Origin of the sequence: Sphingobacterium sp. 1.A.4, from assembly GCF_002734245.1 — a bacterium.
Lineage (GTDB): Bacteria > Bacteroidota > Bacteroidia > Sphingobacteriales > Sphingobacteriaceae > Sphingobacterium > Sphingobacterium tenebrionis.
Genome location: NZ_PEAZ01000074.1, coordinates 57,672 through 115,342 on the forward strand (window position 1 = coordinate 57,672; position 57,671 = coordinate 115,342).

Here is a 57,671-nt window from a genome sequence, read left to right on the forward strand (position 1 = left end):
AATCACTTACTGAAGCATCGGGATAAGTACGAAGTACAACCCAAATTCTACGTGATAAACTTCGACGACCCACGCAAGAGCCACCGTTGTAATCCACTCAATCCCGAATTTATGACGGACATATCGGATGCCTACGAAGCGGCATATACGATAATGCTAAATCTTAACAAGTCGTGGATTTTGAAGCAAGGGGATTTCTTCGTGGAAAGCCCAATTATATTGCTTGCAGCCATTATTTGGTATCTCAAAATCTACGAAAACGGGAAGTATTGCACTTTCCCGCACGCCATCGAATTGCTGAATAAAAAGTATTCGGACGTGTTCACGATTTTAACTTCCTATCCCGATTTAGAAAATTATTTGTCATCGTTTATGGACGCTTGGCAAAGTGGCGCACAAGACCAATTACAAGGTCAGATAGCATCGGCAAAAATTCCTTTATCAAGAATGATTAGCCCGCAACTGTACTGGGTTATGACGGGCGACGATTTTACGCTCGACATCAATAACCCGAAAGAACCAAAGATTTTGTGCGTAGGTAATAACCCCGACCGCCAAAATATTTATTCGGCAGCTTTGGGTTTGTACAACTCCCGGATCGTAAAATTAATCAACAAAAAAGGACAGTTAAAAAGCTCCGTCATCATCGACGAGCTGCCGACGATATATTTTAGAGGACTGGACAATCTCATCGCAACGGCGAGAAGTAATAAGGTGGCGGTATGCCTGGGTTTTCAGGACTTTTCGCAATTAACAAGAGATTACGGCGATAAGGAAAGCAAGGTTATTCAGAATACCGTCGGTAATGTTTTCAGTGGGCAGGTTGTAGGCGAAACGGCAAAGAGCCTTTCCGAACGCTTCGGTAAAGTGTTGCAGAAACGCCAGAGTATGACCATCAACCGAAATGATAAATCTACTTCTATTTCAACTCAGTTAGATAGTTTAATACCGGCATCTAAAATATCGACGCTAACACAAGGGATGTTTGTAGGAGCAATTTCAGACAATTTTGATGAACGTATTGAACAGAAAATATTTCACTGTGAAATCGTAGTAGATAATGACAAAGTAGCTTCCGAAACTAAAGCCTATCAAAAAATACCGCAGATTTTATCTTTCACAGATAAGAACGGTACAGATAATATGAAACAAGAGATTGAAAAAAACTATCGGCAGATAAAATCAGACGTAGTTCATATAATTGAAAGTGAATTGGAGCGAATTAAAAACGATCCAGATTTGCAGTATTTGGTGCAAGAGTGATAAAATAAAAGGAAGATGTTAGATCTCCCTTTTATTTTGCCCGTATACTATGTTACTAAAATATACTACGAGGTATATGAATACCTTTTGTCCGTATAATGCCTTCCTGAAATTTTGGAGTTTCTTTCTGCTTTTCCACTTGCTCCAGAGCATCTGCTTTTTTATCTGGCGAAAGGGATAATTGTATCTTCCGGTCAATACCTGCTAATTCGGTTTTGAGTTCGCTTAGTCGTTTTTCCTTTGCCCAGGTTCCGTTTACTACTTGCTGAAGTATAGGTATATCTTTTTGGAACTCTATGATATTCTCTTGCTCTTTTTTTATGTAAGTTGGCAGTTTTTCCAATGCCCTCAAAAAGTTCAATGATGCGGTTTCGGGTTCTTTTGCCATTACACCACTGTTGAAGGTATATTTGATATTTCCCTCGCCCTGAATAAAGAAACGGTTATGTTTTTCTACAAGACTGCTACTATCTTTTTGTGTGGCTTCGGTTTTAACCAAAAGCTGAAAACCGTAAAGATTTCCGATTTCTTCATAATCTCCACCTGTACGAGCTTTGTCCGCAAGCTCATTGAGTTTAGTTCCAATCTGTTTTGGGTTTGCATTAGCTGGTAGGTCGGCTAACTGAACAGCATTAATAATCGTACCGTCCTGCTTTTTCTGAATACGTCCTTGAAGGTTAGTCCAATCAAGGCTCATCCTGTCAAAGCGGGATTGAGCTTTACCCAGTTCTGCCGTAAAATCTTCCAGCTTGTATTTCGCACTTGATTTGGAACGGTTAAACGCCTGTTTTTCGCTTTCCAATCCAGCAATCTGTTTTTCTACTTTGGCTTTATCCAACAGGTCAGTATTTCCCGAAAGAATTGCTACATATTCTGAGAAATTCATTCCCGATTTTTCGTCCATACTGCCCTCATCAATAGTACGTTTACCGAGATTATTGGATTTTAATTGGTCGATAAATAACTGTTTATTGAACAACAGATTAAACTTATAACTATCTAGTGATTTTTCAACGGCATAGATAACTACATCTACTTTATTATCGGCAAAGAACTTGGCAATCTCATTGCCTTTGCGGATTGCTCGACCATCACGTTGGGCAAGGTCACTTGGTCGCCAAGGTGTGTCCAGATGATGAATGGCAACAGCTCTTTTCTGTGCATTGACACCTGTACCGAGCATACTTGTTGAGCCGAATAACACACGGATTTTGCCCTCATTCATTCCTTTAATCAGTTCCTTACGTTGGTTGTCCGTTTTTGCTTCCTGTATAAAGCGTACTTCGTTTGCAGGTATACCGTGGTCTTCCACGAGTTTGCGTCTAATTTCGGAATACACATTCCATTCATTAGGCTTATACGTTCCCAAATCCGAGAACACGAACTGCGTTCCTTTCTGTGCGTTGAATTTGTTGTAATATTTGGCAATATTACCTGCACAATGTGAAGCCTTGCTATCGGGATGGTCTTTGTAAGCTCCGCTTACCATTTGCATATCTAATGACATCTTACGGGCATAGTCCGTAGCAATCAGCATCTTTGCTTTTTCTTCTGTTGGAGATAAGGGCGGTCTTCCCAACAAGACTGCATTTCCTGTTTTGGCAAATTCCATCAGTTTTTTAATAAATACATCCTGGTCGGGAGTTGGTGGAATGTTATACAGGATTTCATTTTTTACAGGTCGGTCGATACCAATATCCTTTGCAGTACGGTAATCCGTAATTTCCGAGTAAAACTGTGCAAGCTCGGGTACTTTGATAAAGTATCGAAAACGTTCTTTCGCCACAATATTGTTGGCAACCGAAAACTCATAGTCAGTCGTTTTTCGGGCATAGATTGCTGCCCACGCATCAAAACAGTTAATACCTTGTTTTTCCAATGCCCGTGGTCGCAGGTATTTAAAGAGCAGGTACAATTCCGTCAATGAATTGCTGATAGTTGTACCCGAAAGAAAGGTTGCACCCATATCTGCATCGGTACGCTCCTGTATGGTTCTGATTGCAAACAGCAGGTTTAACGCTTTTTGGCTACCGTCCACGTTACCCAATCCAGCTACACGGCTGTGACGGGTGTTAAACATCAGGTTTTTAAACTGATGGCTCTCGTCGATAAATAAATGGTCTATGCCCATCATTTTAAAATCGACAATATCATCTTTGCGATTTTCAATATCGTGCTGTAAAGTCTTTAGCTTTACTTCGAGGTTTTCTTTCCGTTTAATGGACCCGGCAAGCATACCTCTTGTTACTTCAGCTCCCTGCGACTGCATCGCATCGAGGTTTCGCTCCACATTATCCAATTCTATTTCGAGGATTTCCTTTTGAATTTCTGGCGATTGCGGTATCATACCGAATTGGTCGTGTGTTAAAATCACACAGTCCCAATCGTTGTTTTTAATATCTCCGAAAATTCGCAGGCGTTTTTGCGGTGTAAAATCTTCTTTGCCCGGAAAGAGGATTTTAGCGTGTGGATAGGCAGTGCGATAGGCTTCGGCGATTTCGTGCACATTACTTTTCAGCCCGATTATCATTGGTTTATGAGCAAGTCCCAAACGCTTCATTTCCTGTGCTGCCGTACACATTATCAATGTTTTTCCTGCACCTACTTCGTGATCGCAGATAGCACCGTTATTGAGTTTAATCATCAATACGGCATCTTTTTGACTTCCGTACAGGTCTTCAATGCCCAATGCTTTACGGTCTAATCCCGGAAACTCCTGATGGCTTCCATCATAGTTTGGGCGAACAAAACAATTAAACTTATCATTGTATTGGTCGGTTAGCCTTTTTTTAAACTCATTGCTCTGTGCGTGTAACCAATCGGTAAAAGCGGTACGTATTTCGTCAATTTTAGTGTTTGCCATCTGTATGGCTTCCATATCCTTTACTTTGACTTCCTTGCCGTCTATTTCGACTTTTTTGGTGATATCGGGCGTCGTATTGACAAGAGCGTGTTTGAGCAGAGCAACGCCATCAAACGTCCTGCTTTCAGCCTTTACCGCATATTTTACCCATATATTTTGATTGCCCCGATTACAGATTACGGAAAAATTATCGGAACTGTCGGAATAATGGATATTCACTTCCGCATCGAACAGGTGCGAAGCAAATTTGGCATAAATACCTGTGGGTATCCAGCGTTCACCAAGGTTAAAGTCCAGTTCCTCAAATTCGATACGTCTTGGTCGGGCTTCTTCCAATACCATAAGGCTGTGCTTTGCTTCGGTATTTTCGGGATTGCTTTCTACATATTCTATTATTTCCTGTGCTTTTTCTACCACGTTACCGGCTATCCAGCGTTCGGAAATTTCGTATTCACTTTGCAGGGGATTATAAAAAATACGACCGTGCAGAGCATCTTTCAAGGCATCTGCAGACATACTGCTGATTTCGGACATATAGTCCAAATCAACACTTCCGTATTTATTCAATGAGGATGCTAATGCTTCTTCGGGATTATCGGTTGCTAATGTTGTCGTGGAAAAACTTACAGGATGGCTGAAAATATCCGCTTTATGGATAACACTCCCTTTTACACGCTCCAAATAAGGGATTTCTTTTCCGGCACTATCCGTCTTAATCAGCTTGATATTATCGGCACTGTTCAGACTACCGTACCTTTTTACAAAAGCATCGTACAGTTGGTTTAAATTTTCTCTTTCTGCCTTATGTTCGGTTTGTAGTTCCGCTTCTTTATTGTAAAGCTGTTGGTAAATATCACGTACTCCGATATACGCTTCGGCTCTTGCTTTCTGTAAAGAAGGTAATTGCAATGGGTAGAACATTGCAGTTTTATCCACTTTATCTACTTCCTGTAAATGACCTACCCAACCATTATCAACCACAAGGCAATCGTTACGATGGAACGATTGCAATTCGCCACTATACGGAGCAGGCTTAGGAATGGCTGCAAGAACAGGTACGGAAATAGCTGGTTTATCAGCCTGGTCATTTCCGTTAGACTGCGAAAATAAATCGCGAATAATTTCCTGTTTTGTTCCGTTGGGTGGAACGGTTCTATTGACCGAGCCATTGGAAACTGAAGGCGTATAAGGTTGCTGCATTGCTGAACTGAACAGGTCGATTTGGCGACCAATGTTAGCCCGTTGTTTTTTGGTAGTTTGCTTTTTAGATTTCGTTGCTTTCTTTGGTGGAGTTAAAACCGCTATGTTTTCATCATCATTTTCAAACAGGTCGAAAATGCTTAACTGTTTTAATTCCTGCGGACTTTCCAGTATGATGGCTGATTGTGTTAAACGATGTTGTTCCGGCTGAATGATTTCACGCTCTTGAATTTCACGTTCAATAACTGGAGGTGTAACAATGGGCTGTGTCGGAATTTGAACAATAGGTTCATCATTCCGTTTTTCTTTGTACAAAGACAAGTTTAAATGCTTTCCAAAATCATCGGAAAGCATCTGTTCAAGGCTATTTGCAATGCCCTCAACACCCTTGTTGTGTGTATAGATTAAAGCAGGTTGCCCGTAAGGGTCGGTAGCTACTTTCCAATGTGTATGTACAATTTGTCCACTTTTATCTAACAAAGCATTGCTTGGCGTACCGTAGCCTGTTTTCGTACTTTGGCAAAATAAATCTTCTCTTTCGGTCAGATTTTGTTTTGCTGTATTCTTTTGGAGAATGATAAGATCACTGCCGACCTCAGTACCTGCATAATCAGTAAATAGATTATTGGGTAAGCGAATTACGGATACCAAATCGTTGTTTTCCATCAACGCTCTGCGTATAGGCTCGTTATTCGGACTGTTTAAAATCCCTTGTGAGGTAATAAAAGCCTGTAAACCGCCCTCACGGAGCATATCGTTACCTTTCAGAAAGAAATAATTGTGAATGCTTCGGGCAGCCTGAACTTTTGCACTCTCTTTACTACGAGAATACGAAAGGTCAAAAACAGAAGTATCGCCAAAAGGGATATTGCTGGCAACAACATCGTAACTGTTTTGTTCTTTTTCGGGTATTTCTTCAAAACCGCTTATACGGACAGTGCTTTCGGGATAAAGCTGTTTTAATATTTTTCCTGTGAGCACATCTTTTTCATAGGCTGTAACTTTGGTTTCGTTCCCTGCAAAGGATTCGACAAATGATCCGATACCTGCCGATGGTTCAAGGAACTTGTCAATGTGCAAACCCTTATCACGCATTGATTGCGAAATGGCATCTATCACCTGCGGTGGTGTATAAAAAGCGGTTAGTACCGAGCTTTTCATACTGTCCACGTACCTGCGGTATTGCTTTTCGTCTTGGGGATTTTCTTTTAGCAGTTGGTGGAGTTCCTGCACAATCGGGAAAAGGTTATGTTCGGTTTTTCTCCAATGGTTGATGTCTATATCATCCGCTATGGGGTTCAGCACGAATTTAAGACCGCCAAATCCGCTGTATTGCATCATTAGCAGTCTTTCGCCTACGGTGGCTTGACGGTTCTCCTTTTCCAGTTTAAAAGCAATTCGTAAGGCATCAATGTTTTGTTGGAGATGTTGCTTTTTACTGAAGCCCATTTTTCTCTATCCATATTGCAATGGTTCCAGTTACTTCGGTATAAAGAGCATCAAACTCATAGGTGTAAGCGAAATCATCAGTTAATTTATAGTTGGAGAAAACAGGCTCACAGACGGTGAACATTTTAAGAGCGAACGGTCGTAGTTCTTCGTCTGCCATTAGGGTATCAAACTCATTGCATACGACTTGGAAAACCGTATCGAATTTGGAGAAATGCAGATTTTCAAACAGGATATAATTGGCAATCTCGTTGCATTGCTCAACTACGTTTCCCGAACGGAAAGCCACCTCATAAGCATTGGCAGCCCACGATGAACGTTGGTCGATAAACTTTTGGTCGTGTGCCTTTTCAGGGAAGCTGCTGTTTAATAATTCTTGCAGTCGTAACCTGAAATACGATAGGTCTTTTTGCTGTGTACTCATACTATAATTTTGTTTAGAATTTTGCTTGAAGCCTAAAATTATAAGCGGAAGCAAATGCCTTTGTGAATGTTGCAAGGTTTGGCGTTGAGAGGCGGTATTTGGCGTAATAGAATGAAAAGACAAAAAGGATATTTCTTTACGGCAGATATATTATAATATTTTTTTAATACATTTGTCGTTCCAAAAGGAAATGGTGTTCTTCCTTACCCAACCGCTTTTAAAAGCTGATGACGCCTGATTAAATTAAATGTTTAACATTTTAATCGGGTTGGTTATGTCAATAAATAACAAAAAGTCATTCGGTCAAAAAATCAATTTATCTACGAAAGTATTTTTCAGAAAGTATCCTTCAATTTCCTACATCCTTAAATGGACATTTTTATGTTTGCTTATCGGACTTTGTGTTGGTAGTGCTTCAGCAGGTTTTCTGCAATCATTGGACTGGGTTACAAATTATCGTGAAAATCATTTATGGTTAATTGCATTATTGCCAATTGGTGGTTTTTTCATCGGTTTGCTCTATTACTATTTGGGCAAAGACATTGAAGCAGGAAATAATTTGCTTATTGACACCATTCACAATCCAAAAGAAATTATCTCGTTCCGAATGGCTCCGTATGTGTATATCGGAACTATTGCTACGCATTTTTTTGGCGGCTCGGCAGGACGTGAGGGGACGGCTTTACAAATGGCGGGTGCTATTGCCGACCAATTTGTCAAACCTTTTCGATTGACAGAGAGCGAACGAAAAATTTTAATTATTTCGGCTATTTCCGCAGGTTTCGGCTCCGTATTCGGAACACCATTAGCAGGTGCAGTCTTTGGTTTGGAAGTTTTTCTAATCGGACGACTGAAATATGATGCTATTTTTCCTGCATTTGCCGCAGGAATTATTGCCGATTTAGTTACCAAACTTTGGCAGACACATCACACACATTATCACATCAATTTTGTACCCAACATTTCATTTCTAAATATTATATATGCAATTATTGCAGGGATTATTTTTGGGTTATGTTCCGCAACATTTAGCAAGGTCATTCATAAAACAAGTGCGATTTTTAAATCAAAAATTGAATTTGCTCCTTTTCGTCCCTTAGTTGGCGGAGTGATTGTGGCTTTTGCGGTTTGGGCAATCGGCACAACAAAATACATTGGGTTAGGTATTCCAACTATTGTTCACTCGTTTGACCAACAATTACCTGCATATGATTTTGCGTTGAAAATGGCTTTTACTATTATCACACTTTCGGCAGGTTTCAAAGGCGGCGAAATAACGCCGTTATTCTTTATCGGAGCAACTTTGGGAAATACTATAAGTTTATTCATTCCGTTACCAACAGGACTTTTGGCAGGAATGGGATTTGTTGCTGTATTTGCAGGAGCAACCAATACACCATTAGCTTGTATTATTATGGCAATTGAACTATTTGGTGTTGAATGTGGTGTATATGTAGCTATCGCTTGTGTAATTTCGTATCTCTTGTCAGGCCACACTAGTATTTACGGTAAACAAATGATTGGCGAACCAAAGAACCGCAGATTTTCAAATCACCAAGGAAAACGCTTAACTGAACTCAATGGAAATCATAAATAAACAATTTGTAAAGGATAAAAATATTAAATCCACTTAAATTGCTAACACACTTACTGACTACCCAATATTTGAAGCATCCTGCCGACTTCAATATCCATTCGGGAAGAGGCAAACCATTTTTTGCCGAGGTCTTTGAGTGATGACCCGATGTGGTAAAGCTCTGTCTTGTCAATAATTTAAAAACGGTCGTTGATATAGAGAAATTTTTATACTTATTTTTTCGGTTACAACAAAGATAGATTTGGTTACATCCCGGATTTTTAAACCACTGAACTTTGTCAATAATTAAATTTTAAAATATGAAAATTGTATTGACAGGTTCTTTAGGGCATATCGGAAAACCACTTGCAGAAGGGTTGGTAGCAAAAGGACATTCCGTAACGGTTATCAGCAGTAATGTCGGCAGACAAAATGAGATCGAAGCTATTGGGGCAGTTCCTGCTGTTGGCTCGCTTGAAGACGTAGGTTTTCTTGTGAAAACTTTTACAGGTGCAAACATCGTTTATCTGATGGAACCGCCCGCAAATTATTTCAATAAAACTATCGATGTTTACGCACACAGGATAAGGATAGCTAATATTTACGTACAGGCTATTCTATTGGCAGGTGTAACCAAAGTGGTGCATTTGAGCAGTATCGGTGCACATACAGATCACGGAAACGGAATGCTCCGAATTCATTATGAGGTAGAGCAGATTTTAAAAGAATTACCGGAATCGGTTTCCCTGAAAGAAATGCGACCTGTTGGCTTTTACTATAACATGTTTGCATTTATACCTGCTATCAAATCACAGGGGGCAATTATCCAAAATTATGGTGGCGATAAAAAAGAACCTTGGGTTTCGCCTTTAGATATTGCCAGTGCCATTGTAGAAGAGATGGAAAAACCATTTAACGGCAGGACAATTCGTTATATTGCCAGCGATGAAGTTTCTCCAAACAAAGTGGCTCAAGTGCTGGGCGAGGCAATTGGAAAACCCGATCTGAAATGGCAGATGGTTTCTGATGAACAATTTTTAAATGCTCTGTTGGCTATTGGTTTCAATCCACAGGTTGCCAAAGGTTATACAGAAATGAACGCCAGCCGAAGAACGGATGCCTACGAAGATTACAATTTGTACAAACCGCAATCATTGGGTAAAGTAAAATTGACCGATTTTGCAGGCGAATTTGCAACCGTCTTCAATAAAAAATAAATATCTTTATACTGTGCAAAATAAGCCTACATATCGAATAAAAACCATTAGCGAATACCATAAGGTCAGGGAGTTGCCCAAGCCACAGCACCCTCTTATCAGTGTGATTAATTGTGCCGACATTCGACATATAGGCAACGTATGTGATTATAGATGGATGCTCGATTTTTATTCCATATCGCTCAAACGGTCTTCGTATTCTAAGGCAATATATGGGCAACAGGAATATGACTTTGATGAGGGGATTATGTATTTTTCTGCACCGAAGCAGTTATTTAGTTTTGAAATAGATAAAGAGGCAACGCCCGATTTTTCAGGGTGGATATTGCTTGTTCACCCTGACTTTTTATGGCATACGAGCCTCGCTGATAAGATCTTAAAATACGAGTTCTTTGGTTATGATGTACACGAGGCATTATTCCTATCGGAAAAGGAAGAATTACTATTGAAGAATATTATTCTGGGTATTCAGCAGGAGTATCACACGAATATGGATAAGTTCAGCCAGCATATTATTATTTCACAAATAGAAACGTTGCTCAATTATGCCGAACGGTTTTATGAGCGGCAGTTTCTGACAAGAAAAATCACTAATCATCAAATCCTGGACAGACTGGATAAATTATTAAACGATTACTTTAACGACAACGATCTGGCTTCAAGAGGACTTCCTACAGTTCAATATGTATCGGATAAATTAAACGTGTCGCCAAACTATTTAAGTGGCTTACTTAAAATATTGACAGGACAGACCACGCAGCAACACATTCACGATAAACTGATTTTAAAAGCTAAAGAAAAACTTTCAACAACAGATTTGACGGTTAGTGAAATTGCATATGGATTAGGTTTTGAGCATTCTCAATCTTTTAATAGAATATTCAAAAGTAAGACTAACCAATCTCCTTTAGAATTTAGAAAATCATTCAATTGAAATTTGAGAATGGTATAAACAAACTCTTTATAGAAACGAGAGGTTTTTATTGTTTATTCAATATTTGAAGCATCCTGCAAACTTCAATATCCATTCGTGAAAAGGCAAACCATTTTTTGCCCAGGTCTTTGAGTGATGCCCCGATATGGTAAAGTTCCGTATCGTCAATAATCAAAAATCGGTCGTGAGCATCGGAGAAAATCTCAATCTCAATAATGGGAGGATATTGGATGTTGTACCGTTGTAAATCCAGCCGTAATTGATTGCTGATAGATTTGGTATGTATGGTGGAGGCTACATTTGTATTGCGCTTACTCAATAAGGTCAGCACCGTATCATCCACATAATTATCAAGCAGGATAATGGAATTTCCAGCACTACGGATAATATCAGAAACAAAAGCATCGGCATCAAAAACCTGTCCGTTGTAAAAGATACCTTTTTCGCTGTGGAGCTTGTCGTTTTCCAAAGCCTTAAAGATTTTCTCAAATTTTTGATCGGCTTGTAATTGCTTCAATTCAATCTTATCCAAACGATGAAATAAAGAGGCGTTACTGATTAGCATTCTTCTCATTTCTACGAAAGCTTCCATAATTTCAACGCTCACTTTAATAGCAATATGTGAACGAAGTATAGCAGATGCCATTGCAATACCTTGTTCGGTAAAAGCATAAGGTAGATAACGTCTTCCACCATAGTTTAAACTTGAGGTTCCAATTTGGAACCTCAAGTTTTCAAATTCTTCATCTGTCAATTGAAAGCAAAATGAAATAGGAAACCTTTCATATTTCTTTTTACCGCTTTGTTGAGGTTCTTTGTTTCCACTTGGTGTAAGGAAGCGAGGTCGCTATCTAGCATTACTTGCTTTCCACGTAAGGAATAAATCAGGCTCTTGATTTCCATTGTGCTAATGGTAGGTTTGTTTTCCATTACTTTTTGTAACTTTTGTTTTTTTCAAATTCAAAAGAGGTTTTGTATTCTTCATCCAATATGATAAAGGCATCGAACTTCTTTCCTGCCTTGCTTTTCATTCCTTTAATAAGTGAAGTTTTACCTTTATTGATAAGACTTTCAATATCGGCTATCCTAATTTGTACGCCACACACATTACGGAACTGTATCCAATTACAAACTTCATCAGGGCACTTTACAATTTTATCCCGGATGATGAGTTGCTGGCTTTTACATTTCGGGCAATTCAGTTTAGGCAGGTTGTTTTGAGCAATGGAAGTTTGCAATAGTTCATCGGTAATAGATATTGCATATTTTTCCATTTCTGTTTGAAATGCTCCGACATCAGCTTCATTGTTTTCTATTTTCTGCAAGGCAAGTTCCCATTCAGCGGTCATTGCCACATCTGCAATTTTGCGGTCTTTTACTAGTTCATATACCTGCAATCCTTTTTCAGTGGGTATCAGGGATTTCTTTTCTCGTTGGATATAGTTGCGGGTAAACAGCGTTTCGATTATCGCTGCCCTTGTAGCAGGCGTGCCAATACCGATATTTTGCAGGGCTTTCCGTTCGTCCTCGTTTTCAATTTCCTTTCCTGCATTTTCCATTGCCGACAATAGCCCGGCTTCTGTATAAAGCACAGGCGGTTTGGTTTTCTTTTCTAAACAAATGGCTTCCTTAATGTTCAGTTCGTCACCTTTTTTTAAATCGGGTAAGTCCTGAATTGGTTCAGTGTCTTCGTCCGAGAAAGTTCCCTTTATCAAACGCCAACCTGCTTCCAAAACTTTACAGCCTTTCAACGTAAAATCGTAATGCGATACTTGCAACGCTATATCTGTTACTTCTTTGATACAAGGTTGTGATATGGCTTCGAGCAGTCGAAAGGCAATCATATTATAAACTTTCGTTTCGTCCGTTTTGAGAGCAGACGGAATTTTGTCGGTAATAAGTAAACCGTGGTGGTCTGTCACACGTAAATCGTTTACGATACGCTTATTAAACCGACCCCATTTTACTTTTGATACCGCTTGTTTAAATTGCTCATTATTCTGCAATGCTCTTACAAGGTTGGGAATTTCAGCCCACATATCTTCAGGGATATATTTACTTCCGGTGCGTGGGTAAGTGATAAACTTCTTTTCGTAAAGGCTTTGGGCAATATTCAGGGTTTCTTCGGCAGAAAGGTTGAGCTTTTTATTAGCTTCCTTTTGCAGTCCTGTAAGGTCAAACAACAAAGGCGGTTGCTCTGTAACGCTTTTGGTTTCTACCGATGTAATTGTTGCCGTATCGCTTCGCTGAATGGCTTTCAATGTATCATCGGCAAGTTTTTGGTTTTCCCATTTGGTTTTGGAAAGGCTTTTGAAATCAACATTTTCTTTGTTGTGTGATAGCTGAATTTGCCTATACTTCTTAATAGAGAAATTTTTGTTTTCCAAATAGCGTTTACAAATAAGAGCCAATGTAGGCGTTTGCACCCTACCTAACGAATAAATACCATTGCCTGCCGAAATACTCAATGCTTGTGTAGCATTGATGCCCACCAACCAATCGGCCCGGCTTCTGCCTTGCGCAGCCTGATACAATCCGTCAAATTCTTTGCCGTCTTTCAAGCTATCAAAGCCTTGCTTGATTGCCTTTTCGGTAAGTGAACTAATCCAAAGTCGCTCAAAGGGTTTACAGCATTTTAGATGCTCGTAAATATACCTAAAAATCAACTCGCCCTCACGTCCTGCATCGGTAGCAACGATAATGCTGTCGCTTTTGTTGAACAATTCTTTGATGATTTTCAGTTGCTTTAATGCTCCCGTATCGGCTTGGTAGCCCTTGTCTTTTTTGACCTTTCTAACGGTCAATATGAACGGGTTCGGGAGGATAGGCAATGAAGTCTTATCAAACCCCGAAATCCCGTAATCTTCGGGCATTCCTAAGCCAATTAAATGACCGAATGCCCACGTAATAAAATAGCCATTACCCGTTAAGTAGCCGTCTTTTTTATCAGATGCTCCCAACAGGCTGGCTATTTCTCTTGCTACGCTTGGTTTTTCTGCGATAACTGTTTTCATAATTAACTCACTTTTTTACCTTTTGATTTTGCTGGAGCTTTCGGTTTTTCCTGTTGCTCCTGTTGCTTTTCATTCTTCGGTTTTTGCTGTTCTTTTTGCAAAGGTTCTTTCACATTTTTGGTTGCTTCGTTGGTTTTTCCTTCAGAATTAACCGCAGTTTGTGTTTTGTGAGCTTCGGTAGGTTTTACACGTTCCTTATATTGATTTGGGAACTCAAAATTGGTTTTTCCATCTTGTTTATTGAAAGTGATGTAACCCTGGTAGGGCTGGTCCTTTTTGTCTTTCAACTCAATATATACGGTTTGTCCGTCTTTGAATTTGTTGTACTGCTCATCAGTCAGTTCCTTACCTCTGAAAGTTCTCGGAGCTTCGTGCGATTGCTTTTGTTGACTGGTTTGCTTATTACTTTGTTGCTTATTTTGGGATTGCTGGTTATTGTTGTTTCTGTCAAACAAAAACTCAACAAATCTTTTGTCAGCATTATACTGAACATTTGCATCAAAGGTGGTTCCCTTTGTAGAAATCATTCCCTCGATAAACAGAGGTTTCCCCTCCATTAAGGTTTGCTTTTGCACATCGTTCAGTTTTATCCCCTTTAATTCATCAGGGATTTTGATAAATTCTGTTTTTAAAGCAATCAGCTCATTGGTAAGCCTGTCCACACTGATAATGGACGGCATCATTTCTTCTGTTTTGGGATTTTTCAAATCTACCACACGCCCCATATTACCCGTATCGAGCAAGTTCTTTTTGTCTTCTTCGTTAAACTTGTGTCCAAAGAACTCAAAGTTTAGGTTGGGTTCACGTCTGATACCATGTACTGCCGCCACGATACTTCCATCTGGTGTAGGCTGTAACGATAAACGGGCATCTGTGCGTACTACTGCACCGCCAAGATTAATACTAATAGGTACAAGCTCATTAGTCTTGTAACCTTTCAATAATGGTTCAAGGAGGTTCTTTTTTTCAAGGTATTCCTTGCTTAATCCGAGATTGTTCATTGTTTCCCAATCAATCTGTTCCGGCTTGAAACGGTATTCGTTTGTTTCTGGTGTTGTGTGTGTTGTTGCCATATCATTTTTATTTTCTTGTTTTTGTTCTTTTTCGGGTTCATTTTTCACCTCGTGTTTTTCCATTTCTTTTTTACCCTCCGGTGTAGGGTTATCTACCTGCTTTTGAAATTTTTTTGCCTTTTCTACAGCTTCTCCTGCCGGCACTTTAAAGAATGTGAAATTGGTAGGATCTTTTAGCTGTCTCCAAAAATTGGATAGGAAATTGGAAACGAAATCGCCGTGTTTGTCCACACGCATAAAATCAGATTGGTTCTTTTTGGTAGGGTCAACGGTTTCCATTTTGCCGTTTTCGTCAATGCTCTTTACGGCTTGGATTTTCATTTTTTCCTTATCCAATATTAACAGTATGTCCGACAGTTGTTCTGGTACGTTCTGAACAGATTGCTCGGAAGTTTCCTGTTTCTTTGTTTCTTCGCTCATAATCTGAAAATTTTAAAGTTTTTATGCCGAAAGTAAAGGAAGTGCTTCCTGCTTAGCCTAAAGTGGCAGTCAATGGAAATGTTTGGCTTTCATTGGCGTTCTGTTCTATTTATTAAAGCTCTCTCTGATAAACTGATGTACATCTGATAATTTATAATACAATTTCCCGCTAATCGTGTAATATGGGAGCTTCCCAATAGAGCGATAACGTTGCAGAGAACGATTACTGACTTTCAGCATTTGCAAAATATCCTGATTGTCGAGTAGTTCCTCTCCATCAATGGTATTTCGTTTCTTTTTTAAATCGTTAATATTGTCGCCCAACATATCAAATCTGTCCATGATGCGTTCCATCCACGATATAAATTCCATTCTATCAATATTCATAGCACATGTTTTTAAGGATTTATTTTTTTGTCTGTTTTCAGCTTTCTGCCTTTTGCCATAAGTCATCATAGCTTGTATCATTCAGCCTTTGTAGATAATCAGCAATAGTATTTATCCAGTTATTAAGCTGTATCCCTGCTGCTGCTTCAATAGTTATAATTTTCATCGCATTGCTCTTTAATGTTTACAATGCAAAATTGAGAAAGGTGGCAGTGTTTGTCTGCCAAGCCTTGCCAATTGGTTTAGCGGTTTTTTGAAAATTTTACAATTTGACGGAAAGCCTTATTAAATAAGGCTTTCGTTAGATTTTCCGATTTGAGCCATGGTAAAACAAGCCCTTATGCCAGTTGGCATATATGGGCAGATGCAAACACAAAAAAGCAATACGGGATGCGTATCGCTTTCAAACTCTTTATTGATTGGAGTGTTTATAAGTCTTTATCCATATATTCTTCCAATGCCTGTTTCAACTGATCTAAAAACAAGGTTCGAGAACCTGCACGGGTTTTCATCCGGTGGAATGCGTGATGCACATCGGTCAGTGGTATTCGAAACAACACTTGTGAAATAGCAGTGAGCTTCCGGATGCCTAACTTACCGTCCGAAATAGCACCAGATGCGTATAGGGCATACGTTAGCTCAATCAAAGCATTCTTGCTGTCCGTCCAAGATAGCTCTTTAATTTCGCTGGTGCTGCTGAAAAATGTATCAGAGTTTTCTTCGGGACTGATTTTGGTTAAGAGGTAGGCATATAACAGGTCGTTGGAGAGAATACGAGCTAATTTGTAATCGTAATAGGTTGAGAAAAGCGGGTCGATTTCAAACACATAACTATTAAGCCCTTCGAGGTAATTTATCTGCCCCCGTTTAAAATATTCTTGATCTTTATCTATTCTGCCTGAACGGTAGTATCGGTAAAAGTGGGAATTGCAGATATGTTCCCTGAACTCAATCTTCAGCTCTGTTAAATGTTTCGAGAAATAGTTGCGGTAGATTTTTCCATTATTGACCGGGCACGAGGTTTCTATCCGGTACAGTTTATTATAGTAAATTAGCTTTCCGAGGATTTGGGGCTTAGTCATTTTAAAGAATTCAATCTCTTTTGCCTCGTTCTCAAATCCCGAACTTAACACATATTCTTTTGCCGAAACCAATAGCTCCTGAAGAAAGACCGTCATTTGAAAAGCTTCTTCAATTAGTCCCGAGCACGTGACTGAGAGTTTCCGTTCTTGCTCCTGAATTTCGCTAACAATATTGTTTATTGACTTTCTCATAAAGGAAGATTTTACTATCAATATCGGTATCACACAAATTTTACCAATAAATAGTAATTTAATAACCAATGTGTCCCTACAATGGGAAAGATTTTAATCGTTTTTCATCGGCGGTTTATCACTTAACCACCCATAAACGATAAATACTAAATTATTAATCATAAATTTGTATTTGTGTATTTATGTAAATTAAAAACTGACTTTGTGATATATGGGGACATTGTTTATAAAAAATATGGTCTGCAACCGCTGTATTCTCGTTGTTCAGAACGAACTCGATAAGCTCGGTTTAGAGGCTAGTAATATAAAATTGGGAGAAGTTTCTCTCGTGAAAGATCTGACTACAAAAGAACGAGAAGCAATAGAAAGTGCGTTAGATCCCTTAGGTTTTCAGGTCATTGATGACAAGAAAAGTCGCATGATTGAGAAGATAAAAAACGTTATCATTGAATTGGTACATCATCAGGACAATGACGTAAAAACAAATCTTTCCGATGTTTTAAGTGATGCATTACATAATGATTATAATTATCTTTCTAATTTGTTTTCTGATATTGAGGGTACAACTATTGAAAAATATTTTATAGCTCAAAAAGTAGAAAAAGTAAAAGAACTTTTAGTTTATGATGAGTTATCATTAAGTGAAATTGCCGATCGCATGAACTATTCAAGTGTGGCTTATCTAAGTAATCAGTTCAAGAAGGTAACAGGTCTTACACCTAGCCATTTTAAACAAATTCGAGAAGACAAACGTAAGCCTTTAGATGAGGTTTAAGTAAATCTTACAAATCAAACCCATAATTTCACAATAAATATCTATCAATTTATTGTCAATTTTGTATTGTAAAATAAAGCAATCGAAATATGGCAACAAATAAAGAAATAATTTACATACCTCTAGAGGATGTAGAAAGCGAACATTGTGCATTAATCGTAGAAAAAGGACTTGCACAAGTAAAGGGAGTTGAAAGTCACAAAGTAGAAATAAATAATCACAGAGCGGCTATTACGGTTAAGGATGAAGAAGTAGTCGCTGATGCTGTAAATGCCATAAGAGATTTAGGTTATGGTGTACCAACAGTAAAAGCTAGTTTTCCGGTTTTGGGGATGACTTGTGCTTCATGTGCAGGTAGTGCAGAAAGTGTGGTGCGTTATGTGCCAGGCGTGGTTAATTCATCTGTAAACTTTGCTACTGGTAATCTATCTGTTGAATATTTTCCAAATATGACAGATGCCAATGCTATTCGAAAAGCTGTTCAAGCTGGAGGCTATGACTTGTTGATTGAAGATGAGTCTAAACAACAGGAAACTTTAGAAGCCATCCACGAAAAGAAATTCAAACAGTTAAAAAATAAAACCACCTGGGCGATCATTCTATCATTACCTGTAGTTGTTATAGGAATGTTCTTTATGGATATGCCTTATGCCAATGAAATTATGTTGGTATTTTCTACTCCGGTAGTGTTATGGATTGGTCGTGATTTCTTTATCAATGCCTGGAAGCAAACCAAAAATAAATCTGCCAATATGGATACTTTAGTAGCGTTGAGCACCGGTATCGCCTATCTGTTCAGTGTTTTCAATATGGTGTTTATGGATTTCTGGATGGCAAGAGGCATTCACCCCCACGTGTATTTTGAAGCCGCAGCGGTTATTATAGCCTTCATTCTTTTAGGTAAATTATTGGAAGAAAAAGCAAAAGGAAATACTTCGACTGCTATCAAAAAATTGATGGGATTACAGCCTAAAACCGTTATCGTCATTCAAAAAGATGGGACAGAAAAACAAACGGCTATTGAAGATGTAAATGCTGGCGATATTATTTTAGTAAAGCCAGGTGAGAAAATCGCAGTGGACGGAATGGTGATATCTGGTAATTCTTATGTGGATGAAAGTATGTTGAGTGGCGAACCCGTTCCTGTATTGAAAAAAGAGAAAGAAAAAGTATTTGCCGGAACCATCAATCAAAAAGGAAGCTTCCAATTTGAAGCCGTGAAAGTGGGTAAAGAAACTATGTTGGCACAAATCATCAGAATGGTGCAAGATGCACAAGGTAGTAAAGCACCAGTGCAAAAACTGGTTGATAAAATTGCAGGTATTTTTGTTCCCGTGGTTATTGGTATCGCTATTTTTACCTTTATTCTATGGTTAATTTTAGGCGGTGACAATGGTGTGGTACAAGGTCTGTTAGCAGCTGTTACAGTATTGGTTATTGCTTGTCCTTGTGCTTTAGGTTTAGCTACACCAACAGCTATTATGGTGGGAGTAGGTAAAGGGGCTGAGAGTGGTATTTTAATTAAAGATGCTGAAAGTTTGGAATTGGCTAAAAAAGTGCAAGCTATCATTTTAGATAAAACAGGAACCATTACCGAAGGTAAGCCAGAAGTAACCGGTATTACGTGGTTGAACAATGATGATACGACTAAAAATATTTTGTTGAGTATCGAAAAACAATCAGAACATCCATTGGCAGAAGCGGTGGTGAAAAACTTAGAAGGTATATCAACCGTAAGTTTGAGTGGATTTGACAGTATTACAGGTAAAGGTGCAAAAGCCGACTACAATAACGAAACTTACTATGTTGGAAACAAAAAGTTATTGTTTGAAAATAACATTAGTATTCCTGCTCAGTTACAATCTCAAGCTGATGAATGGGGTAAAGAATCAAAAACGGTAATTTGGTTTGCCAATAGTAAAGAAGCACTTTCTGTAGTGGCTATCTCTGATAAAATCAAAGAAACTTCAGTAGCTGCAATCAAAGAATTGCAAGATATGGGTATTGATCTGTATATGCTTACTGGCGACAATGAAGCCACAGCAAAAGCTATTGCCGAGCAAACTGGAATTGGTCATTACAAAGCTGAAGTATTACCACATCAGAAAGCAGAATTTGTAAAAGAACTACAGGCCCAAGGCAAAGTAGTTGCAATGGTTGGTGACGGTATCAACGATAGTACCGCTTTGGCAACAGCCGATGTAAGTATCGCAATGGGTAAAGGTTCGGATATTGCGATGGACGTAGCAAAAATGACCATCATCTCTTCCGATTTGACTAAGATTCCACAAGCGATCAGATTGTCTAAACAAACAGTAGCTACCATCAAACAAAACTTGTTCTGGGCCTTTATTTACAACCTTATAGGCATTCCAATTGCAGCAGGTATATTGTATCCAATTAATGGTTTCTTATTGAATCCGATGATTGCAGGAGCTGCGATGGCTTTAAGTAGTGTAAGTGTGGTTAGTAACAGTTTGCGTTTGAAGTGGAAGAAGTAAATCTTACAAATCAAACAAAAAATATCGAAATAGTTTAACACGTTTTGCTGCTGATATTTGCAGCAGCAAAACAATAATTATAAAATTATGGGACAAGAGCATAATCACTCGCATAGCGCAAACAAAAAGACACTAACCATTAGTTTGGTGATTATTACAGCTTATATGGCTGTAGAAGTTGTGGGAGGATTTTTGACAAATAGTCTTGCTTTATTAGCGGATGCTGGACACATGTTAAGTGATGCCATTTCACTATTCATTGCATTAATGGCTTTTAAATTCAGTAGCAAAATAGCCGATTATGCTAAAACCTATGGATATAAACGCTTTGAAATATTGGCAGCCGTTATCAACGGTGCAACACTAATATTGATTTCTGGATATATTATCTATGAGGCTGTTGAACGTTTTCAGAGTCCGCCAGAAATCCAGTCTAGCGGAATGTTGATTGTAGCATTTATAGGATTACTGGTTAATATCTTAGTGGCCTGGATAATGATGCGTGGAGCGGATGTAAAAGAAAACCTCAATATGCGTGGTGCCTATCTGCATGTCATCAGTGATATGCTAGGATCTGTAGGGGCAATTATCGCAGCCTTACTTATTATGTTTTTCGGATGGGGTTGGGCAGATCCTTTAGCAAGTATTATCGTCTCTGTCTTGGTTTTAAGAAGTGGATATCTGGTTACCAAATCATCTGTTCATGTATTGATGGAAGGGACACCCGATAATATCGAAATTGAGAAGGTAACAGAAGAAATCTTAAAAACCGAGGGTGTCCAAGCTATTCACGATTTGCATATTTGGACAATTACAAGTGGGTTAAATGCGCTTACTTGTCACGCTGTGGTAGATGAACAAATGACAATAGGTCAAAGTGAGACACTTCTTCGGAAAATAGAACATGAATTGGAACATTTAGGTATTAATCACGTAACTATTCAATTAGAGACACCCCAACATCAACATGATAATTCAATATTATGTAATGTAAAAGCTGTTCCTTCAGCACATGACCATCAGCATTAAACTTAAGAATCATTCAATAGTACTTAAATAAGCTTTAATCTTTAAAAAATAAATAAAATGAAAATGAACAAATTAATGATATCGGCTTTAGCCTCTTTAGCCATTTTCTTTACTGCTTGTGGAGGTGATACAAAAGCAGGAAAAGATGGACACGCACACGCAGAAGGCGATGGACATAACCATGCTACAGAACAACAAGTTGAGAAGTCTGTCGATAAAATTGCGGGCAAAGACAGAAATGAAAAAGGTGAATTGATCGATGCACACGGACACTTGATTACCGGTTGTCCCGGACATAAAGAAATGGTAGGCTCTGAAGGTGATATGTGTCCTAAATGCGAGTATATGACGATGATTCCTATTACCTGGGATATTACTGGGGTAGATACGGTAAGGGTAACCTCTTTACCTGATTATAATCCGCCTGCGGACAAGTTGAAAAAATAATAAGGTCGAGTAGCTTTATTGCGTTTGCTAAAGCGGTGGTTTCTGAAAAGGAACTACCGCTTTTTATTTGCCCAAAATCCGTAAAAATTACAATTGTTAATAGTCAAATTGCACTTTTGCTACCTTGCAGACAACTAGATTTGTGTATGGTCAAAATAAATGGAGGAATTTTTCATATGACGAATATTGATAGAAGAAATGCTAGCCTTGTATACCAAGCTATTGGAAATATAAGGACAGTTCTGATGAAAAAGAACATACAAGACGTTAAAATATCTGATATTACCTCAGTTGCCAACATTTCTAAAAGTAAGTTTTTTAGTTTCTTTGGTGGGATTAATACGGTATTGGAATTAGTAATAGCAGAGGAACTTGATAAGATTTATGAACTGATTGGATTAAGTATAAAAAATAAGAATGATAGGAAAAATCTGGTGTCTGAGATAAGTTTGTTGAGAACAATATATATTAGAAAAAATATCATACTCAAAAATTACTATCAAATTTCAGAACAATTACCCAGCCGATATGACAAATTGAAAGAGGCTATTTTTATTAAGGAACAGTATTTGCAGTTGAATATATTAAAGGAATGTTGATGTAGAACCTATAAAAATACCGTTGAAGTTTATTAAAGTTAACTTAAAAAGAACTAAAATGACTTTATTTTGTTTTAAATTTAGTATTCACAAAAATATATAGATATGATACAGACAAAATTCCAATCGTGTATAGAAGCCTGCCTTGACTGTGTGGCGATCTGTAACCAGTGTGCTATTGCTTGCTTAAATGAGAAAGAAGTAGCTCATCTAAAAAAATGTATTCAACTCAATTTAGAATGTGTTGCAATTTGTCAGGCAGCAGCCAATATTCTAAGTCTTGACGGTAAATTTAGTAAAGACATTTGCAAACTTTGTATGGAAATTTGCAACGCTTGTGCTGAAGAATGTGAAAAACATGTTGCTATGGGAATGGAGCATTGTAGAGAATGTGCCGAAGCTTGTAGAAAATGTGCTCAAGCTTGTGAAGAAATGATGGCAGCATAATCTAATAAGTATTTTTCTAAAAAAAAGAGGGTATTACATCCTCTTTTTTTTATGTCTTGTACAATCAGTAAATATCATAAAACTAATAAAGAAAAGTATAATGGAAAGCTTGGTTGCAATACCGAAATTTGCAGTATAGAAGTTATAATTAAAGTAAAAACAAAATGTTGAACATTATTAATAGAATTATTTTTGGATTAACTCACTACCACAGTGAGAAATCTGATTGTTGTTGTCACTGTTGAGGACTATATTCAAACCCGATAATACACTTTACTTTTTCTGGGTTTGGCAAATACCAATCCAACTCAAATTGATAAACAATTTTTTAATTCTTACAAATATTAATAATGAAACAAAATATTCAAGAGAGTGCCCTTGAGACAGGTTTGTCCAATCACTCTAAAACTAAAATAAAAAAATCCCCATCCATTGTTATTGCATTAGCATTTATCGTCTTAGTATTTGATGGCTATGATTTAGTAGTATACGGAACAATAGTAAAATCTATTCTAGCTTATGAAGCATGGGGGTTAACTACCGCTGAAACAGGCTCTATAAATAGTCTGGCTCTTGTGGGAATGGCAATAGGGTCACTTACTGTTGGCTACCTTACAGATTTAATTGGACGTAGAAAAGTTTTAATTGGAGCAGTCACATTTTTTTCTCTCTTTATGATTGCGACGGCGTTGGCTCCTACACCGTTTCTGTTCGGGCTTTTTCGCTTTATTTCTGGTTTAGGTCTCGGTGGTGTAATCCCTACAGCAGTAGCTACAACAGTAGAGTTTTCAAGAGCAGGGCGTAAAAATTTCAATAACGCTTTAATGTTTTCCGGTTATTCTATGGGAGGTATTTTCGCCGCATTGTTGGCTATCGGTTTAGTAGAAACAATTGGTTTCCGTGGAATGTTAGGGATCGGTGCATTGCCATTAATTACCGTTGTACCACTATTACTCTATTATCTCCCTGAAAGTCCGGTATATTTAAGATCAAAAGGTCGCATTAGAGAAGCAGATACAATTATAGCAGAATATGGCTTAACACCCATAGAACCAACTTCGCCAATTAAAAAAGAAGTTCGGCAAGTCGAAAAAAAACGCAATCCTTTATTGGCAATCTTTACAGGTCGCTGGGCATTGATTACAATTGTGTTTTTGCTCGCAGCTATTTCTGGTCAGATTTTAATCTATGGACTTAATACGTGGTTGCCTACGTTATTAACTATTGCAGGTTATTCGGCTACTTCAGCATTAACGTTCTTGTTGGTCACGAATGCTGGAGCAGTAGCAGGTTCGCTAATTGCTTCCCCATTGGCAGACAAGTTCGGAGCAAAAAGAGTTGTTTCAGCGGCATTTGCGATGGCAGGCATTGCATTATTCCTAATGGCTCTTGGCTTTAGTACAGGCGACGGTAATGGATGGTCTATGAGCCTTACTTACTTGCTTGTAGCCGTAGTTGGTTTCGGCTCCATAGGTGCACAAATTTTGTTGAATGGCTTTATCGCTACCTATTATCCCGATGCCACTCGTGGTACAGCTTTAGGTACTATCCTTGCAGTAGGTCGTATAGGTGCAGCAGTTGCAATCATTCTTGGCGGTATTCTTATCGCATCAGAACTGTCCAACTTTGCTAATTTCGCAGTATGGGCAATTCCTGCAATTCTTGGTACTATTATCGTATTGAGCGTTCCAAATAGTCAAAAGTAACCTTATAAAATTAGAGGAACAGACACCCGTTGTAATAATTACAATGGGGGTTTTGCATTGCATCAACAATACAATTTTACAATTCAGTAAATATCATAAATCTAAAAAGGAATTGCATAATATTTAGGATAACAAATGTACTGAAATTTGCAGTATAAGATAACAATTTAAAAATACATAGAAAATGAAAAAGTTAGTTTTAGGCTTGTCAGTAATCATATTTACTGCTTGTAACAATAATAAGAAAACAGAACAAAGTGTACAAGAAAACAATCAGCCTGTATTAGAACAAACAACTGTCCCGACGGAACAAGCAAACGAAGTTGAGTTGACCATCAGTGGCGGTGATGATATGAAATTTGATAAAACCGAACTTAAAGTAAAAGAAGGACAAACTGTAAAGTTGATTCTTAAGCATACCGGAAAAGCACCAATTGAAGCAATGGGACATAATGTTGTTATTCTTGCACAAGGTACAGACTTCAATGCTTTCGCTAATGCAGCAATCAATGCTAAAGATAATGACTATATTCCAAAAGAAATGGAAAAAGCCGTTATTACCAAAACAGATATGATTGGTGGCGGACAAACTACCGAAATTACTTTTAATGCTCCTGCAAAAGGTTCTTATGATTTTTTATGTTCTTTCCCAGGCCACTACATCTATATGAAGGGTAAGTTCATTGTAGAATAAAATCATAATTTTAAAATCAGTAAAAGTCACAAATCTTACAAGGAATACCATAATAATAAGTATCAAATTAAGACGGAAATTTGTTAAACATTAAAAATAAGATAAAATGAAAAATTTGGAATTAAGCATACCAGACATGCAAAGTGCTCACTGCCAATCAAGAGTAAATGGAGCAATCAAAGATATTAATGGCGTTACTATTGAAAAATTAGAAGCAGGGAAACTTGCTGTTTCAATAGAGAATGATAGTGTGAAACAAGAGTTGGTCCAGGCTATTGAGAAAGCTGGCTACAAAGTAGATGGCGGAGATAGCGAAAAAACGTCAAGCTGCTCTTGCTGCGTGTAAGTTCAATATTGCTCGGGGATTTGCTGAATATATCCCTGGGCTTTTCTCCATTTACTCTTAGGGTACCAAAACAGTGTTTCCCAATCTCTAACATAAAAAGTTATGTTACATCAATTAAAATTAGGTGACTGTTCGGATGTAATAACGAAAGTACACCGGGTAGCAGATCAGATTATTCAGACCCAATTGGATACAGGTTCATCTGCTCCGTTTGCGATTCAGATAACAAGCGAACTCAATACGGATTATCAAGAACTGAACAATCTGTTTCTTTTAAAATGTGATGTCAGCCTTGAAATTATATTTACAAAGCGAATAATTGAAAAGGTAAAAGAATTGCTGGTATATACCGAGCAAACTATCACGCAAATTGCAAAATCGTTAGGTTATAAAAAAGCTTCGGAGCTTACCGAGCAATTAAAGACCTATACAGGATTAACGTCTGCCCATTTCAAACAGATAAGAAAAAACAAGCTGGCAATTATCAGAAGACAGCAAGAAAAGTAAAACGAAATTTAATTATCAAATATCATGTTTTGATGAACCTCTCTTTGTGAACAACAAGTAGAGGTTTCCTTTTAAAGATAACAAAGCAGATAGAAATTATTTAAAATGAAGAAATTTACATGGCGAACCCATAAAACTGTGAAGGAAACACAGGATACTCTGACCATATACTTTGAAACCGATCAACAACAATTTTCCTACTTGCCTGGTCAGTATCTAAACATCAGATGCAACATAGATGGAGAGATGGTAATTCGCTCGTATTCATTTAGTTCCAAACCCTCAGATCCTAATCCAGCTATTACTGTAAAAAGAGTAACTGGAGGAAAAATGAGTAACTATATTTTTGAAAATGCAGACCAAATAGAAATATGGGAAATTGAAGCACCGTTTGGGAATTTTGTTTTGGAAGATACAATAGCTGGACAATCCAAAATAGTTCTTTTGGCCGGTGGTAGCGGTATCGCACCTTTATTCTCTATGCTCAATAGTATTGATAGTAGTCGTCAAATTCCCTTACTGATATACAGTAATAAAACGCCAAGTGAAACTATTTTTTATAATGAACTGGAAACTTTAGAGATAAATGAAAGTCTCGAAATATGCTATTCCTTTACTTCCCCCGAATTTATCTCTACTAAAATCAATCATATTGCAGGACGATTCTCTCTATTGGTACTTCGTTCCATAATCAAACGACTTGTTCCTGAAATAAACGATGCCCATTACTACATTTGTGGACCTACCGGCTTAATGGATTTATATAAAAATGCCTTAACAGGATTGAATATTCCAGAAGAAAATATTCATTTGGAATATTTCGACCCAGTTCCAGTTGATGTGGGAGATTTGGAAACTGACGGTGTTGTAAAAGATGTGATTGTAAATTACTATGAGGACTACTACGAGAATGATGAAAAGCAGACCTATGAATGCACATCACTCATTGAGGTGCAGCCGAAGCAATCTCTTTTGGATGCAATGAAAGAGCATCATATCAAAGTAGCGAGTTCCTGCAAAAACGGAACCTGTGGGGCTTGTTGGGCAGTAAAAACAGATGGCGAAGTACGGATGCTCCATAATGGGGCTCTGACAGAACAGGATATTGCCGAGGGAATAATTTTATTGTGCCAAAGCTATCCGACAAATGCGGATGTATGTGTAACTGTATCGTGAATAAGAAAAACGATATTGATTAAATAATATGCTGTTAAGCCTTTAATTTGATATTAAAATACTGACGACATATCGAAATAGCTAGAGATGTGCAACTTACTCTTTTGTAACTACTTTAATTCCGTTCATAAGCAATTCTAATGTTCGCTCAATGGCAGATTGACCAGACATCTGAACATATGCAACTGCGCCACCTACCATTGATATTAATATCAGTAAATCTTTTTCACAACAAAAGTCGTCTCGTAATAAGTTGCTATTTTTTGCGAGTTGAATTGGTTTTTCGAAAATCTCAAACAATCTGGAAGAAGTCAAGGTTTGTTCCTGTCCGTTGATATAAGGTAAAAAGTTATGATATTCCACCCGTTGTATCAATACCTTTTTTAACAACAGATAGAATCCATTTTTGTTTTCTTGCAATGCTTTAGCGTATAAATCAAGTTGATCTAGATTGTAATGAAATACTGCCGACACAAGAGCTTCCCGATCCGGAAAATGACGATAAAAAGTCATTCTGGAAACATCAGATTCTTTGGCAATTTCAGTCAATGGAATATCTATTCCTTTCTCCATGAATAGATTCAAAGCAGTTTTTACAATTTTTACTTTATTTTGAACAGAATCGGATCTAGCTTTCAAATTCATATAATGATTTTAATTGGTGCAAAATTAATAATTTTTTAAATGTTACACTATGTAACATTTATTTGTTATTTGTTTATCTTTGATAAGAAACAATAACTTCAATATCCTATGAATGCAATTAATCCTGATAAAGTATTTTCACCCGCAAAATTAGGACCCATTACTCTTCCGAATCGGGTTATAAAAGCGGCAACCAGTGAAGGCAGAAGCCCTGACGGAAAAGTTACACAATCATTAATAGACTTTCATGAGGGCTTTATAAAAGGAGGGGTTGGTATGACAACTATTGCCTACTGCGCTATTTCCGCAGAAGGTTTTGCAGCACCGGGAGAAATTTTGATGGTTCGTGAAAATATTTCAGGCCTCAAACAATTTACACAGGCGATGCATAAGGCTGGCGGAAAAGCCTCCGCACAGTTAGGGCATGCCGGTCCCGTAGCCACCAAACAAATCACAGGTGTACAACCAATTGTTCCGTCAAGGTTTAGAAGTCCTTCTAGTTTTCAGGTTTGTCGTGAAATCGGCCGAGAGGAAATGAAAACCATTATCAGGCAATTTGCGGATGCCGCAGAAGTTGCTGCCGATGCCAATTTTGATGCGATCGAACTTCATTTTGGGCATTTGTATCTGGTATCTTCTTTTTTCAGTCCTTGGATCAACAAAAGAAAAGATGAATATGGCGGTTCTATTGAAAATCGTACACGTTTTGCAAAAGAAATCCTTCTTGCCGTAAAAGAAAGGGTGAAAGACCGTTTGGCAATTATTGTTAAAATGTCTATGGATGATGGTATTAAAAACTCAATCTGGTTAGATGAGTCCACACAAACAGCAAGAATTCTGGACGAAACAGGCGCTGTTGATGCGTTTGAGTTAACGATGGGATCTTCGGTAAAAAATCAAATGTATCTGTTCAGAGGTGAAACTGATTTAGAGGGCATGTCAAAAACACAGAAAGGAATTTTCAGATTGGGGGTAAAATGGTTTGGAAAATTAGTGTTAGGTGAATACCCGTACGAACATCTTTATATGCTTAAATCGGCTCGGCAATTCCAGACAGTAGTGAAAAAAGCTCAACTGATTTTGTTGGGAGGAATTAATGATTATGTGCATTTGCAAACGGCTATGCAGGAAGGTTTTGACTTTGTTGCGATGGGAAGGGCATTACTTCGCGAGCCCGATATCATCAATAAATTAAAAGATAATCCGTTGGGAAGAGGAAGATGTATTCAATGCAATAAATGTATGTCTACTGTTTTTCAGACAACCAACTGTGTTTTTATACCCGAATACGCTACTTCGTCTAAACTACCTGTATAAATTATAATTAAAAAAGACTGAATATGAGCAAGAAAGAAATAATCCCGGGGCCAACAGCCACAGATATTACCGTAGATTTGGTAGTTGTAGGTTCGGGAACCGGTATGGCAGCTGCACTAGCAGCCCATGAATTAGGATTAAAAGTATTAGTTATCGAAAAAACAGCTTTGGTTGGTGGCTCTACTGCACGCTCCGGTGGTGCATTTTGGATACCGGCAAATCCTGTTTTGAAACAAGATGGTTCCGATGATACATTGAAAGATGGAGAAACATATTTAACGAATTTAGTTGGAGATAATGCTCCTAAATCCCGTTGGGAAAACTTCTTGCAAAATGGTTCAGCAGCAGTAGAAATGTTGGAGAGAACCACGCCTATGAAATTCTTTTGGGCAAAAGGATATTCAGATTATTTTCCAGAAGTTGTAGGTGGTAAAGTCTTAGGAAGAACCTGCGAATGTCGTCCTTTCAATATGAACTTATTAGGAAAAGACACAGCAAGGTTTCGCCCCGGTCAACTTGAGGCACCTGTACCAGTTCCAGTGACAGGTTACGATTACAAATGGCTCAACTTAATGACAAAAACACCATTTAAGTCTATACCGATTATGCTGAAAAGAGGAATTCAGGGAATTGGCGGATTGTTGATTGGAAAACGATTAGTTGGTGGTGGTCAGGCACTGGCTTCAGGGATGTTTGCTGGTTTGCTTCGGTCAGGTGTACCGGTTTGGACCAATACTTCAATTACAGAATTATTGTTTGATGGTGATAAAGTAACTGGAATAAAAGCGGTTCAAAACGGAAAATTGGTTCAGATAAATGCGAAGAAAGGTGTGGTTTTGGCAGGAGGCGGATTTGATCATAATATGCTAATGCGCCACCAATACCAATCTCCCTCTTTAAAAAATGTAAGTTTAGGTAGCGAAGGCAATACAGGTGATACCATTCTGTTAGGAGAAAAGATTGGAGCAGAAATTACCAATATGACTTCAACATGGTGGTTTCCTGCTATAGCTCCATTAACAGAAGAAGGCGAACCACAAGTATTATTGGCAGAGCGTTCGCTTCCGGGATCATTTTTGGTAAACTATACGGGAAAAAGGTTTATAAACGAAGCGGTGGATTATATGAGTTTTGGACAAATCGTTTTAGAACAGGAAAAGTATGGAACGCCTATAAAAGATATGTGGTTGATTTTTGATCAGAACTACAGAAATAGTTATCTGCTTGCCGGCACACTTTTTCCGGGAATGAAAATTCCACAAGAGTGGTTTGATGCAAAAATTGCTTTTACGGCTGAAAATGCATCTGAACTGGCTCAAAAAGTGGGATTACCTGTCGAAGCGTTTACGGAAACATTTGGCAGGTTCAACACCATTGCAGCTACAGGAAAAGATACCGATTTTGGAAAAGGCAACAGCGCTTACGACCGTTATTATGGAGATCCAACACAAATGCCTAATAATTGTCTTCGACCGCTTTCTGGAAAATTATATGCGGTAAAAATCGTTTTATCAGACTTGGGAACATGCGGTGGAATGATGACAAACGAACATGGACAAGTATTGAAAACCAATCAGGCCGCTTTCCAGGGCTTGTACGCTTTGGGAAATAATGCCTCAAATATTTTTGGAAATAAATATCCCGGAGCTGGCGGAACCATCGGGCAGGGATTGGTATTTGGTTATATTATAGCACATCACGCAGCAAAAAAATAATAAGATATATGAGACTAAATAATAAGGTAGCAATAATAACTGGGGCAGCTTCCGGAATGGGGGAAGCTATGGCTTATTCTTTTGCCAAAGAAGGAGCAAAAGTAGTAGCGACCGATATTCAAAAAGATAAATTAGAAACTATTGTACAAAAAATCAAATCAGATGGTGGTGATGCCATTGCTCTAGTACATAACGTATCAAAACGGGAAGACTGGTTTGAAAAAGTACTTCCAGAAACAATCAGCGTTTTTGGAAAACTGGATATTTTAATCAATAATGCTGGGATTTCAGTGGCAGTTCCTTTTGAAGATCAAACCGAAGACACCTGGAAAAAAGCATATGACATCAACATAAACAGCGTGATGCTGGGAATGCAGGCCGCACTACCACACCTGAAAGAAAGAGGTGGGAGTATCGTGAATATTTCTTCGATTGCCGCTTTAACTGGAATGTCAGGCCCCGGAGTTTATACGGCTTCCAAAGGAGGGGTTTCAGCCATTACCAGAGCGGCTGCAGTAGATTTCGGACCTTTTGGAATTAGGGTAAATGCCATTAATCCGGGCTATATCTTAACACCTTTGAGCGAGGCATTTTTGAATAGTCCAGACTATCAAGCCTATTTTCTAGGAATTATTCCTATGAAAAAATTGGGAATGGCTGAAGATATTTCGAATGCCGCATTATTCTTGGCATCAGATGAAGCAAAATACATTACAGGGGTAAATTTACCCGTAGATGGTGGAACAACAGTCAAATAATAAACCCCATTTATGTATTTTCACAAGCCAAGTTACTACAAATTAACCTGGCTTTCTTATATCCTCATTAATCAAAAAGTTATGCTAATGTATTGTTTTTGAAACGTGAACATAATTTCCTCTAATAACTTTCTCTTAAGTACTTAAATTTAATTGAAAATACAATTTCTACTCATTTTTAAGGGATAATTTCCTAAGCATCGCAGCACTCATTCCATCTGTATAAGCACCGTAAGCAGTGACCAAAATTCCCTTTAAGCCATCTTTTGAGGCTATTCCATAAACAGTAGATTCATCACTGGGGTTGCTATCTCCCTCATATCGGTAGACTTGCTCAATTTCAAAGTCATCAATAGTATATTTATTGTTGCCACAAATTAAGCAGTTGTCTTCAAGATTAAAATCTACATCGTAACCTTCCTTGCGAAGATTTTCAATCGCTACCAACACTGTGGCATATTTGTACATTACATTTGTCATATCATAATATTATTAAGTTACTATTATCCTATCGCTGTACTTTTAGAAATCCTCCTGCAACAAATCTTTTAATTTTCGGTGTTGTACGGACAAGTCAGCATACATTATTTTTAATCGGCTATTTTCTTCGTTTAAATTTACCAATTCTAAAAGGATATCGGATCTTAAATCCTTATATTTTGATTTCAATTCAAAAATATTTGTACCATATATACCATATTTCTCAAAAAGTTCCAGACCGGTTTTACCTGCGTTATAATCTTTCAATATATCTAAAACTGGATGTTCGTTTATTTCTTTACTATTCATTTTAATGGATATTGTCTATTACAAAATTCGTTATGATTAATGGTACTGGATATATACTTTTCCTTGATTAGTTTATGATATTTAATGTTGTTGAATATACTTTCTTAAAATATCACAAAAGAAAACCGAAATATCATAAAGTCTTATTTTTAGTAAATGCTGAATTTTGTTTTTTAAATATAATATAGAGCTTATGACACTGTTAATAAAAGGAATGGTGTGCAATAGATGTATGTATGTTCTTGAAAAAGAGTTAACTATTTTGGGTTTTGAAGTAGTGGATGTAAAACTAGGAGAAGCGATAATAAAAGATACAGTAGCTTTTTCGCAAAAACTGGGAGCAATCGAAGCGATGCTGAAAAGTAATGGCTTTGAATTAATGTATAATAAAAACCAAAAAGCAATAAACAATATTAAAGAGTTGGTTGATAATGGTATTAATATGCAATTGGAAAGTGGAATACCTACAAAATTTACAGCTCTTATAAGTAATAAGTTAAACAAGAATTACGATACACTGAGTGCATTGTTTTCTTCAGAAGAAGGAATAACACTTGAAAAGTACATTATTCACTGTAAGATTGAAAAAGTAAAAGAACTTTTGATGAATACAGAAATGTCTTTGACCGAGATTGCTAATGTATTAGGTTATAGTAGTCAGGCATACCTTTCCAATCAATTGAAAAAGCATACAGGCTTTACATCAAGCTATTTTAAACAGCTAAAGGATAGGGATAATCAAACTTTGATTCTTTAAATCAAAAGACTGAATTATTCACGTCCTGTTATTTAAGTTAAATGTAACTGTGAAGAGCTACTGATCATTCAGTAGCTCTTCGTTTTATGTCAATTATTACACCTTATGAAAAGTAAATTTCACAACTTTTAGCGGTCATTTCGTATAGCTGTTTGTATGTTGTAAACCGACCTTTGTCCCTGAAATCTAAAGTTAAAATAAACGTAACAAAATAAATGTAATGATGAAAACAGGTAAAATAGGTTTACTATTCCTTTTCCTAATAGGGATAGGTTTGATACAGAGTTGTAAACAAAAAGAAGAAAAACAATTAAAAGATGAGCCTCCGGTTGTAACAGTAGGTACGATCCAAAGTTCAGAAACAGAAGAATCTGTTGTTTATTCAGGTTCCATCGTTCCAGATAATATGACCACCGTGAGCTTCGCTGTTACCGGAACAATCAATAATGTGAGTGTCAATGAAGGTCAAAAAGTTAGTAAAGGACAGTTTTTAGCAAGTATAGATGCTACAGAATATGAAGCGGCCTTGCAAATAGCCAATGCTACATTAGAACAGAGCGAGGATGCATTCAGAAGGTTTGATGAATTGTATAAAAAAGGAAGTTTTCCTGAAAAAGATTACATCGATATCAAAACTAAAGTTGCACAGGCACAGGCAAATAAAAAAATTAATAAAAAGCGTATTGCCGACAGCCGTTTAATGTCGCCTACTAATGGAATAATTACAGTTAAATCAGCTGAAATCGGAGGTATGGCAGCACCAGGAGTGCCGGCTTTTACAATTGTTAAAACAGATCTTGTATACGCTCAGTTTTCAGTACCGGAAAGCGAAATAGGAAACTTCAAACAAGGTATGCAGGTAGAAGTAAACATACCTACACTGCAACGCAATTTCACAGGTAAAATCACAATTATCAATCCTGTCGCTGATGAAATTTCCAAAGCATATACTTTAAAAGTACGTCTTGACAATTCTGGAGGTATTTTAATGCCTGGGATGATTAGCGAAGTATCTGCAGGTATTCCGGCTAAAGTTAAACAAGTGCGTGTACCACTTACAGCTATCATAAACAATGTTGATAAAATCCCTCATGTGTATGTGATAGACAAGAATAACAATGCAAAACTGACAAGAGTTACTGTGGGTAAAATTGCAGGCGATGAGGTTATAATAACCAACGGACTTGATGAAAATCAAACTATTATTCTTGCCGGACAAAACAATGTGAAAGAAGGACAAAAAGTAAAAACTGAAACAGCCTCAGCGAAAGCGCCAACCGCAAAAACAGAATAATTTATGAAAAGAAAGATAAACCTCATTGAAGCGGCAATGAAATTTCCACAAGTACCGATAGCGATTACCGTTATCATGGTGCTTGCAGGTCTGATTTCATTATTGACAATGCCAAGAAGCGAAGACCCGCGTATAACAGTTAGACAAGGGCTTGTCGTTGCTTTTTATCCAGGAAGTGACGAAGAACAGATTGAGAAAGAAGTAACAGATAAACTGGAACAATATCTGTTCGGTTTTGAAGAAATAAAGAAGGAAAAAACACATTCAGAAAGTAAACCTGGGCAGGTTGTAATTACAGTTGAATTGCAAGATTACGTCAAGGATACTAAAAAATTCTGGAATACTTTACAGCACGGTTTAGATGCCAATATGCCTTTGATACTTCCGCGAGGCGTACAAGGGCCGTATGTGAACAGTGATTTTGGTGACGTGGTGGTTCAGATGATTGCTGTGTCTGCACCTGGACGTACATATGCCGAATTGGAAAATTATCTGGATGAATTGGAAGACGGTATTAAAACGATTCCTCAAGTTTCAAAAATAAAACGTTACGGAGGTCAGAAGCAACAGATATATGTCACACTTCGTGAAGATGTATTAAAACAATATGGTTTTGGCATCAATGAAATTGCTTCCACATTGAGCCAGCAGAATGTTACGATCCCAAGTGGAGATATTGAAATTGACAAAAATCGCTTATTGATTTTTACAGATGCTCAGTACCAAAATGAAAATGAAATCGGCAATCTGATTGTATATAGTTCTCCTCAAGGTGGTAATATCCGTTTGCAAGATATTGCCAAAATAGAACGAAGATATGAAGACCTAAAAAGTAAAATTACTGTAGCTGGTAATGATGTAATGATGCTTACTGTAGAGATGCAACCTGGTCAGAATATTGTTGACTTAGGTAAAGCATTGACCCAAAAAGTAACAGAAGTAAAAGAAGTTTTACCTGCAGATGTACAGGTCAATACCATTGTAGATCAGCCTGCTGTAGTAGATATGAACTTAGGGCATTTCTTTATTGAGTTTGCAATTGCCATTGGAGCCGTTATTCTGGTGGTAATGATTTTGCTTCCGTTTAGAGTAGCTACTATTTCTGCTATTGCGGCACCTGTAACCATTTTGGCAACATTTGCCATTCTGAATATGATAGGTGTAGAAATGCACCAGGTTAGTTTAGCTGCATTGATTATTGTACTTGGAATGGTTGTCGATGATGCCATAATTGTCGTAGACAACTATATAGAGAAAGTAGATGAAAAAGTACCATCATGGACTGCTGCCTGGCAAAGTGCAACACAGCTTATGGTTCCGATATTCACTGCGACACTTACTATTGTTCTATCATTCTTACCATTAGCATTTACACTAACAGGAATGACACGAGAGTTCGTACAATGGATACCAATTACGGTTAGTATAGCCTTGGCAGTTTCATTCTTAGTCGCGTTGTTTCTTACACCATATATGTGTTATCATTTCCTTAAAAAAGGATTGAAAAACCATGATGCACAAAAACCTAAAAAACGGAATTTCTTAGATAGAATGCAGGATGGTTTTGACAGAGCTATAGAGTTCTGTATGAAATATCAGAAAACGACTTTGTTTGCAGGTCTGGCGATTTTCTTCCTTTCATTTGTGGTAGGAAGCCAAGTGAAAACCGAGTTTTTCCCAATTGTGGAAAGAAATCAATTTAATCTTGAATTGTGGATGGACAACGGTACAAATATTCACGAAACAGAAGCAGCGGTTAAAAAGATTGAAAAGGAAATCGCAGGAGACAAGCGTATTGTTACCACAGCAAGTTTTATTGGTACAAGTTCACCACGATTTTATTCAACATATTCACCGGAAAACCCGCGAGAAAATTTTGCGCAAATATTTATCAATACAGAAAGTAATGATGCTACAAATGAAATGATAGATGAATATGTTCAAAAATTCAATAATTTCCTGCCAAATGGATATGTCCGCGTTAGACAGTTAAGTAAAAAACAACAGCCTGCTCCGATTGAGATCCGTGTGATTGGTAAAGATATTACGCAACAGAAAAAAGTAGCCAAAGAAGTAGCGACAATACTAGAAAACACAAAAGGAGCAAATTGGGTACGTACAGATTATCAGGATGATTATGTAGGTCTTAAGGCTGTGGTAAAAGAAGATATCGCGTTGCGATTAGGTGTTACCAAAGCACAGATTGCACAGGCTTTAGGTGCTAAAATAAAAGGTTTTCCTATATCACAAATGTGGGAAGGTAACAAAGCCATAGATATACTATTGCGTACGGACGAAGCTGACAGGCAAAATCTGGATGCTTTGGGAAATATGTACATCACCTCATCATTTGGAGCGAAAGTACCTTTAAAACAAGTGGTGGATTTACAACCTTCATGGCATACGGGAGCTATTGTACACCGTAACGGATTGCGGACATTAACTGTTTCTTCTGAAGCACAATTGGGTAGAAAACCTGCTGAAGTGTTCGCCGAGGCACAACCGAAAATCGATAGCTTAGAACTACCAAAAGGAGTTAAAATTGCCTATGGAGGAGAGTATGAAGATGGTCTGGAAAGCGGTCCTAAAATGGGAAAAGCTTTTATGATAAGTTTCGTGTTGATATTCTTAGTTCTGCTATTCCAATTCAAACGAGTGGGCAAAGTGTTCATCGTACTGGCATCATTCCCATTGAGTTTACTTGGAGCGATGCTGGGATTATTTCTTACAGGTTATGAATTTGGTTTTATGGCAATTATCGGTATTACAGCCTTATTGGGTATTGTAGTTCGAAACGGAATTATCCTTGTAGACTACGCTGATGAATTGGTGCGTGATCATGGACATACGATTAAAGAGGCGGCTCTATTAGCAGCTAAGCGAAGAATGCGCCCAATCTTCCTGACTTCTATGGCAGCAGCTATTGGATTGATCCCGCTAATGTCGAGTGGTTCTCCCGAATGGGGGCCGATCTCGAGTACAATATCAATAGGTATTTTAGTCTCTATGGTTACTACCTTATTTATAGTTCCGGTATTGTATAGCAGATTCGTAAAACCGTCAAAGAAATCCTTGAATAAAGGTATACACGATAAATATGATTTTCATCACGAAAGTTAATTGACAAAAAAATAAATCATGTTACAAAGAAAATATAAAACATTCGTAAAAGCTTTTGTATGTGCTCTTGCTGTTTTACAGGGAACAGATAACCTGTTTGCCCAACAGCAATTGAGCCTTGCAGAAAGTAAAGAGCTTGCATTGAAAAACAATCACAGGATTGGTAAAGCCAGAGAAGACGTAACTGCTTCCAGATCAGAGAAACAAATAGCAGACGTAACGGCAAAACCCAAAATAGATGCTTCTGCAACTGCATTTTACTTTGGTGAGCCTTTAAATACAATGCTTCCTGAGTACGGTTTCGCCCCAATGGTAAGTGTTACTCAACCAATTTATACAGGAGGAAAGATTAAGTACGGTAAGCAAATGGCGGAAACCAATATAGAGATGAGTATCGCTCAACAGAGATTGGTCGAAGACGATGTATTGTTAGCTACTGAAACCGCTTATTGGATTGTTGTACAGGCTAAAGAAGAAATAAAGATGGAGCAACAGGTCAAAAAGCAATTAGCTTCCCATTATACTTTTTTAAATAATCAATTCCAGGCAGGTATTATTTATAAAAATGATGTGCTTCGGGCAAAAGTACTTCAAAATGAAAATGAAGCTCGATTACAGGCGGCTGAGAACAAACTCATAGTGGCTAAAAAAAGATTAATCCAGCTAACTGGAATAGAACAAACGGATATTGATGTAGTTGGTACGTTGAGTGACGATGAATTTAGAAACCATGAGATGTTACAAAGCACACAAGCACATCGTCCTGAAGTAGACTTAGCCACAAGTGCCATAAAAATGAGTGAACTTACAAAGAATATGCTCAGAGCCGATCTAAAACCGACAGTTGGTTTATCACTTAACGGAATGGCTGCATTTGGAAAAGAAGGTATTAATTTTGGAGATCCAACCAAAAACAGTATGCTTACTTATTTCGGAATGTTAAGCGTAAAAATTCCCGTATTCGATTGGGGAAGTAAACGAGAGAAAGTAAAGCAACAGGAAGCTAACATACGTTCGGCAGAATATGGATTGAAAGAACTTCAAAGCCAGATTAATGTGGAGATAGAGCAAGCAACACTTAACCTTCAACTGCAGGCAAACAATATAGATTTAATGCAGGCTTCACTAATTGAAGCGGATGAAAATCTAAAATTAAGTAATGATCGTTTTCAAGCAGGAACTATCACTGGAGAAGATGTATTGATAGCAGAAACACTTTGGCAGCGTGCGTACAGCAGTATGCTGGATGCAAAAGTAAGATACAAAATTGCTGAAGCTGTTTATCACAAAGCCATCGGACAAATAAAACAGTAATCATTAACAATTAATGTAGAGGCTCAATATGCCTCTACATTTTTAAAATTGAAATTATGATAAAATGATACAAGAACAGCATACTGATAACCCAAAAGGTGTATTGATGATACCGGATATTTCAGGCTTTACAGATTTTGTAGTCAAGTCGAATATGTTTGTTGGAAAATATATAATAGAAAATTTACTTAAAGTAATAATGGACAGTAATATTCTGTGTTTTGAAATTTCTGAAATTGAAGGCGATGCCATTCTTTTTTATAAATACCAAAACATGCCAACATTTGAAGAGACATTAGTGCAGATAGAGCTTATCTACGGTAATTTTCAGAAGGAATTACAACGCTTATCTCAACAGTTAGCGATCGAAATACCTCTTTCTTTAAAGACAATAGTCCATTACGGTGAATTTACCCAGTACAAAATCGGAAAATTTGAGAAACTTTATGGTGCACCAGTCGTAGAAGTGTCACTTCGCATTAGAATGCCTCCACTAGTTCGCATCAGAATGCCCCCACTAATTTCACAAAAAAAACCATTATTCTATTCATTATTATTTTCATAATTTTCTTGATCTTCTGACTTTTTGGGTCTTCCCCTTTTTGATTTTTCCTTAGGGTCGTCTTCAAACATTCCGTTCAGTTCCAGGAGGTTCTTTATACGGTAACTGTTTCCATTTAGTTTGACGATTGTGGCATGGTGCACTATGCGGTCTATTATCGCCGATGCGATTACTTTGTCCCCGAAAAGTGTCCCCCAGTCTTCAAAGTTCCTATTTGTGGTAATGATCATTGAACCGTTTTCGTATCTTTTTCTGATGATCTCAAAGAAGTCTTCCATGCTGTACTGCGGCATTTTTTTGAAGCCCAGTTCGTCCAGTATCAGCAGGTCCGGTTTTAGGAACTTCTGGATGGTCGCAGCATAGGATCCGTCCGCACGGGAGGAATATAGCTTTTCGACCATTTCATTGGTATGGATGAAAAGTACCCGCTTACCTTTTTTTACAGCTTCCAGCCCGATTGCATGGGCCAGGTGCGTTTTTCCGACCCCCGGTTTCCCCATGAATACCACATTATGTTTCTGGTCTATGAACCGGCAGCTGGCCAGATCATAGATCTGCCTTTTGTCAACCTGGGGCTGATAGCTGAAATCATAACAGTCCAATACCTTCTGCGTGTCGAGTTTTGATTCCCTGAGCTTATTTATATATCCGTTGGTCTGCCTGTTGGCCATTTCATCCTCCACCAGAAGCTCAAGAAATTCAATGTAACCGATCTTGTGCTGTAGCGCGTACCTGTTACGCAGCTCGAGGTTCTGACAGATGGCCGCGAGTTTAAGAGTGCGGAGCTGTGTTTTTAGATTTTCCATATTTATATCCATTAATTTGTAAGAGTGTCATAATAACTGAGTTCGTGCTGAAATTCGTCCGAGAAGCCCATTGTCAGCACATCTTCCCGGGGCAGGTCGTACATCGCATTCTCGCATATCCGTTTGACCTGTTGGTAGCTTATGGCGTGAAAGTGCAGTGCGCGTGCACATGATCTTTCTATCTGGCCCAAAGTGAAGCGCTTTCTCAGCGCAAGTATACCCTGGGTCATCTTGCCCCAGTGCGTCGGCACTTCTTCCACAAGTCGATCAAACAGAGTGTACGCATTTGGACCTATCTGCCCCATCATTTCACGGTATTCTTCCTTGCTGACCATTCTCTTTTCCCTGGGGCGGTGCGCCGCAAGACTGACAAACATGCCTATGCTGTCGGATAGTTGGTGCATGGCGATCTGTCGTGAGCTGTCATAGATGCGAAGTATCGTACCGTTACTCTCCAGCCTTACATTCATGCCCATATAGTCAGCCGGAACCGAATAATAATTCTGCTTATAGGCGACATGTCCCATACGGTTTACCCTGCGGTGGCTGACATCCTGTATCTGGAAACGTCTGGAAGGCAGGGGCTGCAGCGCAGCTTTCTCCGATTCAAGAAAGATATCATGAGGCCTGCGCCTGGTGGTGCCGTGGACACGTTTATTGCATATTTCATCATTCCATACGCGCAGACCACAGATCAGGTCCTCATAGATTTTGCTTTCAAAGGCTTTCAGAAAGTTGTTCCTGACATATTTTATGGAAGACTCTACTTTACCTTTGTCTGTTGGCCGGCGGGGTCTGCAGGCAATACCCGCACAATGATAATAACTGAGAAATTCCGCATACTGTGCCTGTAGGGTGGGTTCGTAGAGATCTACCTTGGTTACACCCGAGCGCAGGTTGTCCAGCTTGACCATTTTTGGGACACCCCCAAAATATTCAAAAGCACTGATGTGGCAGTCCAGGAACTCCCGGACCTGTTGACTGGTAACAACCTTATAATAGGATTGCCTGCTATGGCTGAGTACCATACTGAACACCCAGACCTTAACACCACGGCCATTCCTGCGGAACTCACCAAAGTAGCCGAAGTCGACCTGTGCCTCTTCACCAGGAAGGCTGTGCAGCGGAACAAAACATTCTGCCCGCTTGAATTTACCAATGTAACGGGCGACACTCGAATAAGACAGGGTAAGCCCATGCTGCTGGATCAATTTCTGGTGGATCAGCAGTGCCGAAAGTCCACTGGCCAGATAATGCTCGATCTGTTCATGAAATACCTCAAGACCACTGGAACGGGACTGCTGCCTCGGAGCTGAATCTCCATTCAGCAGCGCTTTTTGGATACGCGAAACGGTCTTGCGGCACATCCCAAGTTCCCTTGAGATCTCCCGCAAAGATTTGCCGTGTTCCAAAAGTGTTTTTATCGTATTGTACATAGCCACTTTATACATAACGCTGAGAGTTTATTATACTCTCAACAAGTAAAACCTTAATTGTTTAAGGTGGTGGCATTTTAATGCGAATTGCTGGGGGTATTTATATGCGAATTAACAGAAGCACACAAAATGCTTAAAAACCATATTGCAGAATATCCCCCTTATGCTTTGTTTTCAAATGCTTTTTTACAAGCCAATTTTGAGCAACCTGAGCAATCAACATTAGAATACGATAATTGCGAAGACTGTAAATATTTGCCCGAAATAGGCTACATTCACTATTTATAATACAGTAACCAGTAAATCTCGTAAATCTATCAAAGAATATTACAAGATGGAATAAAATCGACTTCTATACTTTTACATTGGATTTATTAGCTCATTTAATCCATAAAAGCAAGATGAAAAGTTTAGAAGAAAGGTTAGAAAAAAGAAGTATAAAACCAACATCAGTTAGATTATTAATTTTTCAGACAATGTCTGAATTTAAAAAAGCATTTAGCCTGACCGATTTGGAAACGGAACTAGAGACGGTAAATAAATCTACTATTTTTAGGACCTTGACCCTTTTTCATGACAACTTACTCATTCATACGATCGATGATGGTTCCGGCTCAATGAAATATTCAATTTGTAGTGATTCATGTATGTGCAATGTAGGTGACCTACATGTACATTTCAACTGTAACCGCTGTAAGAATACTTTTTGTCTTGAAAGTATTGCTATTCCACCGATTCAGCTGCCAGATAGTTTTTTATTGGAAAGTATAAATTTTGTAATGAAGGGAATGTGTAATGAGTGTTCGAGATTTTTTAAGAAACAAATAACTCCAAATAAAACCGCATTTTAAAAAACAGCCATATGTAAATATGGCTGTTTTGCATTTGCAACCAGGTTCCCAAATACTACAGCTAATTTTGTTGTGTAAAAATTCATAATATAGATATGGAAAATAGATATAATAATAACTCGAAAATAAAATCAGGTTACGTAGATAACCCAGATTTTGAGGTAAAAAAAATTGAATGTGTAGTTTCTGAAAAAGAAACAATGTATACCTATACATCAATACTTCAATCTATGTCATCACACCCTATAGCAAGAGCTATTTTTAAAGTGTTGCCATCTGTACAATTATCAGACTATAGAATTGAAAAAGTTGAAGAAATACAAGGAGGAATTAAAGGTTTTATTGATAATCATGAAGTAATTATTGGAAATCTTGAATTGATGAAATGTTACGATTTTTATTATGATGAAAGCTTGAATCATATCAATGAAAAGGTGATTCTTGTAATGATAGATGATAGATATACAGGCTGCTTTATAATGAAAGAGGTGTTAAATGACTAAATTTATTTTAAATAAATTGCTAATTACATAATCTTTTATAGATTTCATTCATGAGAAAAATAACTTATTTGTTAAGTTGAGTGCTATTATATTTTTTGTAAGTTTGTACCGACTTATTGGATGGATTATCAATCAATTAAAGTTTAAAATTAGAGAGGTGAAAATATTTGTATTTATATTCAGTGTTTATATGTTAGGGATGTCAATACTTCCCTGCACAGACGCTTTGTATGAATGTACAGCAAATAACAACCAGTTAGTAGAAATTGGACTATCACATGAAGATAATCATAAAACGGAACACAAAGATTTTTGTAGTCCTTTTTGTTCTTGCCAATGTTGTGGAACCATTACTGTAGCTATTTCGGATTTCAACATAACCGAAGTAGTATCCCCAAAACTTAAATTGAACGCTAAACAAAAGGTTTCTCTTAGAAATGTAAATCTCTATTCCCAATACTCCGGGAGCATATGGCAACCGCCAAAGATTAATGTTTAAAAAGTAATTACTAGTCTTTTCTCTTGCGCTTGTGAAGAATATTTCTTCGTGTGCGTCAGTAAAAATTATTGTACTATCATTTTAAATGATAGAAATCGTATATACTTTAAATATTAATACTAATCAAAAATGTTAGATAACATAATTAAATTCAGTATCAAGAATAAGCTCATTATTGGAGTAATGACTTTGCTGCTGATAATATGGGGCGTATGGAGTGCTACAAAACTTCCTATAGATGCCCAGCCTGATATTACAAATAATCAGGTACAAGTTATAACTCTATGTCCTACTCTAGCGGGGCAGGAAGTTGAACAATTAGTTACATTTCCAGTAGAGCAAAGTATTGTCAATCTTCCTGATGTGGAAGAGATACGAAGTATTTCCCGTTTTGGACTTTCAGTCGTTACCGTTGTTTTTAAGGATGAAGTAGACATCTACTTTGCTAGACAACTAGTTAATGAGAAATTGAAAGAAGCTGAGGAGCAAATTCCTGAGGGTGTAGGCACACCGGAACTATCCCCTGTTAGCACTGGCTTAGGTGAAGTGTATCAGTATATACTACATCCTAAAAAAGGTAGCGAAGACAAATATACCGCTATGGATCTGAGAACAATGCAAGATTGGATTGTTGCTCGTCAACTATATGGAACACCAGGAATTGCTGAAATCAATAGCTTTGGAGGGCTGCTGAAGCAATATGAAGTTTCTGTCAATCCAGATCGTTTAAGAGCTATGGATGTGAGTATTTCCGAAATATTTTCTGCATTGGAAACTAATAACCAAAATACAGGAGGTGCATATATTGACAAGAAACCCAATGCATATTTTATTAGAGGTGTAGGTTTGGTAAACACACTTGAAGATGTAGGGAATATTGTTGTAAAGAATATTTCAGGAGTTCCTATACTGGTAAAAGATGTAGCAGAAGTACGTTTTGGTAATGCCATTCGTTACGGTGCGCTCACCTACAACGGAGAGGTAGATGCTGTGGGAGGAATCGTCATGATGCTCAAAGGAGAAAACAGTGCCAAAGTGGTAGAACGTATTAAGGAGAAAATTCCGACAATACAACAATCTCTACCAGACGATATCGTTATCGAACCTTATCTCGACAGAACAGACCTTGTTGGACGTGCCATAGATACGGTTGAGAAAAATCTTATAGAGGGAGCTTTAATTGTAATTTTTGTCTTAATTCTGTTTCTAGGTAATTTAAGAGCTGGTTTAATTGTCGCTTCTGCTATTCCTTTGTCAATGCTATTTGCATTAGGTATGATGAGATTGTTTGGAGTGAGTGCCAATCTGATGAGTTTAGGAGCTATAGACTTTGGTTTGATTGTGGATGGTTCTTTGATTGTAGTGGAAGCAACAATGCATCATCTAGGGCTTAGAAAATCAAATAAGAGACTTACACAGGGAGAAATGGATGAAGAAGTGTTCGATTCTGCAAGAAAAATACGTACAAGTGCGGCTTTCGGAGAAATCATCATTCTTATTGTATACATCCCAATATTAACATTAGTAGGGATCGAAGGAAAAATGTTTACACCAATGGCTCAAACAGTCAGTTTTGCAATTATTGGAGCTTTAATTCTTTCATTCACCTATATCCCTATGATGAGTGCACTGTTCTTGTCAAAGAAACCTATCACAAAAAAGAACCTGTCAGATAAAATGATGGATTTCTTAAACAAAGTGTATCAGCCCCTTTTAGAAAAAGCTATTAGATTAAAATATGTAGTGATAGGATCAGCGGTAGGTTTATTTGCAATCAGCTTATTCTTATTTTCCCGAATGGGTGGTGAATTCTTACCGAAACTAGGTGAAGGAGATTTTGCAATGCATTGTATTCTACCTCAAGGGACTTCTTTAAGTCAAAGTTTGGAGACATCTATGCAAGCGTCTCGAATTCTGAAAGAATTTGACGAAGTTAAAATGGTGGTAGGAAAAACAGGTGCCGGTGAGATACCTACTGATCCGATGCCTCCGGAGGCTACAGATTTAATGGTCATTCTTAAGCCACAAAAAGAATGGAAAGAAAAAAAATCTTATGATGAGCTTTCAAACGAAATGATGGAAAAACTAGAAAGTATCCCAGGGGTTTTCTTTGAAGCTAATCAGCCTATTCAGATGAGATTCAATGAATTAATGACGGGGATTCGTCAGGATGTGGCAGTGAAAATTTTTGGAGAAAATCTGGATTCTCTATTGGTGTATGCTAATAAAGTTAATACTATAGTACAGACAATTCCGGGAGCGACTGCGCCACAAGTAGAAAGAGTGGATGGACTCCCTCAAATCAACATTGATTATGATCGGGCGAGAATTGCCAACTATGGTTTAAAAATTCAAGATATTAATGACATTGTGAGTACTGCCTTTGCAGGAAAAGCAGCAGGTGTAGTATATGAAAATGAGCGAAAATTTGATCTGGTAGTTCGTCTGGACAATGAGCACAGAACCTCTATAGAAGATGTAAGTAATCTATTCATACCAACGCCTAGTGGAGAACAAATTCCGCTTTCTCAAGTAGCTGATGTCAACTATAAATTAGGTCCAGCACAAATAAGCCGTGAAGACGGAAAACGTCGTATATATGTTGGCTTTAACGTTCAGGGAAGAGATGTTGCAAGTGTGGTGAAAGATATTCAAGACAAACTCGCTCAAGAAGTGAAACTTCCGAGCGGCTACTATGTAACGTATGGTGGTCAATTTGAAAATTTACAAAAAGCAAGCGATCGTTTACTCATCGCAGTGCCGATCTCACTTCTTCTAATATTTGTACTTCTTTACTTTACATTCCGTTCACTTAAAGAAGCGGCACTTGTATATGCTGCAATACCTATGAGTGCCATAGGTGGAGTATTTGCATTGTTGTTGAGAGATATGCCATTTAGTATTTCAGCCGGAGTTGGTTTTATTGCTTTGTTCGGTGTGGCGGTACTAAACGGAATCGTACTTATAGCAACATTCAATAGGTTAGAAAAAGAAGGTTGGGATGACATAGTTGCACGGGTAATTGAAGGAACCAAAACAAGGTTACGTCCTGTTCTAATGACGGCATCTGTTGCCAGTTTAGGTTTTCTTCCTATGGCTTTAAGTACCAGTGCGGGAGCTGAAGTACAAAAACCTCTTGCTACCGTAGTAATTGGCGGGCTGATTTCAGCTACAGCATTAACACTCTTTGTTCTTCCGCTACTGTATTTGGTATTTATGAAAACAAATAAAGCAATGAATAATAATAAAATTAAATCGATAACTCCAATAATATTATTGGGCATATTTTTAGGTCTCTCACAAAATATTCAAGCACAAGATATTTCCGCAGATAAAGCTGTCCGAATTGCATTAGAAAATAATTCAGGAATTAAATCTAAAGATTTAGACGTAAGGGCAGCTGAAAGTCTGAAACGAACAGCTTATGAATTACCGAAAACCGAACTAAATATTCAATACGGAAATAACGAAGGATTTGAATATAATGATGGAGTTATGATTTCTCAAAACATTCCTTTTCCCACACTATTTGGAGCAAAAAAGGATCTTATTAAAGAAGAAATTAAAAGCAAAGAATGGGCAAAGGCTCTTTCAGAAAATGAATTAAAGAAGCAAGTACGTACCTATTATTATCAGTTGGAGTATCTTGAAAATAATGCTAAAAAACTTCAATACCTTGATAGCATTTATCTTGATTTTATAAGAGTAGCTAACTTGCGATATAAGACTGGTGATATTGGTAAAATTGATGTAAGTACAGCAAACACTAAACGAGGTGAAATCAACCTTCTTGCTCAACAAAATGAGGTATTAAGAAAAAATGCATACCTGAATTTAAAAAATCTAATGCAGATTGAGGAGGATTTCACCATCGAAAAAGCACTAGAATATAAGCCTGTATTTATAAGTGACATAATAGATAATGATGCTGTTAGGAATCATCCAAGTATTCAATCTCTGTATCAAGAAGCACTTGTTGCTGAAAAAAGTAAAAAGGTAGAAAGAGCGAATGGATTGCCAGACTTTACTTTAGGTTACAGCAATATCTCATTGATTGGTGAACATAGCAAAAATGGTGTAGAAAAGTTTTATGGAAGAGGTCAAAGATTTGGATTTGTCGATGTAGGAATTTCTATTCCAATTTTTACAACCACAAGATCAAGGGTTCGTTCGTTGGAAATTCAAAAAGAATCTGCAGAAATGAATGCGCAATGGCAGGAAAATGTTTTGAAAACAGAAATGAAAAATGCCATGACTCAATATGAGCAAAATGTGAGTCAGTTTAATTATTTTATTGAACAGGCAATTCCGAATGCAGAAGAAATTATAAATGCTTCACGTTTGGGATATAGCACAGGAGACCTTTCTTATGTAGAATATCTGTATGCCGTTCAAACAGCTACTGATACCTATTTAAACTATCTTAAAAGTATACAGCAAATAAATGAATCTGTGATTGTTATCTATTCATTAACAAATAAATAAACAAAATGAAAGTCAATATAATAAAAGTAACATCGGTGTTAAGTATTATTCTAGCATCCTTATTTTTGATATCATGTGGAGGTAAAGAGCATAAAGAAGGAGATGGACATGACCACTCTACTTCCCAAGAATCATCAAAAGAAAGTCACTCAGAAGAGGCTGAAAATATAGCAACGTTAACTGAAGACCAGATAAAGACGGCAGGAATTGAATTAGGAAGTATTGAGCAAAAGTCTCTAACGGCATCTTTAAAAGCCATCGGTAAACTTCGGGTTCCGAATAAGAGCAAAGCTAATGCAACTTCCTTGTTTGGTGGAGTTATTAAAACCTTAACTGTTGAACTTGGTGATTATGTAAGAAAAGGTCAGGTGATTGCAACTATCTCTAACCCTCAGTTTGTTCAGTTACAAGAAGAATACTCTTCCATCCAAAGCAGAATAACGTTTGCAGAACAAGAGTTAGAGCGTCAGAGAGAGTTGAACGAAGGAAATGCAGGAGCTAAAAAGAACTTACAAAATGCTACTGCAGAATTAAGTACTCTAAAAGCTAGAAAAGCTTCATTACAGCAACAAATTCAGATGATGGGAATTAACCCCAACAATATTGCTAATAATAATTTTCGTTCAAGTCTAACGGTAACAAGTCCAATTGATGGTACCATCAGTGATGTATTTGCAAAAATTGGAAGTTATGTGGACGTTTCCTCGCCTATTGTTGAAATTATTAATAATAGCTCTATTCATTTAGATTTACAGGTTTTTGAAAAAGATCTTCCATTAATCAAGGTAGGACAGAAAATTAACTTCACTATTACTAATAATCCGCAAAAAAGCTATGCCGCTAAAGTAACTACTATAGGATCATCTTTTAGTGGAGAAAGTAAATCAATTGCTGTTCATAGTGAAATTATTGGAGACAAATCAGGTTTAATAGATGGAATGAATATCACTGGGCTCGTAAGTCTTGATGATGTGTTGACTTCTGCTGTTCCAAATGAGGCAATTGTGGAAGCGGATGGTAAATACTACATATTTATTAAGACAGATAAGGAACCGGAAGAACATAATGAGGGAGGTCATGACGATCATGGTCATGGTCATGATGAAGGAGAAGCAACACATGGGCATAAAAATGAAAAAGAAGCTTCTGAGCATGCTACCCAAGCAGCACAGAAATTGAATTTTGAAAAAATTGAAGTAGCAAAGGGTACTTCAAACATGGGATATACAGCTATTACTCCGGTTAAAGAGATTCCACAAAATGCTCAGATTGTAACTAAAGGTGCTTTTTTTATTAATGCTAAGCTTAGTAATACAGGTGGTCATAGCCATTAACATAATTTAAAAAAAAATCATGAAAAATAATTTTGATGTAATCATTATCGGATCTGGACCAGGTGGCTATGTAACCGCAATCCGTTGTGCTCAATTAGGCTTAAAAACAGCTATTATCGAAAAATATGCAGTACTTGGAGGAACTTGTCTAAATGTAGGATGTATTCCTTCAAAAGCAATGTTAGACAGTTCTGAGCGGTACCATGAAATCAAGGATAACGTAAATGTTCATGGGATCTCTGTTGATAATTTGCAAGTTGATTTGGAAAAAATGATTGCCAGAAAAGCAGATGTTGTTTCTAAAATAAACGGCGGTGTAAGTTATCTGATGAAGAAGAATAAGGTTGAAGTATTTCAGGCAACGGGATCTTTTGTGGATAAAAACACCATTCTTCTGAAATCCGAAAACGAAGAAAAAACAATTACCGGTAAAAATATCATTATAGCGACGGGCTCTAAGCCCGCTTCGCTTCCGGGAATTGACATTGATAAAAAAAGAATCATCAGTTCTACCGAAGCGTTGGTTTTAAAAGAAATTCCGAAACATCTTATTGTAGTTGGTGGTGGTGTAATCGGAATGGAATTAGGTTCGGTTTACGCAAGATTAGGAAGCAAAGTAACCGTACTTGAATATACAGGAGGAATACTTCCGAGTATGGACAAAAAAATGGGAGTCGAACTTCAAAAATCTTTAAAAAAGAATTTAGGTTTTGAATTTTTGCTAAATCATAAAGTTACCGGAGCAACCAATAATGGTGATAATGTAACCGTTACTGCCGAAGATAAAAACGGTAATACCGTAGCAATTGAAGGGGATTATTGTCTAATGGCAATAGGTAGAAAACCTTATACAACAGGTTTAGGTTTGGAAAATGTTGGAGTTGAATTGACTCCACGCGGACAGGTTGCCACCGATAGCAATCTTGAAACCAATGTAAAAGGAATCTATGCCATCGGTGATGTTGTTGTAGGACCTATGCTTGCTCACAAAGCGTCTGAAGAAGGTGTTTATGTGGCAGAAATCATCGCTGGGCAAAAACCTCACATTGATTATAATTTAATTCCTGGAATTGTTTATACCAGTCCTGAAGTTTCAAGTGTAGGGAAAACCGAAGAAGAGCTGAAAACTGAAGGGAAAAATTACAAAGTAGGACAATTTCCTTTTTCTGCATCAGGAAGAGCTATCACAAGTGGTAAAACAGAGGGTATTGCAAAAGTCTTGACAGATGCGGAAACGGATGAAATTTTAGGTTTTCACATTATTGGTGAAAGAGCCTCTGATTTAATAGGTGAACCGACTGTAGCAATGGCATTCAGAGCTTCAGCAGAAGATATTGCACGCATTTCGCACGGGCATCCAACGTATTATGAAAACTTGCGTGAAGCTTGCCTTGATGTTGATAAGATAGCTATTCATATTTAAATGAAAATTCTACAAGCCTTAATGTTTTTTTAGTAGCAAATTAAGGCTTGTATCAGTTTTTCGGGGAGTCTGAAAAGCAGTTTTGTATTTGCAACCAGGTTCCCAAATTTAGATTATAATTTTGCTGTACAAATAGGAATTAGTTAAAAACGACTACTAATACAGTTTACTAAAAAAATAATAATTATGTCAAAAATATGTTGCAGCACCGATGATGGTGGCCTGGATCTTACGGGTAAAAAACCGCACAAACATAAATATGATACTCAAGGTAATCAGTTGTGTTGTGTGAAAACAGAAAAAATTTATAAAAATGCCGGTGCGGCAGATTTGTTGAAAGATGTCAATCACGACGATCACGACCATAGTGGACACGATCATGGCGATGGTGATGGACACGATCACGGTAGCCACGACGATCATGACCACAGCGGACACAATCACGGAAAGAAAAAAGGCGGACACGATCATAGCGATGGCGACGGGCACGACCATAGCCACGATTTAGAAGATAAAACAGCTCTTCAGTTGTTTACTCCGGCAATCATTTCATTGGTATTGCTATTGGTAGCCATTGGTTTTGATAATTACTTTCCACAAACTTGGTTTACGGGTTGGGTAAGGATTATTTGGTATGTAGTTGCTTATATTCCAGTAGGTTTACCTGTTATTAAAGAAGCGATTGAAAGTATTCGTTACAAAGATTTCTTTTCAGAGTTTTTCCTAATGAGTATAGCCACTATTGGTGCATTCGCTATTGGGGAATATCCAGAAGGTGTTGCAGTAATGTTGTTTTACGCCGTAGGTGAAGTGTTTCAAACACTGGCTGTATCAAGGGCAAAAGGCAATATCAAAGCACTATTAGACCAAAGACCTGACGAAGTTACTGTTTTAAAGGACGGAAAAGCAACCATTATTCAAGCAGAAGATGCGAATATTGGTGATATTATCCAGCTAAAGCCTGGAGAAAAAGTAGGATTAGATGGTGAATTGGAGTCAGAAACGGGATCTTTTAACACGGCTGCCTTAACAGGAGAAAGTAAGCCGGATACCAAATCAAAAGGTGAAACGGTACTGGCAGGAATGATTAATTTGAATACAGTTAGTCAGATAAAAGTTACAACAGCTTACACGGACAGTAAACTGAGTAAGATTCTGGAAATGGTTCAGGATGCAACTGCACAAAAAGCACCTACCGAATTATTCATTCGAAAATTTGCAAAAGTATATACACCTATTGTTACTTTCCTTGCTATCGGAATTGCATTGTTACCAGCATTGTTTGTTTCCGAGTATGTGTTCAGTGAATGGTTGTATCGTGCTTTAGTATTTCTTGTTATTTCCTGTCCTTGTGCCTTGGTTATTTCTATTCCACTAGGTTATTTTGGAGGTATAGGAGCTGCGAGTCGCAATGGAATCTTGTTTAAAGGATCCAATTATCTTGACATTCTAGCCAGTGTTAAGAATGTGGTGATGGATAAAACAGGAACAATGACAGAAGGTGTTTTTAAGGTTCAGGAAGTGATTTTAAAACCTGAATTTGACAAAACTGAAATTCTGAATTTGGTAAACGCGATAGAAAGCCATAGCACACATCCTGTTGCGACAGCTATCTATAATTATGTCGGTGAAATAGATAATAATATCAAGCTAGAAAATACCGAGGAAATAGCCGGTCATGGTTTAAAAGCGACTGTAAATGGTAAAGAATTACTGGTAGGTAACTTCAAATTATTAGATAAGTTTAATATTAACCATGATGCTGATACCGCAAATATTGTTTATACCGTAATTGCAATAGCATATGGCGGAAAATTCGTGGGTTATTTGACCATTTCCGATAGTATTAAGGTAGATGCTAAGATTACAATAGACAAGTTGCGTAGTATGGGTGTAAGAGCAGTTATGCTAAGTGGAGACAAGAGCGCTGTAGTCGAACATGTAGCTGGACAATTGGGGATTGATAGTGCCTACGGAGATTTATTACCGGAAGACAAAGTAAGTAAGGTTAAAGAAATAAAATCCAGAAATGGCAGTGTAGCTTTTGTTGGAGACGGTGTAAATGATGCGCCTGTTATTGCGTTGAGTGATGCTGGGATTGCAATGGGAGGATTAGGTAGTGATGCCGCTATTGAAACTGCTGATGTTGTCATTCAGGATGATATGCCGTCTAGAATTCCAATGGCTATTAACATCGGTAAGCAGACCAAGAAAATTGTTTGGCAGAATATTATTTTAGCCTTCGGGGTTAAAGCAGTTGTTCTTATTCTTGGTGCAGGCGGGCTGGCTACCATGTGGGAAGCCGTATTTGCAGATGTAGGTGTAGCTTTATTAGCTATTCTAAATGCGGTTCGAATTCAAAAGATGAAGTTCTAACTAAGAAGCTAGACTGCCGCAAGAAATCTTGCGGCAGTTTTTTTATCCTAAAAATATTTGTGAAATGGCTAAAAAACAATCACAATCTTCATTAAGCGAAGTACATAATTCTGTAGACACGACTGTTCCTGGTCAATCTCGCTGGCGAAGAGTTTTGGCTTTTTTTGGACCGGCTTATCTTGTCAGTGTTGGATATATGGATCCGGGCAACTGGGCAACAGGCTTGGCCGGTGGTAGCCAATTTGGCTACTCATTACTCTGGGTTTTAGTAATGAGTAGTATTATGGGCTTGTTGCTACAAAGCTTGTCTGCAAGGTTAGGGATCGTTCGAAATAGAGATTTGGCTCAAGCAAACCGGGAAACTTATCCTAAGAAGGTCAATTTTGTATTATATATACTTGCTGAAGTCGCTATTGTTGCGACAGACCTTGCAGAAATATTGGGGATGGCAATTGGTTTACAGTTGCTCACGGGAATGCCTTTGATTTGGGGTGTTGCTATTACAGCCTTGGATACATTACTGTTGATGACTTTGCAAAAATGGGGAATGCGCAAGCTCGAAGCCTTTATCATCGGTTTGATATTCGTTATAGGAATGTCGTTTCTTGTACAAATATGGGTAGCTGACCCTAATGTAGATGAAATTGCAACAGGACTGATACCACATATACAGAATGATACTGCATTGTACATTGCTATCGGTATTATCGGTGCAACGGTAATGCCACATAATTTATACCTACACTCTGCACTGGTGCAGACACGTAAATTTAATCGTGATGATGCCAGTATCAAAAAAGCAATTAAGCTCAATTTTTGGGATAGTGCCATTGCTCTAAATATGGCATTGCTTGTAAATGCAGCTATATTAATTCTTGCCGCTACAGTTTTTTATAAAACCGGACGTTCCGACGTGGCAGAGCTAAAGCAGGCTTATGAATTATTGCCACAGCACCTCGGAAGCGATTTTACAGCAAAACTATTTGCTGTAGCTTTGATTGCTGCCGGACAAAGCAGTACCATTACGGGTACGCTTGCCGGACAAATAGTAATGGAAGGTTATCTACGCTTTCGAATGAACCCTTTGTTGCGAAGACTTATCACAAGGTTACTTGCCATAGTTCCAGCGGCTTTGGTAATTCTCATTAATGGTGAAGGTAATGTCGATAGCCTGCTTATCTTCAGCCAGGTAGTGTTAAGTATGCAATTAGGTTTTGCGGTCATTCCTCTTATCCATTTTGTGAGCGATAAAAAGACAATGGGCAAATTTGCCATCAAGCCCGTAATAAAAATAGCGGCTTGGATTATAACCATCGTACTGGTATATCTCAACTCCAAACTATTGGTAGAAGAGGCTATCACTTTCTTTGCTACTTCAGGTAATATAGTCTGGAAAGGATTAATCATTTTGGGTGGGATTGGTTTTATGATCTTGTTGGTATATACCACATTATATCCTTTGTTTAGCAGAAAAGCGTTTTGTGAAATAACACCGCATGATAAACCTGAACCTTTGCAATTAAAATTTTATGCTTCATTTAATAAAATTGCCATTACTGTCGATTTCAAACAACTTGACCAAAAGGTTATCAACTATGCTATTACACAAGGTGGAAAAGATTGTACCTATACACTTATACACGTTGTAGAAAGTGTTGCCTCTGCCTCCCATCTTCAAGATAGTACAGATGAAGAAACGGTAAAAGATCGCGAATTTTTGGACGAATATGTAAAACAACTACAACAACAAGGCTATCATGCAGAAGCAAAGCTTGGTTTTGGAAAAACAGCCGACAGCATTGGAGAGATTGTAAATAAATCCGGGGCAGAGCTTATTGTAATGGGTGCACATGGGCATAAAGGATTAAAAGATCTATTGTATGGTGCAACGATAAATCAAGTACGCCATTTAGTAAAAATCCCAGTACTGGTTATTCCAGCAATAAAAGACAATTAGAAAGATCAGAAATCAGTAAAAATCATAAATTAAACAAAAAATCGTACAATAATCGTAAATGTTATTTTAAATAGCTTTAAAGAAAGATTTAATAAGGTTTAACCGTAAAAAGTAATGCTATGACATATGATGTAATTATTTTAGGAAGTGGTCCAGGAGGCTATGTAGCAGCTATTAGAGCTTCACAATTGGGGCTTAAAACAGCCATTGTAGAAAGGGAAAGCCTAGGAGGAATTTGCTTAAACTGGGGGTGTATTCCTGCAAAGGCTTTAATGAAATCCGCAGAAGTATTTGAATATCTTGCTCATGCAGAAAACTATGGAGCAAAGGTAGATGGGTATTCTGCAGATTTTGCTGCCATTATAAAACGAAGCCGCGGTGTTGCTGACAAAATGAGTAAAGGCGTTCAGTTTCTGATGAGAAAGAATAAAATTGATGTCATTAGCGGTGTTGGTAAAGTTATCTCCAAAAATGAAATAACTGTTAAAGTATCAGACGGAAAAACAGCAACTTATCAGGCAAAATACATCGTTCTTGCTACAGGTGCACGAGCTAGAGAATTGCCAAATCTTCCAATAGATGGCAAAAAAATCATTGGCTATCGTGAGGCAATGGTATTACCTGAACAACCCAAATCCATTATCATTGTGGGAAGTGGAGCGATAGGTGTAGAATTTGCCTATTTCTATAACAGTATAGGTACTAAAGTGACTGTAGTGGAATACTTGCCTCGTATTGTTCCTGTGGAAGATGAAGATATTTCGAAAGAATTGGAAAAATCATTTAAGAAAAAAGGAATTGAAATAATTACCAATGCTTCTGTAGAAAAAGCAGATGTTTCAGCTACGGGAGTAAAAGCTACAATTAAAAAGACGGATGGTAGTGGCGAACAGGTATTGGAAGCGGATATACTGTTAAGTGCTGTAGGCATTGTAACAAATCTTGAAAATATTGGTATTGAAGAGTTAGGGATTAAAACAGAGCGTGGAAAAGTGCTGGTAGATGAAGGGTGTAAAACCAATATAGATAATATATATGCAATCGGCGATATTATTCCTGGCCCTGCATTGGCTCACAAAGCGATGAAAGAAGCTGTAATTTGTGCCGAAGCTATAGCTTTTAAAGAAAGTAAATACGACCATCAACCAACGCCTTTAGATTACGGAAATATGCCAGCATGTACCTACACCGGACCTGAAATTGCTTCAGTTGGTCTTACCGAAAAGCAGGCACGTGAGGCGGGAATGGATATTAAAGTAGGCAAATTTCCATTGATGGCAAGTGGTAAAGCGAGTGCAGTAGGTGCTACTGATGGTTTTGTAAAAGTGATTTTTGATGCCAAGTATGGAGAATGGATTGGTACGCATATGATTGGCTATAATGTAACGGAGTTGATAGCTCAAACCACAACTGCGCGTAAATTGGAAACAACATGGCACGAGCAATTGGATACTATCTTTCCACATCCAACTATGAGTGAAGCCATAAAAGATGCTATTGAAGATGCCTTAGGTGAGGCAATACATCTATAAATACAAAATACTATTTTACATTTATCTTTAAATTGATTGATTATGAAAAACAGACTAAACTGTTGGAAGTGCGTACTGTTACTGTCTTCACTTCTCGGATTGTTGATAAAGATCTAAAATTCAGATTTGGTAATTTTTAAGAAGGCAGATATTTTCATCTGCCTTTCTTCTATCTATTAATTCAATTATTAAAAAAGTCACGGAATATAAAACGTGACTTTTTTAATAAGAATAAACGAAATTAGTCTTAATTTAGTGTAGCTACTAGTGAAACCTCTAATTTATAAGCTTTTCCTACCGGACACATAGCTTTTGCTTGTTCAGCATAGTTTAAAAATTCTTCTTCATTCAAGCCTGATATTTTTGCATTTAGCACCAAATCAGAGTTCGTAATATCGAAGCTGGTTGCTGTTATTGTACAAGATGTTTCTAAAGATTCTGCCTCAATCCCTTTGCTTGTAAGTATATAGTTTAACGTCATTGTATAACAGGCAGCGTGTGCTGCGGCCATCAATTCTTCTGGATTTGTAGCGGTATTTTCTCCTTCAGATTTATTGTGTTTAAAAACACTGCTTCCAATGGCTGAATGTGCCGCATCGAAATTACCGCTTCCATTTTTAAAATTACCTTGCCACTTAGCTGTTACTTTTGCTTTCATTTTTAAATTTGTTTTAAATTACTTGACAAAAGTACTATCTAAAAAACGTGTCATCAATGCATATACTTCATTCTTAATAGGACTTTTTTCCTTCAACGAACTCTTTAAAGACCGTTTCGGAAAGAAAGGGGTGGTAGACCCGTTTGAGATTTGAAAAATCGCACAAAATAGGAGTAGTCTTCATACCCGAGATAATCAGCAATTTCTTTAATGCTTAAG

General features: G+C 37.7%; 46 protein-coding genes, 1 pseudogene and 1 riboswitch (2 of these 48 cut by a window edge). Of the genes and pseudogenes, 32 read left to right on the forward strand and 15 right to left on the reverse strand.

Features of this window, described 5'->3' with window-relative positions; genetic code table 11:
• Positions 1-1,263, forward strand: partial view of a conjugal transfer protein MobC gene (gene mobC, locus CRJ00_RS12780; protein ID WP_038330888.1) — the 3' portion only. Its footprint begins 735 nt before the window's first position; only the last 1,263 of its 1,998 coding nucleotides appear in the window; its start codon lies beyond the left edge, outside the window; it ends in the stop codon at positions 1,261-1,263.
• Between the two features lie 55 nt (positions 1,264-1,318).
• Here the strand turns inward: mobC and CRJ00_RS12785 are convergent, their stop codons facing one another.
• Together CRJ00_RS12785 and CRJ00_RS12790 are read right to left on the reverse strand one after the other, a co-directional pair.
• Positions 1,319-6,775: an N-6 DNA methylase gene (locus CRJ00_RS12785; RefSeq protein WP_038330890.1), complete on the reverse strand. Its 5,457-nt coding sequence runs from the start codon at positions 6,773-6,775 to the stop codon at positions 1,319-1,321.
• Complete coding sequence (locus CRJ00_RS12790; protein ID WP_038330892.1) at positions 6,762-7,199, reverse strand: DUF1896 domain-containing protein; 438 nt, start codon at positions 7,197-7,199, stop codon at positions 6,762-6,764. The genes CRJ00_RS12785 and CRJ00_RS12790 overlap by 14 nt, the downstream gene beginning before the upstream one ends.
• Before the next feature lie 177 nt (positions 7,200-7,376).
• A riboswitch (Fluoride riboswitch) is annotated at positions 7,377-7,443 on the forward strand.
• Between the two features lie 30 nt (positions 7,444-7,473).
• On the opposite strand from CRJ00_RS12790, the gene CRJ00_RS12795 reads away from it, so the two are divergent.
• From CRJ00_RS12795 to CRJ00_RS12810, 3 genes are all read left to right on the forward strand, one after another.
• Positions 7,474-8,796, forward strand: a complete 1,323-nt coding sequence (locus CRJ00_RS12795) for a voltage-gated chloride channel family protein (RefSeq protein WP_084106827.1) — start codon at positions 7,474-7,476, stop codon at positions 8,794-8,796.
• Between the two features lie 299 nt (positions 8,797-9,095).
• The gene (locus CRJ00_RS12805; protein ID WP_038330895.1) at positions 9,096-9,992 is read left to right on the forward strand and encodes an NmrA family NAD(P)-binding protein; all 897 of its coding nucleotides are present in this window, start codon (positions 9,096-9,098) and stop codon (positions 9,990-9,992) included.
• A 13-nt stretch (positions 9,993-10,005) separates the two neighbouring features.
• Positions 10,006-10,926 (forward strand): helix-turn-helix domain-containing protein, encoded by a 921-nt coding sequence (locus CRJ00_RS12810; protein WP_038331139.1) that lies wholly within the window; start codon positions 10,006-10,008, stop codon positions 10,924-10,926.
• A gap of 46 nt (positions 10,927-10,972) precedes the next feature.
• Here the strand turns inward: CRJ00_RS12810 and CRJ00_RS12815 are convergent.
• The 6 genes and pseudogenes from CRJ00_RS12815 to CRJ00_RS12840 form a co-directional block, all read right to left on the reverse strand.
• Positions 10,973-11,856: pseudogene (locus CRJ00_RS12815) on the reverse strand (ORF6N domain-containing protein).
• Entirely contained in the window at positions 11,856-13,940 is a 2,085-nt protein-coding gene (locus tag CRJ00_RS12820; RefSeq protein ID WP_038330896.1) for a type IA DNA topoisomerase, read from the reverse strand. Before CRJ00_RS12820 ends, CRJ00_RS12815 begins: the two are co-directional and overlap by 1 nt.
• 2 nt (positions 13,941-13,942) lie before the next feature.
• Positions 13,943-15,433, reverse strand: coding sequence for a DUF3945 domain-containing protein (locus tag CRJ00_RS12825; RefSeq protein ID WP_038330898.1), 1,491 nt, complete (start codon positions 15,431-15,433; stop codon positions 13,943-13,945).
• Between the two features lie 105 nt (positions 15,434-15,538).
• Entirely contained in the window at positions 15,539-15,820 is a 282-nt protein-coding gene (locus CRJ00_RS12830) for a helix-turn-helix domain-containing protein (RefSeq protein ID WP_038331140.1), read from the reverse strand.
• A 37-nt stretch (positions 15,821-15,857) separates the two neighbouring features.
• The gene (locus CRJ00_RS12835; protein WP_257213780.1) at positions 15,858-15,986 is read right to left on the reverse strand and encodes a hypothetical protein; all 129 of its coding nucleotides are present in this window, start codon (positions 15,984-15,986) and stop codon (positions 15,858-15,860) included.
• A 262-nt stretch (positions 15,987-16,248) separates the two neighbouring features.
• The gene (locus CRJ00_RS12840; protein WP_038330900.1) at positions 16,249-17,094 is read right to left on the reverse strand and encodes an RteC domain-containing protein; all 846 of its coding nucleotides are present in this window, start codon (positions 17,092-17,094) and stop codon (positions 16,249-16,251) included.
• Positions 17,095-17,305: 211 nt separating this feature from the next.
• On the opposite strand from CRJ00_RS12840, the gene CRJ00_RS12845 reads away from it, so the two are divergent.
• The 11 genes from CRJ00_RS12845 (at position 17,306) to CRJ00_RS12895 (ending at position 27,321) form a co-directional block, all read left to right on the forward strand.
• On the forward strand, positions 17,306-17,869 hold the full coding sequence (locus tag CRJ00_RS12845) for a helix-turn-helix domain-containing protein (RefSeq protein ID WP_038330902.1): 564 nt from the start codon (positions 17,306-17,308) through the stop codon (positions 17,867-17,869).
• Between the two features lie 89 nt (positions 17,870-17,958).
• A complete protein-coding gene (locus CRJ00_RS12850) occupies positions 17,959-20,370 on the forward strand; it encodes a heavy metal translocating P-type ATPase (protein WP_038330904.1) in 2,412 nt (803 codons plus the stop codon).
• A gap of 87 nt (positions 20,371-20,457) precedes the next feature.
• The gene (locus CRJ00_RS12855; RefSeq protein WP_038330906.1) at positions 20,458-21,399 is read left to right on the forward strand and encodes a cation diffusion facilitator family transporter; all 942 of its coding nucleotides are present in this window, start codon (positions 20,458-20,460) and stop codon (positions 21,397-21,399) included.
• A 57-nt stretch (positions 21,400-21,456) separates the two neighbouring features.
• A complete protein-coding gene (locus CRJ00_RS12860) occupies positions 21,457-21,846 on the forward strand; it encodes a hypothetical protein (protein ID WP_038330908.1) in 390 nt (129 codons plus the stop codon).
• Positions 21,847-21,881: 35 nt separating this feature from the next.
• A complete protein-coding gene (locus CRJ00_RS12865; RefSeq protein WP_152606065.1) occupies positions 21,882-22,445 on the forward strand; it encodes a hypothetical protein in 564 nt (187 codons plus the stop codon).
• Between the two features lie 105 nt (positions 22,446-22,550).
• Positions 22,551-22,892, forward strand: coding sequence for a four-helix bundle copper-binding protein (locus tag CRJ00_RS12870; RefSeq protein WP_038330913.1), 342 nt, complete (start codon positions 22,551-22,553; stop codon positions 22,890-22,892).
• A 350-nt stretch (positions 22,893-23,242) separates the two neighbouring features.
• Complete coding sequence (locus tag CRJ00_RS12875) at positions 23,243-24,598, forward strand: MFS transporter (protein ID WP_083206665.1); 1,356 nt, start codon at positions 23,243-23,245, stop codon at positions 24,596-24,598.
• A 184-nt stretch (positions 24,599-24,782) separates the two neighbouring features.
• Positions 24,783-25,292 carry a plastocyanin/azurin family copper-binding protein gene (locus CRJ00_RS12880; RefSeq protein ID WP_038330915.1) on the forward strand — a complete coding sequence of 170 codons (510 nt, stop codon included), beginning with the start codon at positions 24,783-24,785 and terminating at the stop codon, positions 25,290-25,292.
• Positions 25,293-25,398: 106 nt separating this feature from the next.
• On the forward strand, positions 25,399-25,638 hold the full coding sequence (locus CRJ00_RS12885) for a heavy-metal-associated domain-containing protein (protein ID WP_038330917.1): 240 nt from the start codon (positions 25,399-25,401) through the stop codon (positions 25,636-25,638).
• Between the two features lie 102 nt (positions 25,639-25,740).
• Complete coding sequence (locus tag CRJ00_RS12890; RefSeq protein WP_052217452.1) at positions 25,741-26,145, forward strand: helix-turn-helix domain-containing protein; 405 nt, start codon at positions 25,741-25,743, stop codon at positions 26,143-26,145.
• 105 nt (positions 26,146-26,250) lie between these two features.
• On the forward strand, positions 26,251-27,321 hold the full coding sequence (locus CRJ00_RS12895) for an iron-sulfur cluster-binding domain-containing protein (protein WP_038330919.1): 1,071 nt from the start codon (positions 26,251-26,253) through the stop codon (positions 27,319-27,321).
• Positions 27,322-27,417: 96 nt separating this feature from the next.
• Here the strand turns inward: CRJ00_RS12895 and CRJ00_RS12900 are convergent, their stop codons facing one another.
• Positions 27,418-27,966, reverse strand: coding sequence for a TetR/AcrR family transcriptional regulator (locus CRJ00_RS12900; protein WP_052217454.1), 549 nt, complete (start codon positions 27,964-27,966; stop codon positions 27,418-27,420).
• A gap of 108 nt (positions 27,967-28,074) precedes the next feature.
• On the opposite strand from CRJ00_RS12900, the gene CRJ00_RS12905 reads away from it, so the two are divergent.
• The 3 genes from CRJ00_RS12905 to CRJ00_RS12915 are packed head-to-tail and all read left to right on the forward strand — an operon-like array spanning position 28,075 to position 31,756.
• The gene (locus CRJ00_RS12905; RefSeq protein WP_038330921.1) at positions 28,075-29,283 is read left to right on the forward strand and encodes an NADH:flavin oxidoreductase; all 1,209 of its coding nucleotides are present in this window, start codon (positions 28,075-28,077) and stop codon (positions 29,281-29,283) included.
• A 23-nt stretch (positions 29,284-29,306) separates the two neighbouring features.
• A complete protein-coding gene (locus CRJ00_RS12910; RefSeq protein WP_038330924.1) occupies positions 29,307-30,998 on the forward strand; it encodes a 3-ketosteroid-delta-1-dehydrogenase in 1,692 nt (563 codons plus the stop codon).
• Positions 30,999-31,006: 8 nt separating this feature from the next.
• On the forward strand, positions 31,007-31,756 hold the full coding sequence (locus tag CRJ00_RS12915) for an SDR family NAD(P)-dependent oxidoreductase (protein ID WP_038330926.1): 750 nt from the start codon (positions 31,007-31,009) through the stop codon (positions 31,754-31,756).
• 168 nt (positions 31,757-31,924) lie between these two features.
• Here CRJ00_RS12915 and CRJ00_RS12920 read toward each other — a convergent pair whose 3' ends face one another.
• Both CRJ00_RS12920 and CRJ00_RS12925 read right to left on the reverse strand, forming a co-directional pair.
• A complete protein-coding gene (locus CRJ00_RS12920) occupies positions 31,925-32,236 on the reverse strand; it encodes a hypothetical protein (RefSeq protein WP_052217456.1) in 312 nt (103 codons plus the stop codon).
• 42 nt (positions 32,237-32,278) lie between these two features.
• Positions 32,279-32,545 carry a hypothetical protein gene (locus tag CRJ00_RS12925; protein WP_038330929.1) on the reverse strand — a complete coding sequence of 89 codons (267 nt, stop codon included), beginning with the start codon at positions 32,543-32,545 and terminating at the stop codon, positions 32,279-32,281.
• 193 nt (positions 32,546-32,738) lie between these two features.
• On the opposite strand from CRJ00_RS12925, the gene CRJ00_RS12930 reads away from it, so the two are divergent.
• The 5 genes from CRJ00_RS12930 to CRJ00_RS12950 all read left to right on the forward strand — a co-directional run bounded on the left by CRJ00_RS12930 (position 32,739) and on the right by CRJ00_RS12950 (position 39,595).
• Entirely contained in the window at positions 32,739-33,302 is a 564-nt protein-coding gene (locus CRJ00_RS12930) for a helix-turn-helix domain-containing protein (RefSeq protein ID WP_038330931.1), read from the forward strand.
• A 220-nt stretch (positions 33,303-33,522) separates the two neighbouring features.
• Entirely contained in the window at positions 33,523-34,596 is a 1,074-nt protein-coding gene (locus CRJ00_RS12935) for an efflux RND transporter periplasmic adaptor subunit (protein WP_083206664.1), read from the forward strand.
• Positions 34,597-34,599: 3 nt separating this feature from the next.
• Positions 34,600-37,716 (forward strand): efflux RND transporter permease subunit, encoded by a 3,117-nt coding sequence (locus tag CRJ00_RS12940; RefSeq protein WP_083206663.1) that lies wholly within the window; start codon positions 34,600-34,602, stop codon positions 37,714-37,716.
• Positions 37,717-37,734: 18 nt separating this feature from the next.
• Positions 37,735-39,030, forward strand: coding sequence for a TolC family protein (locus CRJ00_RS12945; protein WP_038330936.1), 1,296 nt, complete (start codon positions 37,735-37,737; stop codon positions 39,028-39,030).
• Positions 39,031-39,094: 64 nt separating this feature from the next.
• Complete coding sequence (locus tag CRJ00_RS12950; RefSeq protein WP_052217460.1) at positions 39,095-39,595, forward strand: DUF2652 domain-containing protein; 501 nt, start codon at positions 39,095-39,097, stop codon at positions 39,593-39,595.
• On the opposite strand, the gene istB is transcribed toward CRJ00_RS12950, so the two are convergent.
• Together istB and istA are read right to left on the reverse strand one after the other, a co-directional pair.
• Complete coding sequence (gene istB / locus CRJ00_RS12955) at positions 39,574-40,398, reverse strand: IS21-like element helper ATPase IstB (RefSeq protein WP_084106828.1); 825 nt, start codon at positions 40,396-40,398, stop codon at positions 39,574-39,576. The genes CRJ00_RS12950 and istB overlap by 22 nt on opposite strands.
• 11 nt (positions 40,399-40,409) lie before the next feature.
• Positions 40,410-41,834 carry an IS21 family transposase gene (gene istA, locus CRJ00_RS12960; protein ID WP_180268491.1) on the reverse strand — a complete coding sequence of 475 codons (1,425 nt, stop codon included), beginning with the start codon at positions 41,832-41,834 and terminating at the stop codon, positions 40,410-40,412.
• A gap of 401 nt (positions 41,835-42,235) precedes the next feature.
• On the opposite strand from istA, the gene CRJ00_RS12965 reads away from it, so the two are divergent.
• The 9 genes from CRJ00_RS12965 to lpdA (CRJ00_RS13005) all read left to right on the forward strand — a co-directional run bounded on the left by CRJ00_RS12965 (position 42,236) and on the right by lpdA (CRJ00_RS13005) (position 56,794).
• A complete protein-coding gene (locus tag CRJ00_RS12965) occupies positions 42,236-42,685 on the forward strand; it encodes a Fur family transcriptional regulator (RefSeq protein WP_052217463.1) in 450 nt (149 codons plus the stop codon).
• 95 nt (positions 42,686-42,780) lie between these two features.
• The gene (locus tag CRJ00_RS12970) at positions 42,781-43,188 is read left to right on the forward strand and encodes a hypothetical protein (protein ID WP_038330938.1); all 408 of its coding nucleotides are present in this window, start codon (positions 42,781-42,783) and stop codon (positions 43,186-43,188) included.
• Between the two features lie 157 nt (positions 43,189-43,345).
• Positions 43,346-43,687, forward strand: a complete 342-nt coding sequence (locus CRJ00_RS19380) for a DUF6660 family protein (RefSeq protein ID WP_350320026.1) — start codon at positions 43,346-43,348, stop codon at positions 43,685-43,687.
• 129 nt (positions 43,688-43,816) lie between these two features.
• Positions 43,817-48,172, forward strand: coding sequence for a CusA/CzcA family heavy metal efflux RND transporter (locus CRJ00_RS12980; RefSeq protein ID WP_084106824.1), 4,356 nt, complete (start codon positions 43,817-43,819; stop codon positions 48,170-48,172).
• A 5-nt stretch (positions 48,173-48,177) separates the two neighbouring features.
• Entirely contained in the window at positions 48,178-49,506 is a 1,329-nt protein-coding gene (locus tag CRJ00_RS12985; RefSeq protein WP_083206661.1) for an efflux RND transporter periplasmic adaptor subunit, read from the forward strand.
• Between the two features lie 19 nt (positions 49,507-49,525).
• Complete coding sequence (gene lpdA / locus CRJ00_RS12990) at positions 49,526-50,929, forward strand: dihydrolipoyl dehydrogenase (protein WP_038330944.1); 1,404 nt, start codon at positions 49,526-49,528, stop codon at positions 50,927-50,929.
• A gap of 186 nt (positions 50,930-51,115) precedes the next feature.
• Positions 51,116-53,305, forward strand: coding sequence for a heavy metal translocating P-type ATPase (locus CRJ00_RS12995; protein WP_052217465.1), 2,190 nt, complete (start codon positions 51,116-51,118; stop codon positions 53,303-53,305).
• 64 nt (positions 53,306-53,369) lie between these two features.
• A complete protein-coding gene (locus tag CRJ00_RS13000) occupies positions 53,370-55,262 on the forward strand; it encodes an Nramp family divalent metal transporter (RefSeq protein WP_038330947.1) in 1,893 nt (630 codons plus the stop codon).
• A 119-nt stretch (positions 55,263-55,381) separates the two neighbouring features.
• A complete protein-coding gene (lpdA, locus tag CRJ00_RS13005) occupies positions 55,382-56,794 on the forward strand; it encodes a dihydrolipoyl dehydrogenase (RefSeq protein ID WP_038330950.1) in 1,413 nt (470 codons plus the stop codon).
• 247 nt (positions 56,795-57,041) lie between these two features.
• Here lpdA (CRJ00_RS13005) and CRJ00_RS13010 read toward each other — a convergent pair whose 3' ends face one another.
• On the reverse strand, positions 57,042-57,452 hold the full coding sequence (locus CRJ00_RS13010; RefSeq protein WP_038330952.1) for an OsmC family peroxiredoxin: 411 nt from the start codon (positions 57,450-57,452) through the stop codon (positions 57,042-57,044).
• A 104-nt stretch (positions 57,453-57,556) separates the two neighbouring features.
• Positions 57,557-57,671, reverse strand: partial view of an AraC family transcriptional regulator gene (locus CRJ00_RS13015; RefSeq protein ID WP_052217468.1) — the 3' end only. 755 nt of this gene lie beyond the right edge of the window; only the last 115 of its 870 coding nucleotides appear in the window; the start codon falls outside the window, past its right edge — the gene reads right to left on this strand; its stop codon occupies positions 57,557-57,559.

Excerpts from the sequence above, each read along its gene's own strand:
- CRJ00_RS12785 (WP_038330890.1), bottom strand. The coding sequence starts at position 6,775 with ATGGGCTTCAGTAAAAAGCAACATCTCCAACAAAACATTGATGCCTTA.
- CRJ00_RS12790 (WP_038330892.1), bottom strand. The coding sequence starts at position 7,199 with ATGAGTACACAGCAAAAAGACCTATCGTATTTCAGGTTACGACTGCAA.
- CRJ00_RS12795 (WP_084106827.1), top strand. The coding sequence starts at position 7,474 with ATGTCAATAAATAACAAAAAGTCATTCGGTCAAAAAATCAATTTATCT.
- CRJ00_RS12805 (WP_038330895.1), top strand. The coding sequence starts at position 9,096 with ATGAAAATTGTATTGACAGGTTCTTTAGGGCATATCGGAAAACCACTT.
- CRJ00_RS12820 (WP_038330896.1), bottom strand. The coding sequence starts at position 13,940 with ATGAAAACAGTTATCGCAGAAAAACCAAGCGTAGCAAGAGAAATAGCC.
- CRJ00_RS12825 (WP_038330898.1), bottom strand. The coding sequence starts at position 15,433 with ATGAGCGAAGAAACAAAGAAACAGGAAACTTCCGAGCAATCTGTTCAG.
- CRJ00_RS12830 (WP_038331140.1), bottom strand. The coding sequence starts at position 15,820 with ATGAATATTGATAGAATGGAATTTATATCGTGGATGGAACGCATCATG.
- CRJ00_RS12835 (WP_257213780.1), bottom strand. The coding sequence starts at position 15,986 with ATGAAAATTATAACTATTGAAGCAGCAGCAGGGATACAGCTTAATAAC.
- CRJ00_RS12840 (WP_038330900.1), bottom strand. The coding sequence starts at position 17,094 with ATGAGAAAGTCAATAAACAATATTGTTAGCGAAATTCAGGAGCAAGAA.
- CRJ00_RS12845 (WP_038330902.1), top strand. The coding sequence starts at position 17,306 with ATGGGGACATTGTTTATAAAAAATATGGTCTGCAACCGCTGTATTCTC.
- CRJ00_RS12850 (WP_038330904.1), top strand. The coding sequence starts at position 17,959 with ATGGCAACAAATAAAGAAATAATTTACATACCTCTAGAGGATGTAGAA.
- CRJ00_RS12855 (WP_038330906.1), top strand. The coding sequence starts at position 20,458 with ATGGGACAAGAGCATAATCACTCGCATAGCGCAAACAAAAAGACACTA.
- CRJ00_RS12860 (WP_038330908.1), top strand. The coding sequence starts at position 21,457 with ATGAAAATGAACAAATTAATGATATCGGCTTTAGCCTCTTTAGCCATT.
- CRJ00_RS12870 (WP_038330913.1), top strand. The coding sequence starts at position 22,551 with ATGATACAGACAAAATTCCAATCGTGTATAGAAGCCTGCCTTGACTGT.
- CRJ00_RS12875 (WP_083206665.1), top strand. The coding sequence starts at position 23,243 with ATGAAACAAAATATTCAAGAGAGTGCCCTTGAGACAGGTTTGTCCAAT.
- CRJ00_RS12880 (WP_038330915.1), top strand. The coding sequence starts at position 24,783 with ATGAAAAAGTTAGTTTTAGGCTTGTCAGTAATCATATTTACTGCTTGT.
- CRJ00_RS12885 (WP_038330917.1), top strand. The coding sequence starts at position 25,399 with ATGAAAAATTTGGAATTAAGCATACCAGACATGCAAAGTGCTCACTGC.
- CRJ00_RS12890 (WP_052217452.1), top strand. The coding sequence starts at position 25,741 with ATGTTACATCAATTAAAATTAGGTGACTGTTCGGATGTAATAACGAAA.
- CRJ00_RS12895 (WP_038330919.1), top strand. The coding sequence starts at position 26,251 with ATGAAGAAATTTACATGGCGAACCCATAAAACTGTGAAGGAAACACAG.
- CRJ00_RS12900 (WP_052217454.1), bottom strand. The coding sequence starts at position 27,966 with ATGAATTTGAAAGCTAGATCCGATTCTGTTCAAAATAAAGTAAAAATT.
- CRJ00_RS12905 (WP_038330921.1), top strand. The coding sequence starts at position 28,075 with ATGAATGCAATTAATCCTGATAAAGTATTTTCACCCGCAAAATTAGGA.
- CRJ00_RS12910 (WP_038330924.1), top strand. The coding sequence starts at position 29,307 with ATGAGCAAGAAAGAAATAATCCCGGGGCCAACAGCCACAGATATTACC.
- CRJ00_RS12915 (WP_038330926.1), top strand. The coding sequence starts at position 31,007 with ATGAGACTAAATAATAAGGTAGCAATAATAACTGGGGCAGCTTCCGGA.
- CRJ00_RS12920 (WP_052217456.1), bottom strand. The coding sequence starts at position 32,236 with ATGACAAATGTAATGTACAAATATGCCACAGTGTTGGTAGCGATTGAA.
- CRJ00_RS12925 (WP_038330929.1), bottom strand. The coding sequence starts at position 32,545 with ATGAATAGTAAAGAAATAAACGAACATCCAGTTTTAGATATATTGAAA.
- CRJ00_RS12930 (WP_038330931.1), top strand. The coding sequence starts at position 32,739 with ATGACACTGTTAATAAAAGGAATGGTGTGCAATAGATGTATGTATGTT.
- CRJ00_RS12935 (WP_083206664.1), top strand. The coding sequence starts at position 33,523 with ATGATGAAAACAGGTAAAATAGGTTTACTATTCCTTTTCCTAATAGGG.
- CRJ00_RS12940 (WP_083206663.1), top strand. The coding sequence starts at position 34,600 with ATGAAAAGAAAGATAAACCTCATTGAAGCGGCAATGAAATTTCCACAA.
- CRJ00_RS12945 (WP_038330936.1), top strand. The coding sequence starts at position 37,735 with ATGTTACAAAGAAAATATAAAACATTCGTAAAAGCTTTTGTATGTGCT.
- CRJ00_RS12950 (WP_052217460.1), top strand. The coding sequence starts at position 39,095 with ATGATACAAGAACAGCATACTGATAACCCAAAAGGTGTATTGATGATA.
- istB (WP_084106828.1), bottom strand. The coding sequence starts at position 40,398 with ATGGAAAATCTAAAAACACAGCTCCGCACTCTTAAACTCGCGGCCATC.
- istA (WP_180268491.1), bottom strand. The coding sequence starts at position 41,834 with ATGTACAATACGATAAAAACACTTTTGGAACACGGCAAATCTTTGCGG.
- CRJ00_RS12965 (WP_052217463.1), top strand. The coding sequence starts at position 42,236 with ATGAAAAGTTTAGAAGAAAGGTTAGAAAAAAGAAGTATAAAACCAACA.
- CRJ00_RS12970 (WP_038330938.1), top strand. The coding sequence starts at position 42,781 with ATGGAAAATAGATATAATAATAACTCGAAAATAAAATCAGGTTACGTA.
- CRJ00_RS12980 (WP_084106824.1), top strand. The coding sequence starts at position 43,817 with ATGTTAGATAACATAATTAAATTCAGTATCAAGAATAAGCTCATTATT.
- CRJ00_RS12985 (WP_083206661.1), top strand. The coding sequence starts at position 48,178 with ATGAAAGTCAATATAATAAAAGTAACATCGGTGTTAAGTATTATTCTA.
- lpdA (WP_038330944.1), top strand. The coding sequence starts at position 49,526 with ATGAAAAATAATTTTGATGTAATCATTATCGGATCTGGACCAGGTGGC.
- CRJ00_RS12995 (WP_052217465.1), top strand. The coding sequence starts at position 51,116 with ATGTCAAAAATATGTTGCAGCACCGATGATGGTGGCCTGGATCTTACG.
- CRJ00_RS13000 (WP_038330947.1), top strand. The coding sequence starts at position 53,370 with ATGGCTAAAAAACAATCACAATCTTCATTAAGCGAAGTACATAATTCT.
- lpdA (WP_038330950.1), top strand. The coding sequence starts at position 55,382 with ATGACATATGATGTAATTATTTTAGGAAGTGGTCCAGGAGGCTATGTA.
- CRJ00_RS13010 (WP_038330952.1), bottom strand. The coding sequence starts at position 57,452 with ATGAAAGCAAAAGTAACAGCTAAGTGGCAAGGTAATTTTAAAAATGGA.